The organism is Mesorhizobium sp. B2-4-3 (assembly GCF_006442815.1).
Classification (GTDB): domain Bacteria; phylum Pseudomonadota; class Alphaproteobacteria; order Rhizobiales; family Rhizobiaceae; genus Mesorhizobium.
Window position 1 is genome coordinate 1 of record NZ_VFVL01000022.1, and the last position, 53,557, is coordinate 53,557.

The 53,557-nt window shown below is 62.8% G+C and carries 65 protein-coding genes and 1 pseudogene (1 of these 66 cut by a window edge); 43 read left to right on the plus strand and 23 right to left on the minus strand.

The genetic code is table 11. The features are described 5' to 3' along the window. Window positions 1-471: hypothetical protein (locus FJ956_RS30550; protein ID WP_181181045.1), on the minus strand; the 471-nt coding region annotated here is incomplete at its 3' end. 135 nt (window positions 472-606) lie between these two features. Beyond that, a complete protein-coding gene (locus FJ956_RS19905; protein ID WP_140678643.1) occupies window positions 607-1,074 on the minus strand; it encodes an Lrp/AsnC family transcriptional regulator in 468 nt (155 codons plus the stop codon). A 131-nt stretch (window positions 1,075-1,205) separates the two neighbouring features. Between FJ956_RS19905 and FJ956_RS19910 the strand changes: the two genes are divergently transcribed. Then, complete coding sequence (locus tag FJ956_RS19910; protein WP_140678641.1) at window positions 1,206-1,964, plus strand: tryptophan 2,3-dioxygenase family protein; 759 nt, start codon at window positions 1,206-1,208, stop codon at window positions 1,962-1,964. Between the two features lie 156 nt (window positions 1,965-2,120). Further along, window positions 2,121-2,543, plus strand: a complete 423-nt coding sequence (locus FJ956_RS19915; RefSeq protein ID WP_140678639.1) for a DoxX family protein — start codon at window positions 2,121-2,123, stop codon at window positions 2,541-2,543. Between the two features lie 218 nt (window positions 2,544-2,761). Here FJ956_RS19915 and FJ956_RS19925 read toward each other — a convergent pair whose 3' ends face one another. The 5 genes from FJ956_RS19925 to FJ956_RS19945 all read right to left on the minus strand — a co-directional run bounded on the left by FJ956_RS19925 (window position 2,762) and on the right by FJ956_RS19945 (window position 5,038). Continuing rightward, entirely contained in the window at window positions 2,762-3,178 is a 417-nt protein-coding gene (locus FJ956_RS19925; protein ID WP_140678635.1) for a hypothetical protein, read from the minus strand. A 69-nt stretch (window positions 3,179-3,247) separates the two neighbouring features. Beyond that, window positions 3,248-3,553: a hypothetical protein gene (locus tag FJ956_RS19930; protein WP_023803842.1), complete on the minus strand. Its 306-nt coding sequence runs from the start codon at window positions 3,551-3,553 to the stop codon at window positions 3,248-3,250. Between the two features lie 76 nt (window positions 3,554-3,629). Beyond that, complete coding sequence (locus FJ956_RS19935; protein ID WP_140678633.1) at window positions 3,630-3,899, minus strand: hypothetical protein; 270 nt, start codon at window positions 3,897-3,899, stop codon at window positions 3,630-3,632. A 233-nt stretch (window positions 3,900-4,132) separates the two neighbouring features. Further along, the gene (locus FJ956_RS19940; RefSeq protein ID WP_246672098.1) at window positions 4,133-4,588 is read right to left on the minus strand and encodes a hypothetical protein; all 456 of its coding nucleotides are present in this window, start codon (window positions 4,586-4,588) and stop codon (window positions 4,133-4,135) included. Between the two features lie 126 nt (window positions 4,589-4,714). Beyond that, on the minus strand, window positions 4,715-5,038 hold the full coding sequence (locus FJ956_RS19945) for a hypothetical protein (RefSeq protein WP_140678631.1): 324 nt from the start codon (window positions 5,036-5,038) through the stop codon (window positions 4,715-4,717). Between the two features lie 509 nt (window positions 5,039-5,547). On the opposite strand from FJ956_RS19945, the gene FJ956_RS30555 reads away from it, so the two are divergent. The 13 genes from FJ956_RS30555 to FJ956_RS31040 all read left to right on the plus strand — a co-directional run bounded on the left by FJ956_RS30555 (window position 5,548) and on the right by FJ956_RS31040 (window position 15,946). Then, window positions 5,548-5,916 (plus strand): hypothetical protein, encoded by a 369-nt coding sequence (locus tag FJ956_RS30555; protein ID WP_181170232.1) that lies wholly within the window; start codon window positions 5,548-5,550, stop codon window positions 5,914-5,916. Next, window positions 5,909-6,328, plus strand: coding sequence for a hypothetical protein (locus FJ956_RS19955; RefSeq protein ID WP_140678629.1), 420 nt, complete (start codon window positions 5,909-5,911; stop codon window positions 6,326-6,328). The genes FJ956_RS30555 and FJ956_RS19955 overlap by 8 nt, the downstream gene beginning before the upstream one ends. Then, entirely contained in the window at window positions 6,276-6,962 is a 687-nt protein-coding gene (locus FJ956_RS19960; RefSeq protein WP_246672097.1) for a terminase family protein, read from the plus strand. Before FJ956_RS19955 ends, FJ956_RS19960 begins: the two co-directional genes overlap by 53 nt. A 325-nt stretch (window positions 6,963-7,287) precedes the next feature. Beyond that, window positions 7,288-7,641, plus strand: a complete 354-nt coding sequence (locus tag FJ956_RS19965; RefSeq protein WP_140678625.1) for a hypothetical protein — start codon at window positions 7,288-7,290, stop codon at window positions 7,639-7,641. A gap of 248 nt (window positions 7,642-7,889) precedes the next feature. Continuing rightward, window positions 7,890-8,891, plus strand: coding sequence for a bestrophin family ion channel (locus FJ956_RS19970; RefSeq protein WP_140678623.1), 1,002 nt, complete (start codon window positions 7,890-7,892; stop codon window positions 8,889-8,891). Further along, window positions 8,888-9,850, plus strand: coding sequence for a terminase family protein (locus FJ956_RS19975; protein ID WP_281405624.1), 963 nt, complete (start codon window positions 8,888-8,890; stop codon window positions 9,848-9,850). Before FJ956_RS19970 ends, FJ956_RS19975 begins: the two co-directional genes overlap by 4 nt. 227 nt (window positions 9,851-10,077) lie before the next feature. Then, entirely contained in the window at window positions 10,078-12,561 is a 2,484-nt protein-coding gene (locus tag FJ956_RS19980; protein WP_140678619.1) for a hypothetical protein, read from the plus strand. 26 nt (window positions 12,562-12,587) lie between these two features. Further along, window positions 12,588-12,989: a hypothetical protein gene (locus FJ956_RS19985; RefSeq protein WP_246672096.1), complete on the plus strand. Its 402-nt coding sequence runs from the start codon at window positions 12,588-12,590 to the stop codon at window positions 12,987-12,989. Between the two features lie 91 nt (window positions 12,990-13,080). Beyond that, window positions 13,081-13,410: a hypothetical protein gene (locus FJ956_RS19990; RefSeq protein ID WP_140678615.1), complete on the plus strand. Its 330-nt coding sequence runs from the start codon at window positions 13,081-13,083 to the stop codon at window positions 13,408-13,410. A 483-nt stretch (window positions 13,411-13,893) separates the two neighbouring features. Further along, window positions 13,894-14,376, plus strand: coding sequence for a hypothetical protein (locus FJ956_RS19995; RefSeq protein WP_140678613.1), 483 nt, complete (start codon window positions 13,894-13,896; stop codon window positions 14,374-14,376). Window positions 14,377-14,562: 186 nt separating this feature from the next. After that, complete coding sequence (locus FJ956_RS20000) at window positions 14,563-15,123, plus strand: hypothetical protein (RefSeq protein ID WP_246672095.1); 561 nt, start codon at window positions 14,563-14,565, stop codon at window positions 15,121-15,123. Between the two features lie 144 nt (window positions 15,124-15,267). Continuing rightward, entirely contained in the window at window positions 15,268-15,852 is a 585-nt protein-coding gene (locus FJ956_RS20005; RefSeq protein WP_140678611.1) for a hypothetical protein, read from the plus strand. Further along, window positions 15,821-15,946 carry a hypothetical protein gene (locus FJ956_RS31040; protein ID WP_281405625.1) on the plus strand — a complete coding sequence of 42 codons (126 nt, stop codon included), beginning with the start codon at window positions 15,821-15,823 and terminating at the stop codon, window positions 15,944-15,946. Before FJ956_RS20005 ends, FJ956_RS31040 begins: the two co-directional genes overlap by 32 nt. A 266-nt stretch (window positions 15,947-16,212) precedes the next feature. Here FJ956_RS31040 and FJ956_RS20010 read toward each other — a convergent pair whose 3' ends face one another. Further along, complete coding sequence (locus FJ956_RS20010) at window positions 16,213-16,827, minus strand: methyltransferase domain-containing protein (protein ID WP_140678609.1); 615 nt, start codon at window positions 16,825-16,827, stop codon at window positions 16,213-16,215. A 293-nt stretch (window positions 16,828-17,120) separates the two neighbouring features. Here FJ956_RS20010 and FJ956_RS20020 point away from each other — a divergent pair, with 293 nt between their 5' ends. The 7 genes from FJ956_RS20020 to FJ956_RS20060 all read left to right on the plus strand — a co-directional run bounded on the left by FJ956_RS20020 (window position 17,121) and on the right by FJ956_RS20060 (window position 23,958). Next, window positions 17,121-18,938, plus strand: coding sequence for a portal protein (locus FJ956_RS20020; RefSeq protein WP_246672094.1), 1,818 nt, complete (start codon window positions 17,121-17,123; stop codon window positions 18,936-18,938). Beyond that, complete coding sequence (locus tag FJ956_RS20025; protein WP_140539275.1) at window positions 18,935-19,258, plus strand: hypothetical protein; 324 nt, start codon at window positions 18,935-18,937, stop codon at window positions 19,256-19,258. The genes FJ956_RS20020 and FJ956_RS20025 overlap by 4 nt, the downstream gene beginning before the upstream one ends. Before the next feature lie 357 nt (window positions 19,259-19,615). Then, on the plus strand, window positions 19,616-22,276 hold the full coding sequence (locus FJ956_RS30560; protein ID WP_181170231.1) for a hypothetical protein: 2,661 nt from the start codon (window positions 19,616-19,618) through the stop codon (window positions 22,274-22,276). Then, a complete protein-coding gene (locus FJ956_RS20040; RefSeq protein WP_246672093.1) occupies window positions 22,276-22,668 on the plus strand; it encodes an SMI1/KNR4 family protein in 393 nt (130 codons plus the stop codon). Before FJ956_RS30560 ends, FJ956_RS20040 begins: the two co-directional genes overlap by 1 nt. Next, window positions 22,665-22,856 (plus strand): hypothetical protein, encoded by a 192-nt coding sequence (locus FJ956_RS20045; protein WP_140678605.1) that lies wholly within the window; start codon window positions 22,665-22,667, stop codon window positions 22,854-22,856. The genes FJ956_RS20040 and FJ956_RS20045 overlap by 4 nt, the downstream gene beginning before the upstream one ends. A 291-nt stretch (window positions 22,857-23,147) precedes the next feature. Beyond that, window positions 23,148-23,465 carry a hypothetical protein gene (locus FJ956_RS20055; RefSeq protein WP_140678603.1) on the plus strand — a complete coding sequence of 106 codons (318 nt, stop codon included), beginning with the start codon at window positions 23,148-23,150 and terminating at the stop codon, window positions 23,463-23,465. Window positions 23,466-23,481: 16 nt separating this feature from the next. Then, the gene (locus FJ956_RS20060) at window positions 23,482-23,958 is read left to right on the plus strand and encodes a hypothetical protein (protein ID WP_140678601.1); all 477 of its coding nucleotides are present in this window, start codon (window positions 23,482-23,484) and stop codon (window positions 23,956-23,958) included. A gap of 166 nt (window positions 23,959-24,124) precedes the next feature. On the opposite strand, the gene FJ956_RS20065 is transcribed toward FJ956_RS20060, so the two are convergent. The 4 genes from FJ956_RS20065 to FJ956_RS20080 form a co-directional block, all read right to left on the minus strand. After that, complete coding sequence (locus FJ956_RS20065; RefSeq protein ID WP_140678599.1) at window positions 24,125-24,541, minus strand: hypothetical protein; 417 nt, start codon at window positions 24,539-24,541, stop codon at window positions 24,125-24,127. A 14-nt stretch (window positions 24,542-24,555) separates the two neighbouring features. After that, window positions 24,556-24,975, minus strand: a complete 420-nt coding sequence (locus tag FJ956_RS20070) for a hypothetical protein (protein WP_140659356.1) — start codon at window positions 24,973-24,975, stop codon at window positions 24,556-24,558. 23 nt (window positions 24,976-24,998) lie between these two features. After that, the gene (locus FJ956_RS20075) at window positions 24,999-25,418 is read right to left on the minus strand and encodes a hypothetical protein (protein WP_140678597.1); all 420 of its coding nucleotides are present in this window, start codon (window positions 25,416-25,418) and stop codon (window positions 24,999-25,001) included. A gap of 464 nt (window positions 25,419-25,882) precedes the next feature. Next, complete coding sequence (locus FJ956_RS20080) at window positions 25,883-26,200, minus strand: YMGG-like glycine zipper-containing protein (RefSeq protein ID WP_140536753.1); 318 nt, start codon at window positions 26,198-26,200, stop codon at window positions 25,883-25,885. A gap of 362 nt (window positions 26,201-26,562) precedes the next feature. On the opposite strand from FJ956_RS20080, the gene FJ956_RS20085 reads away from it, so the two are divergent. The 11 genes from FJ956_RS20085 (at window position 26,563) to FJ956_RS20140 (ending at window position 39,632) form a co-directional block, all read left to right on the plus strand. Next, window positions 26,563-27,135, plus strand: coding sequence for a hypothetical protein (locus FJ956_RS20085; RefSeq protein WP_140678595.1), 573 nt, complete (start codon window positions 26,563-26,565; stop codon window positions 27,133-27,135). 399 nt (window positions 27,136-27,534) lie between these two features. Beyond that, complete coding sequence (locus FJ956_RS20090; RefSeq protein WP_140678594.1) at window positions 27,535-28,440, plus strand: hypothetical protein; 906 nt, start codon at window positions 27,535-27,537, stop codon at window positions 28,438-28,440. A gap of 45 nt (window positions 28,441-28,485) precedes the next feature. Beyond that, complete coding sequence (locus FJ956_RS20095; RefSeq protein ID WP_140678592.1) at window positions 28,486-29,475, plus strand: Coat protein; 990 nt, start codon at window positions 28,486-28,488, stop codon at window positions 29,473-29,475. Window positions 29,476-29,765: 290 nt separating this feature from the next. Then, window positions 29,766-30,365 (plus strand): hypothetical protein, encoded by a 600-nt coding sequence (locus tag FJ956_RS20105; RefSeq protein WP_140678590.1) that lies wholly within the window; start codon window positions 29,766-29,768, stop codon window positions 30,363-30,365. Continuing rightward, complete coding sequence (locus tag FJ956_RS20110; RefSeq protein WP_140678588.1) at window positions 30,365-32,818, plus strand: hypothetical protein; 2,454 nt, start codon at window positions 30,365-30,367, stop codon at window positions 32,816-32,818. Before FJ956_RS20105 ends, FJ956_RS20110 begins: the two co-directional genes overlap by 1 nt. An 86-nt stretch (window positions 32,819-32,904) precedes the next feature. Next, window positions 32,905-33,549, plus strand: coding sequence for a hypothetical protein (locus tag FJ956_RS20115; protein WP_140678586.1), 645 nt, complete (start codon window positions 32,905-32,907; stop codon window positions 33,547-33,549). Window positions 33,550-33,552: 3 nt separating this feature from the next. After that, the gene (locus FJ956_RS20120) at window positions 33,553-34,074 is read left to right on the plus strand and encodes a hypothetical protein (protein ID WP_140678584.1); all 522 of its coding nucleotides are present in this window, start codon (window positions 33,553-33,555) and stop codon (window positions 34,072-34,074) included. A 1-nt stretch (window position 34,075) separates the two neighbouring features. Further along, window positions 34,076-36,109: a hypothetical protein gene (locus tag FJ956_RS30565; RefSeq protein ID WP_181170230.1), complete on the plus strand. Its 2,034-nt coding sequence runs from the start codon at window positions 34,076-34,078 to the stop codon at window positions 36,107-36,109. Between the two features lie 389 nt (window positions 36,110-36,498). Continuing rightward, window positions 36,499-38,472 (plus strand): hypothetical protein, encoded by a 1,974-nt coding sequence (locus FJ956_RS20130; RefSeq protein WP_140678582.1) that lies wholly within the window; start codon window positions 36,499-36,501, stop codon window positions 38,470-38,472. A 12-nt stretch (window positions 38,473-38,484) separates the two neighbouring features. Further along, window positions 38,485-38,925, plus strand: coding sequence for a hypothetical protein (locus FJ956_RS20135; RefSeq protein WP_140678580.1), 441 nt, complete (start codon window positions 38,485-38,487; stop codon window positions 38,923-38,925). Then, window positions 38,925-39,632: a LamG-like jellyroll fold domain-containing protein gene (locus FJ956_RS20140; protein WP_140678578.1), complete on the plus strand. Its 708-nt coding sequence runs from the start codon at window positions 38,925-38,927 to the stop codon at window positions 39,630-39,632. Before FJ956_RS20135 ends, FJ956_RS20140 begins: the two co-directional genes overlap by 1 nt. Here FJ956_RS20140 and FJ956_RS20145 read toward each other — a convergent pair. Beyond that, window positions 39,629-40,282, minus strand: coding sequence for an FkbM family methyltransferase (locus tag FJ956_RS20145; RefSeq protein WP_181170229.1), 654 nt, complete (start codon window positions 40,280-40,282; stop codon window positions 39,629-39,631). The two genes, FJ956_RS20140 and FJ956_RS20145, sit on opposite strands and share 4 nt — an antisense overlap. A 121-nt stretch (window positions 40,283-40,403) precedes the next feature. Here FJ956_RS20145 and FJ956_RS20150 point away from each other — a divergent pair, with 121 nt between their 5' ends. The 6 genes from FJ956_RS20150 to msrA all read left to right on the plus strand — a co-directional run bounded on the left by FJ956_RS20150 (window position 40,404) and on the right by msrA (window position 42,870). Continuing rightward, window positions 40,404-41,144 carry a glycosyl hydrolase 108 family protein gene (locus FJ956_RS20150; protein ID WP_140678574.1) on the plus strand — a complete coding sequence of 247 codons (741 nt, stop codon included), beginning with the start codon at window positions 40,404-40,406 and terminating at the stop codon, window positions 41,142-41,144. Next, complete coding sequence (locus tag FJ956_RS20155) at window positions 41,141-41,344, plus strand: hypothetical protein (RefSeq protein WP_140678572.1); 204 nt, start codon at window positions 41,141-41,143, stop codon at window positions 41,342-41,344. The genes FJ956_RS20150 and FJ956_RS20155 overlap by 4 nt, the downstream gene beginning before the upstream one ends. Window positions 41,345-41,453: 109 nt before the next feature. Further along, window positions 41,454-41,693, plus strand: a complete 240-nt coding sequence (locus FJ956_RS20160; protein WP_140678570.1) for an ABC transporter permease — start codon at window positions 41,454-41,456, stop codon at window positions 41,691-41,693. Further along, the gene (locus FJ956_RS20165; RefSeq protein WP_140678568.1) at window positions 41,678-41,872 is read left to right on the plus strand and encodes a hypothetical protein; all 195 of its coding nucleotides are present in this window, start codon (window positions 41,678-41,680) and stop codon (window positions 41,870-41,872) included. Before FJ956_RS20160 ends, FJ956_RS20165 begins: the two co-directional genes overlap by 16 nt. Next, complete coding sequence (locus FJ956_RS20170) at window positions 41,872-42,195, plus strand: hypothetical protein (RefSeq protein WP_140678566.1); 324 nt, start codon at window positions 41,872-41,874, stop codon at window positions 42,193-42,195. The genes FJ956_RS20165 and FJ956_RS20170 overlap by 1 nt, the downstream gene beginning before the upstream one ends. Before the next feature lie 153 nt (window positions 42,196-42,348). Next, window positions 42,349-42,870, plus strand: a complete 522-nt coding sequence (gene msrA, locus FJ956_RS20175; protein WP_140678564.1) for a peptide-methionine (S)-S-oxide reductase MsrA — start codon at window positions 42,349-42,351, stop codon at window positions 42,868-42,870. Between the two features lie 106 nt (window positions 42,871-42,976). Here msrA and FJ956_RS20180 read toward each other — a convergent pair whose 3' ends face one another. After that, window positions 42,977-43,171, minus strand: a complete 195-nt coding sequence (locus FJ956_RS20180; protein ID WP_127235553.1) for a hypothetical protein — start codon at window positions 43,169-43,171, stop codon at window positions 42,977-42,979. Window positions 43,172-43,339: 168 nt separating this feature from the next. On the opposite strand from FJ956_RS20180, the gene FJ956_RS20185 reads away from it, so the two are divergent. Then, complete coding sequence (locus tag FJ956_RS20185; protein ID WP_140678562.1) at window positions 43,340-43,600, plus strand: hypothetical protein; 261 nt, start codon at window positions 43,340-43,342, stop codon at window positions 43,598-43,600. 26 nt (window positions 43,601-43,626) lie between these two features. On the opposite strand, the gene FJ956_RS20190 is transcribed toward FJ956_RS20185, so the two are convergent. The 4 genes and pseudogenes from FJ956_RS20190 to FJ956_RS31130 form a co-directional block, all read right to left on the minus strand. After that, the gene (locus FJ956_RS20190) at window positions 43,627-44,172 is read right to left on the minus strand and encodes a hypothetical protein (protein WP_140678560.1); all 546 of its coding nucleotides are present in this window, start codon (window positions 44,170-44,172) and stop codon (window positions 43,627-43,629) included. Window positions 44,173-44,711: 539 nt separating this feature from the next. Beyond that, on the minus strand, window positions 44,712-45,152 hold the full coding sequence (locus tag FJ956_RS20195; protein ID WP_140678558.1) for a GFA family protein: 441 nt from the start codon (window positions 45,150-45,152) through the stop codon (window positions 44,712-44,714). 123 nt (window positions 45,153-45,275) lie between these two features. Further along, complete coding sequence (locus FJ956_RS31125; protein ID WP_348641073.1) at window positions 45,276-45,434, minus strand: hypothetical protein; 159 nt, start codon at window positions 45,432-45,434, stop codon at window positions 45,276-45,278. Between the two features lie 194 nt (window positions 45,435-45,628). Further along, window positions 45,629-45,727 (minus strand): annotated as a pseudogene (locus FJ956_RS31130) (Thivi_2564 family membrane protein); the annotation flags it as partial. Window positions 45,728-45,882: 155 nt separating this feature from the next. On the opposite strand from FJ956_RS31130, the gene FJ956_RS20205 reads away from it, so the two are divergent. Then, complete coding sequence (locus tag FJ956_RS20205; protein ID WP_140678556.1) at window positions 45,883-46,047, plus strand: DUF3309 family protein; 165 nt, start codon at window positions 45,883-45,885, stop codon at window positions 46,045-46,047. Window positions 46,048-46,068: 21 nt separating this feature from the next. Here the strand turns inward: FJ956_RS20205 and FJ956_RS20210 are convergent, their stop codons facing one another. After that, the gene (locus FJ956_RS20210) at window positions 46,069-47,934 is read right to left on the minus strand and encodes a CHASE3 domain-containing protein (RefSeq protein ID WP_246672092.1); all 1,866 of its coding nucleotides are present in this window, start codon (window positions 47,932-47,934) and stop codon (window positions 46,069-46,071) included. Window positions 47,935-48,565: 631 nt separating this feature from the next. Between FJ956_RS20210 and FJ956_RS20215 the strand changes: the two genes are divergently transcribed. Beyond that, entirely contained in the window at window positions 48,566-49,789 is a 1,224-nt protein-coding gene (locus FJ956_RS20215; protein WP_140678554.1) for an anion transporter, read from the plus strand. Window positions 49,790-49,839: 50 nt separating this feature from the next. Here FJ956_RS20215 and FJ956_RS20220 read toward each other — a convergent pair whose 3' ends face one another. Beyond that, on the minus strand, window positions 49,840-50,424 hold the full coding sequence (locus FJ956_RS20220) for a TetR/AcrR family transcriptional regulator (protein ID WP_140678552.1): 585 nt from the start codon (window positions 50,422-50,424) through the stop codon (window positions 49,840-49,842). 82 nt (window positions 50,425-50,506) lie between these two features. On the opposite strand from FJ956_RS20220, the gene FJ956_RS20225 reads away from it, so the two are divergent. After that, a complete protein-coding gene (locus FJ956_RS20225) occupies window positions 50,507-51,343 on the plus strand; it encodes a crotonase/enoyl-CoA hydratase family protein (RefSeq protein WP_140678550.1) in 837 nt (278 codons plus the stop codon). Between the two features lie 46 nt (window positions 51,344-51,389). Here FJ956_RS20225 and FJ956_RS20230 read toward each other — a convergent pair whose 3' ends face one another. From FJ956_RS20230 to FJ956_RS20240, 3 genes are all read right to left on the minus strand, one after another. Further along, window positions 51,390-52,466, minus strand: a complete 1,077-nt coding sequence (locus FJ956_RS20230; RefSeq protein WP_140678548.1) for an HPP family protein — start codon at window positions 52,464-52,466, stop codon at window positions 51,390-51,392. Window positions 52,467-52,759: 293 nt separating this feature from the next. Continuing rightward, window positions 52,760-52,900, minus strand: coding sequence for a hypothetical protein (locus FJ956_RS20235; RefSeq protein WP_246672091.1), 141 nt, complete (start codon window positions 52,898-52,900; stop codon window positions 52,760-52,762). Window positions 52,901-52,922: 22 nt separating this feature from the next. Further along, window positions 52,923-53,557, minus strand: the 3' portion of a protein-coding gene (locus tag FJ956_RS20240) for an alpha/beta hydrolase (protein ID WP_140678546.1). 208 nt of this gene lie beyond the right edge of the window; 635 of the gene's 843 nt are visible here — the last part of the coding sequence; its start codon lies off the right edge, out of view; its stop codon occupies window positions 52,923-52,925.

The following is a 53,557-nucleotide window of genomic DNA, read 5'->3' on the forward strand; positions in this document are numbered from 1 at the left end:
ATTCCCGCCGGAACCGCCATTGCCGGCGCCACCACCGTTGCCACCGTTGCCGCCATTTCCCCCGTTGCCGCCATTGCCGCCGGAACCGCCATTGCCGGCTCCACCGTTGCCGCCGTTACCACCGTTACCACCATTCCCCCCACTGCCGCCATTCCCACCATTGCCGCCATTTCCGCCGTTGCCACCTACGGCCTGAGCCACAAGAGCGCGGTTGGCGTCCTGGATGAGCGCAGCCGGGTCCATCGACCGGTGGACTCCGTCCCACGGCTCCGGCAGGACCGACGCGGCGTGGGTTGCCATGGCCGTCGCCAGCAGCATGGTCGATGCAAGCAGCACCGCTGCCGAACTGCTTCTGAGTTGTGGGAAGATACGGCGCGCGACGTCGGCATTCGCCGCCGATGTGAAAAACCGCAGACGCTCAGCCGACAAGACAGGCTCCGCACCGATTCTGCTTGAGATGATATCAGCCACCCGCATACCCCCGATCCCGACTTATAGACCGGTTCGGCGCCCGTTCTTCGACCATGCCAGAAAAAGTCAGGGTCCGGCGCGGCGCCCGTGCGGCTGGGGAGGGGTCCGCCGAGGCCTCAAATCACCTTGCAGCTCCTAAAGCGACGCACGCGCCGCCGCCTCGGCAAAGGAGATGTCGCCCTTGATCTCGCGCATCGCCATCGAGGTGACGGTGCGGCGAACGCCTGGCAGCCGGCTGAGCTCCTCGCGCAGCATCCTGTCCAGCGCCCTCATGTCGACGGTGACGATCTGCAGGAGATAGTCGGCCTCGCCGGTCGTGGCGTAGCAGCGGCGGATCAGCGGATGTTTCCGCACCGCCGCCTCGAAGGCGTCCGACACCTCGAAGTCGATCGACACCTGGATGAAGGCCTCGATGCCGAAACCGATCGAAGCGGGATCGACACGGGTGGAATAGCCGCGGATGACGCCGGCCTCTTCCAGCGCCTTCACCCGTTTCCAGCACGGCGTCTTGCTCAGGCCGACCTCTTCGGCGAGCTCGCCGAAGGAGATGCGCGCGTCGCGCTCCAGGGCCGCCACGATCTTGCGGTCGAGCATATCCAGCATGAAGCGTTCTCCAAATACCTATAAAAGACGAAGTATCGTCCTCCAATTTAGGCATACTGGATAACAGAAAGGAACAATGTTCAAGCGCGAACGCGCTATCCTTGGCGCCTGCCCGCGCCAGGAGATGAGCCATGGACAAGACGGACTACCACGCCCGCATCGAGACGCCGGAGATGCGCGACTACGGCGTCTATCTGAAATGCGATCAATTGCTCGCCTGTCAGAAACCGCTCTCCGACATGGTCAACGCCGACGAGCTGCAGTTCCAGATCGTGCACCAGGTCGAGGAATTGTGGATGAAGCTGATCGCCTACACGCTGGTCGATGTCCTCGACTATCTGGAGAAACAGGACACGCACCGCATCGTCACGCTGATGGGCCGCGTGCACCGGCTAATGCGCATGATGACGGCGCAGCTCGATCTCCTGGAGACCATGTCACCCAAGGAGTACCAGCAGATTCGCCTGCAGCTCGGCAATGGCAGCGGCCAGGAATCGCCGGGCTTCAAGCTCTTGCTGCGCCTGCCGCCGGACCTCTGGCGGGCCTTCAGGCATGCCTATCTCGACGGCCGCGGGCTGACCGTGCAGGACATCTATGACGAGCACTACGACCACGGCGATCCCTATGTCGTGGCCGAGGCGCTGATCGAGTTCGACGAGCTGTTCCAGAAATTCCGCGCCAACCACCTCTATCTGATCCACCGCTCGATCGGGCTCGGCGCGAAGTCGCTGAAGGGCCGGCCGGTGGAGATCCTCGAAGGCGGCGCCCGCCACCGCTTCTTCCCCGAACTCTGGGACATACGCTGCGACATGACCGACCGCTGGGGCGCTGAATACGGCACCGTGCGCGAATCGATCAGCCATCCGCCGCAGGCGGGCGCTCAGCGCTAGAGGTCGCAAGGCCCCGAGTTCCTTCGCGCCCCCCTCTGTCCCGCCGACCTCTCCCTTTTCCATCCAGTTGGAGAAATTTTTCCACCCCCTGTCGGAACCATCTCCCTCCGCCCGTCCTTGGAGCATCAACCGCTTCAACAATCCGGAGGGACACTCGTGGAAAACACTCAATCGACCTGGCAGACCGCCGCCATTCTCATCGCTCGCCTGATCTTCGCCGCCATGTTCGCCATGGGCGTCGCCTTCAAGCTGATGGATATGGGCGCCACCGCCGGCTACATCGCCGCCGCCGGCTTTCCGTTCCCGCTGTTCCTGGCCTGGTGCGCGGCGATCCTCGAAACGCTGCTGGTCGTCGCCTTCCTCACCGGCGCCTTCATGACGCCGCTGGCGCTGATCGGCGCGGTTTATGTCGTCTTCCTTGGCTTCGCCTTTCACGGCCCGTCGCACTGGGCCGGAAACCAGGCCGAGTTCGGCGCCTTCATGTCGCATTTCCCGTTCGCCGCCGGCCTGCTCTACGCCGCCGTCCACGGCCCGGGCAGCGTGCTGGCGCTGCGCCAGGGCTGGCCGGGCAGGGCGTGAATCACTGCGAAAGAAGCTGGGCGATGTACTCCGAACGGCTGCCATCCCAGCCGCAGGCAAGGCATCGCCCATTTTCCAACCGGTGATCGCAATTGGCATAGCCGTAGAGGCGGTGGGCGCATTCAGGGCAGAGATTAGCCATTGTACCGGTCTCAGCGAAGTAAGTACTCCCGCACTCGTCGCAAGTTTTGCTCGAAAGATCGGTCATGGGCTCCACGCTATCGGAACACCTCTGCCACGTCGGGGAGGCGATATCGCCGCAATATCAGGAAGCCGGTCACACCTGTTATGAAAGGGACGAGCAGCCCGGCATATGCCCAAGGCTTGAAAGCTTCGACATCGCCTCCCCAATAGGTGCGGATCATCAGAAGCATTACATGGGTGGCCGCAAACGAAAGAACGAATTCACCCAAGAATATACTGCTTAGGACTATAAATCGGGGCTTGAACCGTGTTGCCGGGGAAGAGAAGGCCACAATCAAGGAAACGATAAAGGCCAGGACGAACGGCGCGGCCGGGTTGCGGGCTACGGTGATTTTCAAGACATAAACCTGCGAGAGCGCAATCAAGCCAATCACGCTAGCAGCGGCAAGGGCGGCGATATTGATCAACAGCCACTTCAACCAGTAATTCATGCGCCCCCGAGTCTCCCACAGCCAACATAGGCTGGATTCTCTAGGCGGCGCTAGATCCTGATCATCAGCTCACATCTGGTCGTTATACGGCTCCTTCATCTGCCCGACCATGCGGGCCAGCTTGGAGAAGGACGGCATGTCCGCTTCCGGCTGGCACTGGTTGGCGAGCTCGAGCAGGCGGATCGGGAAGTTGACAGCGTCGCGGCTCGAGGCCGACATGCCTTCCGAGCGCTCCTCGCTGGTTTCGCTGGCCTCCGCCTTGCGCAGCGCGATGTCGATCTCCTCGACCGTCAGCACGCCCTTGCGCACCAGCACCTGGTTGATCGAAGCGACGGCCATCAGGAGGCCCTCGAGCTGAAGATTGGCGACATTCATGGCGTTCCTCCCATTGGCCTCGCCTCAAGAACGCATGAGGGGCGTTTCCGATCCGGGCGGGAAAAGCCGGCGCGGATCAGGCGTCCATCCACCGCTCGCCATATTCGCTCCAGAGCTGCCTGATCTCGCGGTTGCCGAGCAGCGGCGTCTGGCGGTCGCCATAGAAGACGGCGACGGCGCTGAGGTCGTATTGGCCCTCGGCTTGGGCGATGAAGCGGATCGCCTCGCCGAGCGGCCTCGAATGGAAGATCGGATCGGCCTGGCCCCGGCCCAGGCTGCGAACGCCCGAAATGCTTGCTGGCACATGCCGCATCCGAAAGACGGATGCCATGGCAGGTTTGTCCATGCCTGCTCTCCGCGATTCCCTTAGGGAATGATCCCATAAGCACCGGCTAATGACCAGCCCGAGACAACCGGCCACGGCAACAGGGCGGCCCCCAGCACAACCTTGAAAAGAAAAAGACTGGAAAGAAAGGGCCGGGCGCAATGGCCGGCCTTCCTTTCTGCGCGGCCGTCGCAAGCAGCCTGCGCTCATTACTTTGGGCGGTCGCGGCTGGGTGGCAGCCGGACCGGAAATGTCTACCTGTGCCAGCGATGCAGCCAGTCCGGCTCGGGGTCGGAATTCCTGCTGATTGCCATGCCGGCCAGCAACCCGACCAGGCCGCCGATCAACATCGCGGTCGAGAAGGTGCCGGGATTCTGCTGCACCGTTTCCGAAACGCTATGCGCCTGGCTGCGCAACTGGCTTGCGGCGCGCGACGCGCGGTCGGAGGCGCCGCTGTAAAGGGTCGAGGCTCGGTCGGCCGCGCCTCGGTACCAGCCATGCGCAGCCTCGGCGGTCTCCTCGGCCTGTTCGGAAAGCGCGCGGTTCAGACGGCTCACCTCGCGCTTCAACTCGGCGATCTGCTTCTTCATCGCGTCTTCCGATGCACGCGTGGCTCGCGCGCTGCTGCGCGACGCGGAACGGTTGCGCGCGGCGGTGGCTCGCGCGTTGCCGTTGGCTGAATTGGTGGTGCTGGTGTCATTGTCTGCCATCGGTCTCTCCTTTTTTGCATCCTGGAACGGCCATGACGCCTCATTGTTCCCGCGAGCGCGCCGCCCGGCCAAAACACCGGGGCCGCGGAGCGTGCTCCACGGCCCTGTGCTGCGAGCCCGATGCCCTTACTTGCCGCAGTTCTTGTCGTTCACGTTCGGCTGCATCGTGCCGGCGGTGCTGTTGTTGGCATCGCCCACCGCGCCTTGCGGACTGTTCGGGCAGTTCTTGTCGGCGTTTGAATTCATGTCGCCGCCTGTGACGCTGCCGGTTGTGCCGGTATCGGGCGGCCCGGCCTGATCGGGCGGCGGGCTGGCTGGCGTCTTCGGGTCGACGGTGATCGTCTGACCGCTGCCGCCGCCCTCATTTCCGGCGGTGCCGGCGGTCTGGCCCATCGCCGCCGTGGCGAGGCCGATGGTCAAGGCCGAAGCTGCAAGAATCTTCGTAAGCATGATCTCTTCTCTTCTCCTCTGTTGCGAGACGGTCGTCCGTCACGTTGCGACTAAGGACGGAACCCGTCGGACCAAGGTTGGTTCCGACAAAAATTTGCTGTGCTCTGGCCCGGCGTTTCAATCTATGAGTGTGGCGCGCCGGACGCTGCGGTTTTGAGGAATGTAGGAAAATGTACCTAGAATCTATTGCCCGGTGAAGGCAGCTATGCTATTATTTTGTCCATGGTGCTGATTTGCGCCAACGACCCGCCGCCCGGCGGGTTTTGTTTCTGGCGCATCCATTTCTTTTAGGCGCTGTCGGGACACCCCCTCTGTCCTGCCGGACATCTCCCCCACAGGGGGGAAGATCAGATGTCGCCTTCGGCTTTCGCTAATCGCCAATGTTGCAAGGATGAGAGCCGTCGGCGGAACTGCCAATCTTCCCCCTTGTGGGGGAGATGCCGGGCCGGGCAGAGGGGGGGCGCGAAGGAACGCTGCCTATCCATTCTATCTGCAACACCGAGGCCCAGATGCCACGCTATGCCACCATCATCACCGCCGATGACGGCGCCGAAATCGTCAGCGCCATTGGCGAATTCGAGGGCTCGAGCCTGCCGCGCAGCTCGGGCCGCGCCGAGCAGGTCGCGCCGGGCGTGCGCATCGGGATGGTGCGTGGCGGGCCGATCGACGCCGTCGCCGGTTTCGGCTTTTCGGGCCACGGCCTCGGCCCGTCCTCCGTCCGCGCGGTGACGGCGAAGCTGAAGGCAATGGCCGCGCCCAGCGCCGATGCCTGGGCCACCAAGCAGGCCGGCGCTAGGCCACGCAGGAAACCGGCGCGCAAGGTCCGCAAGGTCAAGGCGGCGAAAGCCGCGCCATCGCAAGCGGCCACCCATGGCTGACGAAAGCAGGCGCCGCGGCGGCGCGAAGCGGGCAGGGCGAAGGCCGAGACCTTCTCAGGCCGAGGCTGCTACGCCCACCCGCCCGAAACGCCCGCGAAAGACGCTCGTCGACGATTTCGCGGCAGCCCTTCGTGCCGACTTCCGCGCCCATGGCGCCGGCGTCATCGCCGCGGTGCGGGCCGAAAAACCGGAGCAGTATCTGAAGGTCGTGCTGACGATGCTGCCCAAGGATTTTTCGGCCAAGGAATTCTCGGACGGTGTCGATGCCAAGCAAACCAGTCTCGGGCAGTTGAGCGATGAGGAGATCCGCAGCCGCATCCGCGGCCTCGAAGCGAGCCTTCGCCCGCTCCTGGACAGCGATGCAAACCTATCTGGCTCTGCTCGAGGAGATGGACCGACGCCGTCGTCGTAACCTTCTTGCAGCCTACGCGCCCTACAAGCGGCAGGCCGAATTTCACGCGGCAGGGGCAACGAACCGCGAGCGCCTGTTCATGGCCGGCAACCAGCTCGGCAAGACCAGGGCAGGGGGCGCGGAATGGGCCATGCATCTCACCGGCCGCTATCCCGACTGGTGGGTAGGCAAGATGTTCAACCAGCCCGTCAGGCTCTGGGCCGCCGGCGTCACCGGCGAAGGCACGCGCGACAACCCGCAGCGCGTGCTGGTCGGTCCGCCGCAGCAACAGGCCGAATGGGGCACCGGCATGATCCCGGCCAATGCCATCGCCGACACGGTGATGGGGCGCGGCGCGCCGGGAGCGCTGGACAGCGTCGTCGTGCGCTGGGGCGGTGGCAGCGACGTGCAGGCCGGTGAAAGCGTGCTCTCGTTCAAGAGCTACGAAAAAGGCCGCGAGAAATGGCAGGGCGAGACGCTGCACGGGGTCTGGTTCGACGAGGAACCGCCGCTCGATATCTATTCAGAGGGCCTGACGCGCACCAATGCGACGGACGGCATCACGATCGTGACCTTCACGCCGCTGCTCGGCATGAGCGATGTGGTGCTGCGGTTTTTGAGCGCGGGCGAGGTGGAGAGGATTGGCAAGGCGTAGGTCACGGCCAATCTCCCCCCTCGTGGGGGAGATGCCCGGCAGGGCAGAGGGGGGCGCCGTGGAGTGCTTACCTCAACTCTAACCGCGGCTGCGTGCTCCCTTGAACCATTATGGATCGATCTCGACCACTCATACACCGGCTTGACGGCTGATACGCAGGCGGGACAGCGCCCCCTCTGTCCTGCCGGACATCTCCCCCACAAGGGGGAGATCAGCAGCTTCGGCGACGGCGCCAATCAGGAAACCGCGCCGAAACCATGATTTGCGATGCCGCTTTGGCCGCAACCGAAGGTCGAGTAGCGTCCGGCCGCGATCCGGAGCCGACATGCGACCTCTCCCGAACCTGTTCCTTGCCTGCGCGCTGCTCTCGGCCTGCTCCGGCTCCGCCGGCGACTGGCGCGCCGATGCGATCGCTTCGGCCGAAGCCAAAATGCGCGGCCTGATCAACGATCCGGCGGCGAGTTTCTCGCATGTCGACCTCACCGGCGACAGCGCGACCGGCCAGACCTGCGGCGTCGTCATAAGCAAGGTCGGTATCTTCACCAAGGAAGCGCGCTTCATCGTCTATATCGACGGCGCCGGGCCTTACGTCGAGCCGGGTCTTGGCTCGTCCATGTCGCAGGCCGATTTCGACTGGGCCTGGAAGAACGACTGCGTCAACGAGGGTTATAAGGGCTGAGCGTTGGGCTCCCCTTCTCCCCTTGTGGGAGAAGGTGTCGCCGAAGGCGACGGATGAGGGGTGCTCCAGGGAAAGCCGGCGTCTCACTCCGCTGGAACACCCCTCATCCGTCTCGGCGCTTGCGCGCCGATCCACCTTCTCCCACAAGGGGAGAAGGGAAGGCCGCAGGCCCTGTCAAAACGATTTCCACCGCTTATGGTGCGCGAATGCGCGGTCGCGCGATTTGCATGCCGTGAGGGATTTCAGGAATGTATGTAGGCCGTTCTTACAGGTTGCTGGACTTCGCGCTCTGGTCACGGCGCAGCGTCATCTACATGGTCGTGGTGAGCGGGTTGGCGATAGCCGCCTACCGCCTTCCGGCGACCGCGGGCTTCTCGGTGCCATGGTCGGTCGTGTTGGTGCTCGGCACCACGGTGTCGCTGGTCACCGGCTTCAAGAATTCGCAGGTCTTCACCCGCGCCAACGAGGCCCTGCAGGCCTTTTCGCAGATCACCGCCAGCAGCCGGATGCTGTCCGGCTTCTGCCGCGATTTCATGGATGCGGCCACCGCCCGGCAGCTGATCTTCCGCCATCTCGCCTGGCTGACGACGCTGCGCTTTTCGCTGCGGCGGCCGATGCCGTGGGAATCGCTGGCGAAAGCGGCCAACATCGAGTTCCGGCGGCGCCGCTATCACATCCAGGAGGACAAGACGTCGCTTGCCGAGGAACTGCGCAGGCTGCTCGGCGAGGAAGCCGAAAGCGTGCTGAAATCGCCGCAGCCGGCGATAGAGCTTCTCGACAGGCAATTGGCCGAGGTCAACGGCTTGCTGAAGAGTTCAGCCATTCCCACGCAGATCTACTCCGAGCTGGTCAAGCTGATACGCGACTTCCAGGACCAGCAGGCGCGTTGCGATCGCATCAAGAACAATCCCTATCCCCGGCAATACGCGATCGTCAGCTCGATGTTCATGATCATCTTCTGCACCTTGCTGCCCTTCGGCGTCGTTCCGGTCTTCGCCGACATGGCCAAGCTGGGCGGCATGCTCGGCTGGGTCTCGATCTGGCTGACTATCCCGTTCAGCGCGCTGCTGGGCTGGGTCTACATGTCGCTGGACCTTGTCGGCGAAAGCAGCGCCAATCCGTTCGAAGGCAACGCCAACGACGTGCCGATCTCGCAAATCTGCCGCGACATCGAGATCGAGCTGCGCCGGGGGCTTGGCGAGACAGCGCTTCCCGCGCCGCTGGCGCCGGTGAACGACATCGCGACGTGAAGCTCTCAGTTCCTCGCCCCGCGAGAGCGGGGAGAGGTGGCCGCGCAGCAGCCGGAGAGGGGGGCTCCAGGAAACGCCAGCGTCTCACTTCGCTGGAGCACCCCTCATCCGTCTCGGCGCTGCGCGCCGATCCACCGCCCGGGGCGAGCCACGGGTCTCGCCCGTCCTTCGGACCCCACAAGGGGAGAAGGGAAAGGTTTGCCATGTCCCGACACGTCACCTTCATGACCATCGACGATGCCGGACATTATTCGCCCGGGCAGCGCGCTGAGATCGTCGCCGCCTATCCCGAGCACGAGCGTGAAGCCCGCGCGCGGGGCATTCCGGTGCTGGGCTCCGGCCGCATCTTCCCGGTGGCGGAGGAGGCGATCGCCTGCGAACCGTTCAAATTGCCGCGCTGGTGGCCGCGCATCGGCGCGCTCGATTTCGGCTGGGATCATCCTTCGGCCGCGGTCGAGCTTGCCTGGGATACCGAGGCGGACGTCGTTTATGTCGCGAAAGCTCACCGGGCTTCCCAGCAGACGCCGGCGATGCAGGCGCTGGCGCTGAAGGCCTGGGGCGAATGGCTGCCCTTCGCCTGGCCACGCGACGGCCGCCGCGAAACGCTGGAAGGCGCCGGCGTGGCGCTGGCCAAGCAATATGCCGCGCACGGGCTGAATATGCTGACCGGCCACGCCCGCTTCGCCGACGGTTCGGTCTCGGTCGAGGCCGGGCTGATGGAGATGCTCGACCGCATGCAATCCGGCCGCTTCAAGGTGTTTTCCACCCTTCACGCCTGGTTCGAGGAATTCAGGTTGTTCCACCGCAAGAACGGTCAGGTGGTCAAGCTGCGCGACGACCTGATGGCCGCGACCCGCTACGGCGTGATGATGCTGCGCGAGGCGATCGTCGATCCGGCGGAGTTCAAGGCGGCGAGGCGGCCGGCGGGGCAGAGCGATCCTCTGGGGGCTTTCAGGTGAGGCGCCGTCGCCTCTCCCATCGTCATACTCGGGCTTGACCCGAGTATCCATGCCGTGACCCCTGCCACGGAGTGCAGCGGCGCAGAATTCTGCAGGCGTTGCAATGCCTTAGCGTCACGGCATGGATCCTAGGGTCTGCGCTCGTCGCTCAGTTCCTCGCTTCGCCCTAGGATGACGAAGCGCGGTTCCGTCACCTGCAACTCCCAGTAATTCCGGCCGCTCCGGCCGTGGTTCTGGCCGCCCGCAATGCCGGCAATCCCGGCCTCTCCAAAATCCTCGATCCAGAAAACCTGCGACCGTCGCCGCCGCATCGGTCGCGCCGCGTCGCCGTCCCCAATCGTCAAAAGCTAGCTGTGCCGGAGCAGTCGATGGTCCACATCATTCCTCTCTTCACCGATCAGCGCCGCCCCGATCCCGGCCGTGTGGCGCCCGCCCCCTCGGCAGGCGGGTCGCTCGATCCCTACTGGCAGGAGGTTGCCGCTCACTACGAGCGGCGCATGGCGCGGCAGCAGGCCTTCGACACCGAGATCGCGGCGCGCAGGCTCGATGGCGAGATCGCCAGCGCCGAGGCCGACACCGTGGCCAACGCGCCGGCCGACGGCGAGGGCCTGCACCACGCCATGTATGGCGAGGTCGATCCGCATACCGGGCGCGTCGTGCTCAAAGGCCGGTTCGACACGCTGTTCGACAATTTCCTGAAACAGGCGCCGCCCGAATTGCGCGCCGGCCTCGCCAGCCGCAAGCCGGCCCTGCGAGAGGCAGGCTCGGTGCGCATGGCGACGCGGCAAAATCAGTGCCGCGCCCAGTATGAGCAGGACCAGTTGGCGGCAGCTCAAACCGAAGAGCTCGACACAATCGCGAAGAGCGACCCGGACGACCACGCTGCCTTCGATGCCGCCCGCCATGCTGGCCTCGACCTCATCGCCAAGATGAATCTTGACCCTCAGAGCAGGCTGCATGCCGAAGCCGATTGGCGCGACCGCGCGGCAACGGCGCGGATCGAAGCGCTGATCGTGCGGGATCCGGGGCGGGCAACCGAGATGCTCAGCGCCGCACCGGTGGCGGGCGACCGCCAAGCCGGCGATCCCATCATCGATCCTCGTGCCGACCTATCGTCCGATGGTATTCGGCAACTGCTCCGCCATGCGCGCGCCGCGACAATGAACAGGCTGATCGAGGCGCACGCCAACATCGATCTCGCCTCGCAGAACGCCCCGGACGCGATTGCCAGTACGGGCAGCTACTCCGGCGCCATGCCAAGCCCTGCGGACTTCACCGCAGTTTATGGTGTCGAGGAGGGTGGCAAGCGGTATCAGGAGTTCGGTCGAAAGATTGATGCTGGTCGCCAAGCCTTCGGCATGCGGACCATGCCGAACCAGGCGATCCACGCAGCGCTGCGTGATGTCGAGCCGGCTCCAGGAAGTTCCAAGGAAGATCAGGCGCGATATCAAGTCACGGCCGCTGCAGCCCTCAAAATTTTAGGCGAGAGGCGGGCAGATCCTGCAGGCTATGTTCGCGATGTCTTCCCTGATGTCCAGGCCGCGTGGAGCGACGTTACCGGCCAAGCCGGCAAGCCCGGGAACAGCGATCGGGAAGCATACAATCGGGCGATCGCCCTGTCTGTTGCGGCGCAACGGCAATTAGGCGTCGAAAATCCCCAACCTCTACCCAAGGCCGTGATCCAAAGTATCGCCGATGGTTTCGGCGAGAAAGGCGTGTCGCAGGCTGACAGGAACACTATCCTGAGTGGTCTTCTGGCAGCAGCCGCCGACCCCGCGACCCGGAAAGCTTTATCTCAACAGCTAGACCAAGCTGGGTCTTATCAGCCAGCCGACATCGATCCGATCACCACCGCAGCGACAGGGGAGCAATCGCCTTCTTCGGCGGGTCCCGGCGAACCCAAGTCTGCAGTTCGACAAGCCGCAGAGGATTTCGGCAATTACCTCAGCGAGGGCTTCGAGGCCCTTGGCCGTGCCCCGCACGGCATGGGGCTGATCCTCCAAGATCTACGCGACTCCCCTTGGGACTTCCTTGAACGATTGCCGGTCACCCCCGGCTCGGGGGTTGTTGCCGATGGGCGCTTGGCGTCAGAGGCAGCCGGCGAAGCTGTTGCAAAAGGCTTGGCCATCGTCCGCGGCGCGACGGGCAAGTTTACCAAGCCGCTCGAGAAGTTTGCGACGAGTGGTTCGCGCGCCAAGTCGGAGCTCGCCGCTGATGCCGCGGTGGCTCGCCAAGCGGTTGAGACGAAATCTCTGGTCAAAGCCGCGGAGGATGCTGCCTTTCGTGTGGCCACCGGCGCCAAACTCAAGAAGGGCGAGGTTCTTGAGATCATAAAGTCGATCGCAAGAGATCCTTCCAAGGTAAAGTATCAAGGGGCCTCGTTGGGGAGGACTATCTCCAAAAACTACCGCAAAACCTTTCTTGATGCGAACCCGAATCTGCAAGGAGAAGTTGTCGTACACCATGCTGCGGAGCGACAGATATGGGAAAAATTTCCTGGCATCGTCGCTGCAGACGAGGAACACTCTCTCCAGAATCTTCGTGGTATTCCAAAAGGCTTGGACAACCTTTTGCACAAAGTCATTTTGCGGTACGAGTGGGGCGAATTTTACGAGGCGCATCCTCAACCAACACGGCAGCAAGTCCTAGACTACGTGAGTTACATCGACAGGAAATACGGGCATCTGTTCAATCCTCCAATAGGTGAGTGATGCGATTTTTTAAAATGCGGCCGCACGTGGCTGGTGAAATCGGCAAAGGCACGGTTCTCGACTCGAGCGTTCATCCACCGATCGTAACCAAGCTCCACTACAAGGTAAACGCATGGTTCGGGGATGTGATTGTTGCGACGTTTCCTTGTTTCCTCGTCACTGAAGAGGCCCAGCGCGCGCTGCAGAAGATGGGCTTTTCAGGCGCGACGTTCGCCGACGCTGAGGTGACGACCTCGGAAGAGTTTCAAGAGGATCAACCCGGCGTGGTACTGCCACATTTCGTTTGGTTGAAAGTGAATGGAAAGGCGGGTCAAGACGACTTCGGGATCGCGGTGCCCTTCCGCCTCGTCATTTCGGAACGCGCTTTTGATCTACTTGATTCGTTGGGTATTTTCGTTGCGATAGTCGAGCCTTACGACGGCGAGTAGCATGGATATTGCGGCGACAACGCATTCATTTTTTGAACATGATTCCAGTTGTTGAAGTCCGCCATGTTTTCGTTCCACCGAACGGAAAATCGTGCACTGTCACCGTAATTCCACCACCTATATTCGCCAAGTTTTTCCGACCGTGGATGCGGCATGGAAAAATGTGTCGAACACCAAAGGCTATCAGAACGCTATGCTCTGGTCGGTTTCCGCTCAACGTCAGCTCGGCATAGAAGACGTTCAGCCGTTGCCGAACTCTATCGCTGAAGATGCCATTATGTCGTTGATTGGCAACAAATCGCAACGCGAAGCCACGCGAGCACTGAGCCGCAGCCTATTGGGCGATACGGTCGATCCAAATCTGAGAATGTCGCTTATAAAGCAATTAATTTATGTTAGCGTGATGATGAGTTTACAGTAGAGCATTAATCTCTGCCCGACGTATCTATGAAAATATCACCGTATACTATAAGTTTCACATAAGAAAGATCTTGTCTCACCGAATGGTACAATCTCACAGCGTGTTTTCTGTTTTTTCGATATAAGGAGATGGTGTCTTTTCCGTTTTCAAATGAACAGCATCGTTGCAGGGAGGGATCGTCACTTATATTGTATATAGAGAAGCTATAGCTATCTTTGTAGTCAATAAGACTCATTCGGAATCCTTTGTCGAACTGCACATGGCAGTCGGAGTTCTTTTTACACACAGCAGTTCCGCCGAAATATCGCCCGTCGCTCGTCTTTAGAGCAAATTTTATGGAATAGCTGTTGGAGACACCTTGGGCAAGACTCGGAAGCGTCGTGGCAAAAATGAGCGTCGCGGCAGAAATAAAGAACTTCGATCCGAGCTGCATTTGAGATCCATCGTAGATAGCGTTTTTATATAGATTAAGGAGCCATGTTAATGGGATCAATTGAAAGGCGGGGGCTACCTCCCATTGGGACCCGTGGTGCCTCGATCAGTCAGGAGGACGCCCGGCGCTTCGCGATGGACCTTCTTGATAATTACTTTTCGGGTCCCGATGCTTATTTCGCGGATGGCCCCCAAAAAAATCCATACAACCCAGACCTCAATGCGCTGAATGGGATCTTTGATCCCGAGGCTCCTCTAAAAAAGAATACACTGGTACACAAGCTTAACGATCTCCAATCCAGAGTCGTCGATCAGTCTCCAAGGGCCTATGTACAGTCCTTGATAGATGGGATGATCGAGTTCAGAAAGACATTCGGCAAACGGCTGGTGTATGAGCACGAAGTGAAGCCATTTCAGAATTCACCGGCGATCATGCCCGATGATCAGAGGAATTTTGACTTCAAGATGGAAATCCCCGATTACCAGAGCCACTTTCCAAAATTTGAACCGCGCGCGGTTCGGCCCATACCTTAACATGGCCGCTTCGGCGCGTGGCTGGTCAGGCACGTCGATCAATCAAGGGTTGCATACTTAGAAAGCCAAAGTCAACGGTTGCGAGCGGCAGATGACAGCTACCGTAGCATGCTCTGGGAGAGAGCGAGCAAGTTCAAGAGGATCAACCTGGGCTGGAACTCCCACATTTCGTTCGGTTGAAAGTGAATGGAAAGGCTGGTCAAGACGACTTCCGGATCGCGCGCAAGACAACCAAGACAACAAGGTGACACTCACGCCTCAGCAATTTGCGGAAATGTTCGTGGACAACAACTTTGCGGGTTGATCGGTCTTCCTCTGATGCGATTTTTTAAAATACGGCCGCACCCGGCTGGTGGGATGGGCAAAGGCACGGTTCTCGACTCGAGCGTTCATCCACCGATCGTAACCAAGCTCCACTATGAGGTAAACGCATGGTTCGGGGATGTCATTGTTGCGACGTTTCCCTGTTTCCTTGTCACTGAAGAAGCCCAGCGCGCATTGCAGAAGATGGGCTTTTCAGGCGCAACGTTCGCCGACGCCGAGGTGACGACCTCGGAAGAATTTCAGGAAGATCAACCCGGTGTGGTACTGCCGCGTTTCGTTTGGTTGAAAGTGCATGGAAAGGCGGGTCAGGACGACTTCGGGATCGCGGTGCCCTTCCGCCTCGTCATTTCGGAACGCGCTTTTGATCTACTTGATTCGTTGGGTATTTTCGTTGCGATAGTCGAGCCTTACGATGAGGAATAGCATCCTCGCCAAACTCACCGAGGCGTATCTCGATCATATCGAGCCGTAGAACAATTCCGAGACATACGCCAAGCCCAGGGCGTCAGAGTTTCTAGACCAACACGTCGCTGGCAGGCCTCGCTGCTGACCGGCGGGAGTCTGTCCATGCCCATCCGCATCGTGCCCGCAACCCTGCGGGATCTCTCCTACGTCGCTGCCAATCTGCGCCCGGAGGACCGGGCCGAGATCGACTGCCAGCTCGACCACTGGTCACCGGCGCTGCTGGCGCTGACGGCGCTCCAGGGCTTTGCCTATGCTGCCGAACTCGACGGCAATCCGGAGGCGGGCTTCGGCGCGGCCGAGCAGCGGAGTGGGCTTTGGATCGCCTGGAGTTGGGGCACGCGCCGCATGAGGCGCTGCGTGCCCGAGATTACGCGCTTCTTCCATACCGTGCTCGGGCCCCAGGTCGCGGCCAGGGGCGCCTGGCGGGTGGAGGCGAGGGCGCTTGCCGACAACGATCTTGCCTTGCGCTGGCTGGACAGGCTTGGCGCCACGCAACGCTGCCGCCTGTCGGGCTACGGCAGGAACGGCGAAGATTTCTTCCTCTATGACTGGATAAGAACCTCTAACCTCGGGGAAAGCAGGAACCATGTGTCTCTTTCAAAAACCACCGGAACTGAAGCCGCTGCCGCCGGCGCCGACCGCGCAGGACAAGGACGTGCAGGCGCGGGAAGCAGCGCTTCGCTCTGAGCTCGAGCAGCGCCAGGGCACGCTCTCCACCGTCAAGACCGACCTTGCGCCGAGCGACGTCACCGGCCAGCGTCGCGTGCTGCTTGGAGTATGACGCCATGACCGCGATGAAACGCAGCTTTCGAAGGCGCGTGCTGGATTGGTGGTATTGGAGACGGCATGCAAGGTTGGTGAAGCGCAGGTGATTGGCCGATCTCCCCCTTTGTGGGGAGATGGCCGGCAGGCCAGAGGGGGGGCGCTGTCCTGCCGACTTATCCGTGCTTCCGTTTGCCTCCGAAGGCTGAAAACCTTGAGAGGTTGGCGTTCCTTCGCGCCCCCCTCTGCCCTGCCGGGCATCTCCCCCACGAAGGGGGAGATTAGCTAAGCCGCCTTCTTCGCGAACGCCCAGACCATCAGCGGGTATTCCTCGTCGTTGCTCAAGTCCCGCCACACCCCATAGGCCCGCACCGGGCCGCCGATATGCGCCTTGGCGCAGGCTTTGTTGCCCCAGCCGAAGGCCTGCACGTCGTCTTCGCCAAAGCCGCCTTCGACCATCAGCTGCTTCAGCCCCGCGGGCGTCCAGCGGTTGTAGTCGTGCGGGCGGGCATGCACGCGAAACAGGAAGGGCGTCGCCACCATAGCCCAGCCGCCGGGCTTCACCATGGCATGGATGTTGGCCACCGCCGCCTGCGGGCGCTGCACATGCTCCAGCACCTGGTCGGCGATGACGATGGAATATTGCTCCTCGGTGCGATCCCGGCAGATGTCGAAGTCCGGGAAATCGACCGAGCGGTAGTCCGGACACAGCACCCGCCAATAGCGGTTCCAGCCCGGCGAGATCTCGATCACGTCGCGCGACTTGCGGTGGGCCGCTTCGAGGAAAACCGTGAAGGCTTCGATCTGGCGGATGCGCAGCCAGTTGCGATTGTCATAGCGAAGCAGTCGCTTCACGACGTGTTTGCCGCGATTTTTCAAGGCGCCGGCAAGGCTTGTCATTCTCGACCTCCTCCTGCCCGCCGCGATCGGTGTGTAGCACCGAGAAGTGCGCAAAAGATGACAAGAAAAGGTGATGTCCCCCAAGTGAGGGAGATGCCCGGCAGGGCAGAAGGGGGCGCTGTCCCGCCGGCGCCTCCCGTATTCCTTTCTGATTTTCTTTGGCCAGGTTCGCTGGCCCAACTTCATCGCGAGGTCGGCGCTCCACGGCGCCCCCCTCTGTCCTGCCGGACATCTCCCCCACGAGGGGGGAGTTGGCAGCTTCGACGCCCCGCCAAACCAAGCGAGACCCTCCCATGACCGATTCCCGTGCCCGCGATATCCTGTCGCGACAGGCCGAACTCGAGACCGAACGCGCCGCCTACGAGCCCGTCTGGGAGGCGGTGGCGGAGTTCTGCGATCCGGATGCGCCCGACATCTGGTCGGGCCGCCGCACCAGCCGCGGCGACAGCCAGGCCGAGCGGCAGGAGCGTCGCGGCTCACGCGTCTACGCCAACACCATCAACTCGGCCGCGAACCGGCTGGCCGCGGGCCTCGAAAGCCTGATCATCCCGCAGTCGGAGAAATGGCACGGGCTGACCACCGCCGAGATGAACGACGAGGAGACCGACGAGGAGAAGGAATGGGCCGAGGCGCTCCGCGATTTCCTGTTCGCGCTGCGTTATTCCGCCAACTCCAACTTCGTGCCGGCGACGCAGGCGTGCCTCAGAAACGTCGTGCGCTACGGCCCGGCCTATCTCTACGCCGAGGAAGGTTTTGGCGGCACGCCGGTCCGCTATGCCTCGATCCCCGTGGCCGAGGGCTATCTGTCGCGCAACCGCTGGGGCCAGGTCGACATCTTCCATCGCCGCTACGAGCGCACCGCGCGCCAGGCGGCGCAACTGCTCGGCTACGAAAAGCTGCCCACGCGCATCAAGGCGCTCGTCGACGACCCCGCCAAATGCGAGGAGAAGATCTCGCTGATCCAGTGCGTCCAGCCGCGCGACGAGCGCCGCATGTACCGCAAGGGCGGCTTCTACCAGTATCTCGACCAGGCCTTCGCCTCCTACCACGTCATCGAGGACGAGGAGGAGATCGTGAAGGAGAGTGGTTTCCGCACCTTCCCGGTCTCGACCTTCAACTGGCGCCGCTACGAGGGCGACGCGTACGGCATCTCGCCGGCCATCGAGGCGCTGACCACGGTGCGCGAGGAGAACGCCGTGCGCCGCTCGGGCCTGCGCGCCCTGCAGCAGATCACCGATCCGCCGACGGCCTCGAAAGCCAGGCTCGACTATGTGCCGGTGCTCAATCCGGGCGAGAATTATCCGGGCCTGATCGACGACAATGGCCGGCCGCTGATCCAGCCGATCGCCACCGGGCAGAACCCGAGCTACGCCTTCGACTATGCGGCGAGCCGGGCGGAGGAGATCCGCGACATGATGTTCGTCAACCTGTTCCAGACGCTGGTGCAAAACCCGCAGATGACCGCCACCGAGGCGCTGATCCGCCAGGAGGAGAAGGGCGCGCTGCTCGGGCCTTCCGGCTCGATCATCCAGGCCGGCTTTGCCGCCAATCTCGACCGCGAGCTGTCGATCCTCGAGGACAAGGGCCTCTACGACCAGGACAGCCGCTTCCGCCCGCCGCAGAGCCTGTCGGGCAAGGCGGTGCGGCCGACCTTCACCGGCCCGCTCGACGTGCTGCGCCGCTCGGCCGAAGCGCGCGACACCATCCAGGTGGTGACCACGGCCATGCAGATGGCGCAGTTCGATCCCGGCATCATGGACAATATCGATGGCGACGAGGCGATCCGCGTCGTGCAGAGCGCCGGGCGCAGCCCGCAGCGCATTTTCCGGCGCAAGGACGAGGTGGAAGGTCTGCGCGGAGCGAGAGCCCAAGCGCAACAGGCGCAGGCCGGGATGGCGGCGATCGCCACCGCCGGCAAGGTGGCGAAGGACGCGGTGCCGGCGGCCGTCCAGGCGCGCGACAGCGGCCTGCTCGACAGCCTGCAGACGATGATGCAGGGCGCCCAGGCTGGCGGTGGCGCAGCTGGCGCTCCGGCCGGCGGCGCGCAAGGCGCGATGCCGGGTGGGCAGGGCGCCGGCTCCGCGGGCGGCGGCGCCAATGGTGGCGCATGAGCCGCAAACGCTTCGCCCGCCCCTCCGACGCCGGCGGCCCGCTCGCCGCCCGCGAGGCGCTGACCAAGGCCTATCGCCGCGTCTTTTCCGGCGAGGATGGCGAGCTGGTGCTGGCCGACCTGACCGCCACGACGGGCTACTACCGCCGCCCCTCCTACGGCGACTGGCTGGCCCGCACCAAGACGCCGGAGGGCTTCGAGCTGCACAGCGCGCTCTCCAACGCGCGCGCCGAAGTGGTGCAGCACATCATGGGGTTTCTCACGCTGGAAGACGCCGACCTAGCGGCGCTGGAGAAAGCGGCGCGGGCGGAGGAGAGGTGAGGCGCTGAAGCCGCCAATCTCCCCCCTCGTGGGGGAGATGCCCGGCAGGGCAGAGGCGGGCGCTGTCCCGCCGGCCTTGCCGTGTTTTCTCAACACCATTGGCCGGAATTCTTGGTTGAATCCCATCCTGACCCGATCACCGTCGGCACTCTACGGCGCCCCCCTCTGTCCTGCCGGACATCTCCCCCACGAGGGGGGAGATCAGCTGTCGCGCGCGTCGCGCCCTGACGAGCATCCTCGCTCCTTTCACCATCCGCGCCTCGACCAGAACCCGCCACTCGCACCACCGAACCGGCCGCCACCTTGGCAGCCCGTCGCTGCGCGCTCCCCAAAACCGCCCGGCCAGGAAACAGCCAAATGGTCCACATCATCCCCCTGTTCGTCGGCGAGCGCCGGCTCGACACCGGCAACGTGGTGCAATATCCGGACTCCTCGCCGGTCGGCGAGCCGGTCCAGCAATTCGGCGACCGGTGGCAGGCAGCCGCCGAGCGCTACGAGCAGCGCAAGGCGCAGCAGCAGGCCTTCGACACCGAGATTGCCGCGCGCCGGCTGAACGGCGAGCTCGCCCAGGCCGAGGGCGAGGCCGTGGCCAATTCCCCTGCCGACGGCGGCGGCCTGCACGAAGCCATGTACGGCCAGGTCGATCCGTACACCGGCCAGGTGGTGAAGACCGGCCAGTTCGACACGCTGTTCGGCAATTTCCTGAAGCAGGTGCCGCCCGAGCTGCGCGCCGGTCTCGCCGGCCGCAAGGAAGCGCTGCGCGAGGCGGGCGCGATACGCATGGCGCTGCAGCAAAATCAGCGCCGCAAGCAATATGAGCAGGACCAGGTGGCGGAGGTCCACACCGCCGAGCTCAGCAACATCGCACGAAGCGACCCGAACGACACCGCGGCCTTCGATGCCTCCCGGCAGGCCGGCCTCGACCTCCTCGCCAAGATGGACCTCGACCCGCAGATCAGGCTGCAGGCCGAAGCCGACTGGCGCGCCAGCACGGCGAAGGCGCGAATGCAGGCGCTGATCGCCCAGGACCCGCGCCGCGCCGCCGAGATGCTGAGCGCCGGACCGGTCGCCAGCGACGGCATGGGCGAGACTGTGCGGATGCAACTCGGTGCCGGGGCTCGGGATGAAAAAGCCGCAGCAAACGGCCAAAAAACACCGGATGAAATGGTGGCGCAGGCGTTTGGCGAACGGCCGTCGGGGGGTGGCCCGTCAACTATACCTTTCGATACCATCACGTACCTGAAACCCGGCGATATCGCGGCGCTGAAGGCTCAAGCCAACAACGCAACCGCGACCCAGATGGTCGGTGCCAATGCGCGGGTCATGCTTGCCGAGCAGAGTGCGCCGGCGGTCATCGCCGCTACCGGCAAATATCCTGAGGAGGAAGAACCGACCGCGCAGGACTTCGTCAAGGTCTACGGCGCCGACGAGGGTTCGAACCGCTTCGAGCATTTCCGGATCACCACCGGCGTCGCCAAAGCCGTCTCCGACATGCATGCGGCATCGAACCAGGCGATCCATGCCGAGCTCCTGCACTCCAGGCCCAGGCCCGGCAGTTCACTGGAAGCGCACGAGCGCCACGAGATCAAGACCGGCGCCGCCCAGCTGATCATGGCCGCCCGCGACGCCGATCCCGTCGCCTACGTCAGCCAACTGTTTCGGGGCGACGCTCCGGACTGGAGCAAGGTCAAAACGCCCGAGGAATTACAGGCGGCCGTCAACTGGGCGGGAGCAGCCCAACAGCAACTGGGTTTCGATAAAAGATTGCCGTTGCCTTGGGATTTTGCTGACCGGCAGGCTGCGGAATACATCGACCCGAGCAAGCCCTTCAACCAGCGTCTTGCCGAGTTGAGCTCGCTTGTCCTGGCGGTTCGGGATCCAGGCGCGCGCAGGGCAATTACCAAGCAAATCGCGCTGCTGGCGGAAGCCCGGTGGCGAGCGAGGGCCGCCCAGGATCCGAACATCACGCCCGAGTTGTTGGAAGCGCAGGTTACCGCGCTCAAGAGGGGGCTGGATTGGATCGGAGAGCATCCTGCCCGAGCCCAGTACAGCACCATGTCGTGGCTGCAGCAAGCCGGCGTGGCATTCGGTGATATCGGCCGAACCGTTGCCAAGGGTGCGGCCGCTGGAGGCGCGGACGGTCTGGTCGCGAAGCTGACCCCTTCGCAGGCGGGCGAAAGCTACGAGCAGCGTCGGGCGCGCGAGCAAGCTGAGACGGAGGATGCGGAGGATCGGGCCGGCTCCGCCGGTTGGGCGGCCGAGGCCCTTGGCGCCGGCTTGTCCGGCTACGGCGCCGCACAGGGCCTATTTGGTTTACTGGGCCGAGCAGGAATCGGCGCGGCGGAAGGCGGTGGCCTGGCCGGCCTCGGCACACGCACAGCCGTTGGAGCCGCCACCGGCGGCGCATACGGCGGGGGATACGCCTATAACACCGATGAAAGCATTCCCGAGGGGGTACTCACCGGCGCGGTTGGGGGTGCCGGCCTTAATGTTCTTGCCGAGGGGATCGGCGCGATTGGCCGGCAAGTGGTGGCCCGAGTCGCAAGACGAACGGCCCCTTCCGCCAGTTTAAGCTCGGCGGATGAGCCCTCTGCTTGGGGCGGCAAAAGTGGTAAGCTGGCAATCTCGGTAGATGACGTTCTTTCTGATGGTGGAGACTTTCAGAAAGGTACAGAGGATTTACGCAAGCTTCGCTGGGATTACCCGTCAGGCAGTTTCTCGATATCAGATTGGACAGGCTATTCGGCGTTAGTTCCGAAGCCAAAAGGACCGTTCAGATTGCCAGAGGACATGGAATACGATGGTGCGAGAGGAGCTGCCGATAAAGCCAACCGCATTTTACGCCGCAAACAAGGGCTTGTTGGGGAGCCCGTGGATGTGCATGAAATCCATCCAGTGAAGTTTGGGGGCAGTCCAACCGATCCAGCGAACAAGATCGTCCTGCCTCGTGATATTCATCAGAATCAGGTTACACCGTGGTGGAACCAGTTGTTAAAAGATTTACGAGGAAAGAAGTGATGTATTTCCTAACAGAGGGGCAACTTAACGAGCCGGCCCAGTCTCTAGTCGTCGATGAATTGTCTGCGATATTAGGAGTCCAATTGCCCGAAGATTATATTGATTTCCTTAAGAAGCATAATGGGGGGGAAGGTTTTATCAATGATAACTACATAATATTTTTCAAAGCAGAAGAATTGGTTGATTTTAACAGAGAATATGAGGTAGAAAAATATGCACCTGGTATTCTCTTGTTCGCGTCTAACGGAGGAGGTGAAGGATATGGCTTTGACACTCAAGATCCAGATATGCCAATCGTGCGCGTTCCTTTCGTCGGTATGAACAGGAAGTTAGCTTTGAAAACGGCGCGTAACATAGCCGATTTATTTTCTCGATTGGCGAAATCAAAATGAGCGACAAAAATGGACATTCGCGCCGCAAGGGCATGGAACTATTTGAGATTACCCCGGTCATCATTGGCGGTGATCCAGTCAGTCTGGAGAACAAAATCTGGGTGACCAGGCAAGAGCATTTTGAATTGGTGCGCTTTTGGAATCGAACTATCGGGGATTTGCGTAAGGCGGCGCGAGCAAAAGAGTAGGCGGGTGAGTTTCCTTTCTCCTCGTCAGGCTGATTTATCATCCGCAGGCGTTGAAAAGGTTCGCAGTGGGAACCTTTCCCTTCTCCTGGTGAAAACGATACGGTGGTTAGCCGTGCTGGGGGCGCCGAGCCCGGCTACCAGCAATGCGTAGGCTACAAGCAGCCGCTGTTCCTCGGCGGTGCGGACACGGCTGGGCGTGTGAACTAGAAGGTCGGAGCCTTTCAGTGGTGTCAAAAGACCGGCCGCTCAGAAATTTTCGAAGGCATCCGAAGATAAACGAAGGGGGATTACATGGGTGCAGGTTCCGCCGCGATGCTGCTCGGGGCTCTGGTTCCGATGTTTTTGCTGAGCCGCTTATTCCTATGGACTACAAAGCGTTGGAATGGTGGCGTGCTGCGCCTGTTGCTGGTGCATATTATTTGCGGCGCGCTCGCCGTCGTCGCGTCCGCTTACGGTTACTCACACAACGGGGCACCAGATTGGTCTCACAGCCCTGTATACGTTATTGCTCAGTTGATCTGGCTGATTGTGGATTTCCTTCGCGGCCGCCGCCGGCAAAGCCAGCCTGCAAGCTGTCGGCGCTCGGACCACGGGTATCTCAACGTTTGAATTGATCCTTTAGCCAATGGACAACCTCCCAGAGCCAGATTTCAACAGCGTCACGCGCTTGCCTCCTGCTGGTGTCAGCACCGGAGACGACGACCTCGATTCCGCCCTGGCCGAAGCCCGTCAATATCTTGAGTTTTACAACTGGGTCCTATCCATTAAAGGCGAGTATCTTGGGTATGCAGCCGAGGGAATAATCTACATCTTCCTTTTCGAAATAGAGCCTGGGCGGCCCGAGGTGAACCGATGGATTTGGGTAATCGTTGGCGATGTGCCGCCGACATATATCCCGGCTGATGACGCCGCTACGCCTTTCGAAGCTCTTGATGGCTACATTGGTGCCCTTGAGGAATGGGTCGAGGCGGCGCGGCAAGGGAAGTCGGTGGCGAAATTGATACCTGTCAACGTCGATGCAACTCCCGCCAACGCGGAAATGCTGGCTGGCCGTCTCAAATTCCTCGACGAGAGGATTTTACCGGAACTCAAAGGTAATTGAGCGATGTCGGCCTTCTTGAGCCCTTGGGGCCGACCGGCCGAATGAAAGTGCTCTCGCGCAATGCCGATGATCCGGTCGAATTGCGTTGACAGTGCACTATTTAGCTTCCCCGGAACGCCCGCGTTCTGGGGTGGTGCGGCGCCGAAATCAAGAGTGGTATCCTAGTCTACGGGGCACATCCAACGTCGACGAGTGTAAATCGTGTTTGGTCGCCATCATCGGTCCGAACGGTATAGAACGCATTGGGGTCTGTTTCGGCGGGGCGCCAAGTGAAGTCCTTGACGAAATCCTCATCGGTTAGAAACATATACGACCTGCTGGGACCGTAGATGAAAGCGTGCTCGCCTTCATTTTCGCCCTTCAACTCAGCCGCCGCAGCTGGTTGCAACTGATCCTTCTCCATCGTGAAGAAGGCTTTGCCGAAGCCTTGCCGGATGACGGTTGTCAGCGCGCCCGACTCGAGTGATTTGAAGAGCACGCCCCTCGGACAGCTTAGAGCTTCCAGCGGATTCGAGTCGTCCGCCTGCGCCGCGCTACACGGCAACGCAAGTAGAACCGCCGCAGTGATAATGAGCGAACGCAATTATGCCTCCTACGCTAAGGGGCGCACCCGATATCGACGAAATTGAGTAGCGCTTCGTTCCCATCATCGTCCCGAAGGGTATAGAATGCATGGTATTCGGTCTCAGCTGGCCGCCATTCGAAATCCTTGACGACATCCCGGTCCACCGCGAACATATAAGAACGCATCGGGCCGTAGATGAAGCCATGCTCGCCTTCCTTCGTCAGAATCTCTGCGGCAGTGGCTCCCTGTAGGCGATGCTTGTCCTCCGTGAAGACGGCTTTGCCTTGACCTTGTCGGACAACGGTTACAACAATTCCTGACCTGATCTCCTTGAAGAGCACGCCCCTTGGGCAGCTTTTCGACAGAGCTTCTGGCTGATCCAGGTCATCCGAACGGGCTGCGCCGGATAGCAAGGCGAGCATCGCAGCTGCGGCGAGAATAAGCGAGCGCAATTGTTACCTCCTATGGGGACGCGCTAGCGGACACACCCAATATCCTGAAGGGTAAAGTCCACGTCGCTGCCGTCATCCGTGCGGACGGTGTAGAATGTCGTGGATGCGGTTTCGGCAGGCCGCCATTTGAAGTCTTTGACGATCTTCGGCTCTACCGCGAACATATAAGAGAGCATCGGGCCGGCGATGAATCCATGCTCGCCGTCTTTCGTCACCAGCTCTGCCGCCGTTGCCGCCTGCCGGTGGCTGCAATCATCCGAGAAGCATGCCTCACCGAAGCCTTGTCTGATTACGGTCACGACAACTCCTGACTCGAACGCTTTAAAGAGGACGCCCTTGGGGCAGCTTTTGAACAAAGCTTCCGGTTGATCCAGATCGTCCGCTCGAGCCGCTCCGCACGGCAACGCAAGCATCGCCATCGCGACGAGAATTAGCGAGCGCAAGAATGCCTCTTATGGTTGCAAATTGGAGAGAACTTTTCAAATGGTTGTATCTTGTTTTGTCGAGATGTCCAGCCGAATGCGTGCGGCTGCTTCATCATCCGGTACCCACCGGGCAGATGCGGCTGTCAGGCAAATGTGCGCGAGGGAATGGGCATGGAAAGCTTTGGAATTACGGCGACAGCGCAGTAATTCTCGATGCGGCCATCTATCGAAGGCCGCCGCCTCTCTTCGCAGTTCAGCGCCCGACAGCGCCAGCATCTCAGACCTTGGCGCCGCCCCTCATCCGCCCCTTTGGAATTACGGTGACAGTGCGCTAATTCTCGACGCGATCATCCATCGAAGGCTGCTGCCGGTCCTGGCGGTTTCAGCGCTCGACGGCGGTGGTGTTTCGGAGCTTGGCGCCGCCTCGCCTAGCCAGGGGCACCTTCTCCCCGTAGAACGGGGAGAAGGGAACGCCGGCACGATCAATAATCGCCGTTGTAGTACCGGTCGTCGCAGGGCGCGGTGTAGATGCGGCCGTAGCGGTCCTGGTAGCGGCAGAGTTGGTCGCCGCGCCGCTGTGGCGTGGTAGCACTGCCGACGACGGCGCCGAGCAGGGCGCCGCTCGCCGCGCCAATCACCGTGCTCTTGGTGTTGCCGCCGATCGCCTGGCCGACCAGCGCGCCGCCGGCGCCGCCCAGCAATGCGCCGGTGGTGGCCCGCTGCTGGCCTTCGGTCTGCGTCTCGCAGCCGGCAAGTGCCGCAGTCATCAGCACCGCCAGAATAGCCTTCTTGATGATCATCACTAGAACTCCTCTGAAGCCCCAGGGACCGACGACGGGGGCGAACGGAGCTGAACTGCGGTCGCATTGCGGCGGAACGGCGGCGGAGCCCGCTCACGAAGTGAGTCACAGTTTCCCGGCGGTTGAACGCCATGGTTTCCAAACCGGAAAGACCACGCAAACAGTGGCTTAGCGCCGCTGACGGAATCAGCCTGCGAAGATGCCCTTGGTAGCGTCCATAAGCTGGCTGCACCATGCCACGCCAGGCCCGGCGCTGCCGCTCCGGGCGTTCGATGTTCGGAAAGCCAGGCAATTGGCTATTCGCCCGCTGGGCGAACCACGCCTCATCCCCAGAAAATTCCCCCCAAGAATGGAGAACTGAAATGACCCGAGGACTTCCCCGGACCCTTGCCCGCGCCGCCGCCCGCGAGGCGGGGCTTGCTCCGCCCAAGCTCGGCCTCAAGGCCGTGACCAGCGGGCAGGGCGGTTCCTACCGCACCGTCTGCACTTTCACCGGCATGCAGGTGCCGGTGACCGATGCGCTCACCTATGCGAGCCAGAAGATCTTCGATTTCACCGATGGCAAGGTGCGTATCAAGGGCGGCACGGCCAGGCTGCAGTTCGCGGTGCTGACCACGCGTGCATCGACCATCAACGACAACGCCGCGCTCACCTGGTCGGTGGGTTCGGCTCCGGCGTCCAGCGCCACGCTCGCCGGCACCATGGTCAATGTGCTTGCCTCCACCGCCCGCACGCTGGATGGCGCGGGCGCCGCGCTGTCGTCGGCCTCCACCGCCGACGTCGCCGCCGCCTCGACGCTCGATGGGACAGTGACGCCGGTCGACCTCTATCTCAACCTCGCCTTTGCAACCGGCACGGATATCGACGCCGATGGCACGCTTGCCGTGACCGGCACGATCACGCTGCTGTGGGAGAACTGGGGCGATAACGCGTAGGCGCTCGAACTGCCGATCTCCCCCCTTGTGGGGGAGATGCCCGGCAGGGCAGAGGGGGGCGCTGTCCCGCCGGCGTATTCATGCTCGTATTGCCGCATACCTGCACTTCGTCATCCTCGGGCTTGACCCGAGGATCCATGCCGTGACAATCGCCGAGGAGCGCAACGGAGCAGAATTCTTAACCGCTTCAACGCCTTAGCGACACGGCATGGATCCTAGGGTCTGCGCTCGTCGCTACGCTCCTCACTCCGCCCTAGGATGACGAACGCGATGGGTCGCGTTTCTTCGCGCCCCCTCTGGCCTGCCGGCCATCTCCCCCACGAGTGGGGAGATTGGCAGCTGCGCCGCCGGCGCTCCTCCGTCTACGTCTTCGAATCTCTCAACAAAGGAATCTCAATCATGACAGATCTGGCAGAGGCCGGGTCCGCGGCTTCACGGCCGGCGGGCAACCTGGCGACGCCTCCGGCTTCCGGGGACAACGGGTCCGCCCCGGCGGCCGGCAGAAGTTGGTTTGACGGTCTTTCCGAAGGCAACCGCAAGCTCGCTGAAGCCAAGGGCTGGACCAAGGCCGAAAGCCTCGATCGGGCTTTCACATCCTATGCGGAACTGGAGCGCCAGCAGGGCGAAAGCCTGCGCGTTCCTGGCAAAGACGCGCCGAAGGAGGAGTGGGACAGGTTCCATTCCAGATTGCCCGAGGCGATGCGTCCGCTGACCTCGGCCGAGAAGGTCGAATACCGGCGGCCAGAAAACCTGCCGGAAAACTTCGCCTATTCGGACGAACTCGCCAATGCCTCGAAAGCCTGGGCGGTCGAAGCCGGCGCCAGCCCCAAGATTGCCCAGGCCTATCACGACCGCTTCGTTGGCTACATGGCCGAGCAGGCTGCGCAGCAGCAGGCGGCGCTGTCGCGCTCGGTCGAGGCCACGCATGACGAACTGGTGCGCGACTGGGGGCCGACCAACAGCGACGGCTTTCGCCAGAAGCTCGAGGTCGCCAACCGGGCGATGAAGAAGCTCGGCCTGGTCGACGCCTACAAGCAGAAGGGCATCCTTCTGCCCGACGGCGCATTGACCGATCCGCAGATCGCCCGCGCCTTCCATGCGATCGGCGAGGCGATGTTCCGCGAAGACACGATCGACGCCGATGGAGCGCCCAGGGGCCACAACCCCTTCCGGCGCAACGCCGTCGGCGAGCGCAACATCTCGGCGATCTCCGCCCTTGTCAAAAGCGACCCTCAACGCGCGCGGCGGCTCGCCAGGGATGCCGGCGAAAACCCGGATCTCTGGATGCCCAACAACCCGCTCTAATTCCGGCAGAGCCGCCACAAATCAAAACCCAAAGGAAGAGAAAAAATGGCAGACACCTATACCCGCATCGCGGACGCGATCGTCCCGTCCGTCTATGCCCAGTACTCGTTCGAGGAGCACGTCCAGTCCCTAGAGATCTACCAGGCCGGCATCCTGTTCTCGGATCCGGCGATTTCGTCAAAACTGTCGATGGGCGGCCGCTCCGTCGACATGCCCGGCTGGAAGGACCTCGGCAACGATCCGTCCGAGCCCGTCAACGACGATCCGGCCGACTCCATCGAGATGAAGAAGATCGGCTCGCGCCGCGAGGTCGCCGCCCGCAACGTGCGGGCCCAGGCCTGGGGCGTTCCGGACCTGACCGCGATCCTTGCCGGCGACGATCCGCAGAAGCTGATCGTGCGGCGCCAGACCGAATACTGGCAGCGCGCCAACAAGCTGACCCTGCTCGGCATCTTGAAGGGCGTGCTCGCCGACAACGTCGCCAATGACGGCGGCGACCTGGTGCGCACCACCGGCGCCTCGATCGTCGACACCGACATCATCGAGGCGGCGTATCTCATGGGTGACCGCGCGGACAAGTTCCGCACCATCTGGATGCATTCCAAGCAGATGAAGGCCCTGAAACTCGCCGATCTGATCGACTACGTGCCGTCCTCGGAGCAGGGCGGGCCGCTGATCCCTTACTACATGGGGCTGCGCTGCGTGGTCGACGACGATATTCCGGTGGCGACCGGCGTCTACACGGCCTTCATGTTCAAGGACAAGGCGATCTTGTGGAACGAGCTGCCGGTCAGCTCCGAAGGCGGCCCGCTGGAGTTCGACCGCAAGCCGCGCCAGGGCCATGGCGGCGGCGTCACCGAAATGGTCGGCCGCCGGCATTTCGTGGCGCATGTTCCCGGCACGCGCTTCCTCGATGCTTCCACCGTCGGCGAGTTCGCCACCGACGCCGAGTTGGCGCTGGCGGTGAACTGGGACCGCACTGCGTCTAGCGTGAAGAACATGAGCTTCATCGCGCTGAAGACGACGGAAGCGTAAGGGCCGACTTGTGAGAGGCGGGGCAGGAGTGCCCCGCCTCGTTCTAGGGCAGCGTTCCTTCGCGCCCCCCTCTGTCCTGCCGGACATCTCCCCACGAGGGGGGAGATCGGATGTCGCGCCGGTTTCGCCAATCGTCAAAGTCGTCGCAGGAAGTGCGCCAGCGGCCGCATTGCCAATCTCCCCCCAAGTGGGGGAGATGTCCGGCAGGACAGAGGGGGGCGCCGTAGAGCACCAGCCTTGGCGATTTGCGCATCCAAGCTTCACCCACCCCACTCACGGATCACCAACCCATGGCCATCACCCCGCTCGATATCGCCAACATGGCTTTGGCCGTGCTCGATGAATCCCCGATCGACAGCTTCGACCAGGACGTCAAGGCGGCCCGCCTGCTCAACCTTCATTTCGATCTCACCCGCGAGGGTGAACTCGCCAAGCACGCCTGGGTCTTCGCCATCCTATCGGCGCAGGTCCCGAGCGCCGACACCGGCAGCGGCGACTGCACAATGAATTATGCGTATGAATTGCCGGCCGACTGCATCCGCCCGCTGCCGCTGACCGCCAATGGCGAGCCGGACGGCCAGCCGATCTCCTGGCGCCAGGAGGCGGGGCTGATCTATTCCGACCAGCCTGGGCCGCTGACCATCCGCTACCTTGCCAACCTGACAGACCCGAACGACTGGGACGCGCTGTTCACCGAAGTGCTGGTCGCGGCGCTCGCCATCAAGATCGCGCATCCGCTGACCCACAAGGCCGGCATGATCGACATCGCACGCGCGGCCTATGACCGCGCGCTGGAGGCCGCCTTTTCCGCCAACGCGATCCAGCGTGGCGGCCGGCTCTACACCGGCGCCTGGGCCACTCAGCGCGGTGATTTGAGGAGCTTTCGCTAATGACGGCGCTTTATCCGGTCCAGGATGTCTTCACCCGTGGCGAGATCTCGCCCAGGCTCCATTCGCGCGCCTCGCTCGACCTCTACCGGGCAGCGCTCGCCAAATGCGAGAACTTCGTCACGCTTCCGCATGGCGGCATCCGCGCCCGCGGCGGCACCTACTTCGTCAACGAGGTGAAGAACTCGGCGAAGAAGACCCGCGGCATCCCCTTCATCTTCTCTTCCGAGCAGGCCTACTGCCTGGAGTTCGGCGACCAGTACATCCGCGTCTATGCCTATGGCGCGCGCGTCGGCACGGTCGAGATCGCCTCGCCCTATCTCGAAGCCGATCTTTTCGACCTCGCCTATGTGCAGTCGGCCGATCAGATGTGGATCACCCATCGCGACTATCCACCCAAGGTGCTGACGCGCGAGGCGCACACCAGCTGGACGCTGGGCGATTTCCAGTTTCTGGACGGGCCTTACGACGACATCAACGATACCGGAACGACGATGACGCCGACCCAGACCGGCGCCGTCCATCCGATCATGACCGGCCTGACCACGCCGAGCGGCACGGTGTCCGGCGCCTATGCACATGGCGATGAATGGCAAGCATTCACCGACGCCGTGGGCCGGTTCTACGATCCGGACCACGGCAATGGCTGGATCGCCTACGACTTTCCCGGCGCGGCCACCAGGATCTGCGATGCCTACTGGATCGTGGCGTCTGCCGGGAATCCGGAATACACGCCGGTCTCGTGGACGTTCGAGGGCTATGACGGCACCAACTGGATCGTCCTCGACACGCGCGCGGCTGAAACCGGGTGGAGCCGAAGCGAGCGGCGCTTTTACGAGTGCGCCAACAAGATCGCGTTCCAGTCCTACCGCCTGAACTGGTCGGCCTCGGACGACAGCAACCAGAACGACAGCGCCATCAACGACATGGGCTGGCACGAGGCCGGCGACACGATGACGCCGTTCAATCTCACCGCATCGTCGATCGTCGGCATCAATGACGGCGCAGGCTTCCAATCGACCGATGTCGGACGCGCGATCCGGCTGCTGGGCTCCGACGGCATCTGGCGCTGGGCCAAGATCGCGAGCGTCGTCAGCACCACCGTCGTCACCATCAGGCTCTACGGGCATTCGCTGCCGAACCTCACGCCGATCACCCGCTGGCGCCTCGGCACGTTCGTACCGGGAAAATACGTGGAATCGGGATCGCTCTACGAAGAGCGCCTGGCCTTCAGCCGGCGCTTCTCGGTCTATGCCTCGGTCACCGGCGACTTCGATAATTTCGCGCTTGGCGAAAAGGATGACGACGCGCTGGAATTCGTCCAGGCCGGCGGCGGCCAGGCCAACGACATCGTCTGGATCGCCGATTCCGACGGCGCGCTGCTGATCGGCACTTCGGGTGGCATCCGCGCGCTGTCCGGCTCCGGCATAGACGAGGCGCTGACGCCGTCCTCCTTCAAGAACCGCCGCTCGCGCACCTTTGGCTGCGCCCGCATCCGCCCGGTCGATGCCGGCCAGTCCTTCCTCTATGTCACGCGCTCGCGCCGCTCGATCGCCGAACTGGCGCAGGCGCAGACCGGCCGCTTCACCTCCGACGACATCGGGCAGATTTCCGAGCACATCGCCAAGCAGGGCGTGGTCGAGCTCGCCTTCCAGACCGACCCGGACCCTATGTTGTGGTTCCCGCTCGATAATGGCGAGCTCGGCGGCTACACCCACCAACCAAGCCAGGAGGTGCGCGGCATGCACCGCCACCGCTTCGGCGGCGAATTTTCCGGGTCCGGTTGGGCGGTCGTCGAAAGCGCGGTGGTCACGCCCGGACAGAACGGCGTCGACGACATCTGGCTGATCGTCAAGCGCACCATCGCAGGCGCGACCAAGCGCTACATCGAGGTGATGCAGCCGCCCTTCGAATACGGCGCGCTGGAAGACGCCTTCCAGGTCGATTGCGGGCTGACCTATTCCGGCGCGCCGGTGAACGTCGTCTCCGGCCTCGGCCATCTCAACGGCGAGAAAGTCGACGTGCTGGCCGACTCCAAGGTCTTTCACGGCCTCACCGTCGCCTCCGGCCAGGTGGCGCTGCCCGCCGGCGCGACCGCCGCCAAATGGCAGGTCGGACTTCCGTTTCAGGCGCAGGCCGACACGCTGGAGCTCGATGTCGGTGGCCAGGATGGTTCGCTGATCGGCCGCCGCAAGAAGGTGGCGAAGCTGATCCTGTCATTGCTCGAGACCGACACCACGGGGCTTGAGGTGCAGTCCTTCCTGCGCGGCCGCTGGGAACCCGTGCGCATGCCCTCGATCGTCGCGCCGGACGGCAAGGCGAAGCTCTATACCGGCAATGTCGAGGTGCCGATCGACGACAGCTGGGAAGGGCAGGGCAGGGTGCGCATCCGCCACGTCAACCCGACGCCCTGCACGATCCGCGCGTTCACACCTGTGTTCGACGCCGAGCCTTAAGCGCCGGCGCTGAAGCAGCCAATCTCCCCCACAAGGGGGGAGATTAGCTCTCCTTCGCTTCGCTCCACCCACCCAAGGAACCCCCAATGACACCCGATGCCGAAGCTCTCGGCAGGGCGCGGACGGCTGCGGATTTCGCCGCCGTCATCGCCTTGCTCGACACCGATCTTTCTCAAGCCATCGCCAGCCGCCAGGGTCTGATGCAAGCAGAGGACCGCGCCATTTTCGGCGGCGACCTCGCCGCCGCACGGGCGGCACTCGATGGCTGCAACGACACGATCGCGACGCTGGAACGAGCAATTGCCGTCGCCGGCAGCCGCCGAGCCACCGCCGCCGAGGCCGAGGCCCGCGCCGACATCGAGGCGCTGTTCGAGGAGATCGAAGGCAAGGCGGCACTTCTCGGCACCCGCTGGCGTGCTGTTCGCCGGCTGGTCGAGGAATTGCGCGAGGAACTGTTCGAGGCCGATGCGCTGTCGCGCGCCATCGCCACCGCCAACGGCCTGTTCGACGCCGCCGGCTTGCCGCGCCTGAAGGTGAGCCTTGCCGCCATCCGCCGCGCCGCCATGGCCGGTCCGCGCGCGGCGCCGCCGGCGCGCCTCAGCCGGGCCGGTCTCGCGGCCGACCGGCAGCTTCTTTCTCTCATCGGCACCGGCGGCGCGCTCGACCCGCGCCCGGCGCTGCGCGCGCCCGCCGCGGGCGCGACCAGGAAACCCAAGACCCGGCGAGGTTGAACTATGTGCACATTGGCCCTTCTTGGACTGGCAGGCACGGCCGTGTCGGTCGGCGGCGCCTTGATGCAAGGCGCTCAGCAGCAGCAATTGGCCAACTACCAGGCCAAGGCCTACGAGCAGCAGGCGCAGGCCGACGCGCAAAGCGCCGCCTTCGAACAGAGACAGGAGCGCCGCAAGCAGGACCTGCTCGAAGCCCAGGCGCGCGCCCAGGCCGGCGCTTCCGGTGTCGGCATTGCTGGCTCGCCGACTGAAGTGCTGGCGGCGAACGCTCGGCAGGGTCAGGTCGACCTCGACGCGACCCTGTACAACTCACGCCTGCACCAGAACAACCTCAACACCCAGGCCGCCATCTCGCGCTTTCAGGGCAATCAGGCAATGACGGCCTCGATCTTCAAGGCCGGCGGCAGCCTGATCGACGGTCTGTCGGGCCTCTACGACCCGGCCAAATCCGTGACCTTCGGCGGGTCGTCGCTGTCGCCCCGGGCGAGCAGGGCCATCATCGGCGGCTACACGGGGCTATATTGAAATGGTCCACATCATCCCCCTGTTCGTCGGCGAGCGCCGGCTCGATACCGGCAATGCGGTGCAATATCCGGACGCCTCGCCGGTCGGCGAGGCGGTGCAGCAGCTCGGCGACAGGTGGCAGGCCGCCGCCGAGCGTTACGAGCAACGCAGGGCGCAGCAACAGGCCTTCGACACCGAGATCGCCGCGCGCCGGCTGAACGGCGAGCTCGCCCAGGCCGAAGTCGAGACAGTGGCCAATGCGCCCGCCGATGGCGCCGGCCTGCACCAAGCCATGTACGGCCAGGTAAATCCACACACCGGCCAGGTGGTGAAGACTGGCCTGTTCGACACGCTGTTCGGCAATTTCCTGAAGCAGGCGCCACCCGAACTGCGCCCAGGTCTTGCCAGCCGCAAGGAAGCGCTGCGGGAGGCGGGCGCAATACGCCTGGCGCTCCAGCAAAATCAGCGCCGCAAGCAATATGAACAGGATCAGCTGGCGGAGGTCCACAGCGCCGAGTTCAGCAACATCGCGCAAAGCGACCCGAACGACACCGCTGCCTTCGACGCCTCTCGGCAGGCCGGCCTCGACCTTCTTGCCAAGATGGACCTCGACCCGCAGATCAGGCTGCAGGCCGAAGCCGACTGGCGCGCCAGCACGGCGAAGGCGCGGATGCAGGCGCTGATCGCCCAGGACCCGCGCCGCGCCGCCGAGATGCTGAGCGCCGGACCGGTCGCCAGCGACGGCATGGGCGAGACTGTGCGCGCGCAGCTTGGTGCCGGCGCGCAGGATGAGCAGGCCGCCGCGAAGGGCGACTGGCGTCGCAACAAGACGCCGGACGAAGCGATCGCCCAGGCGTTCGCCGACGTTCCCGAAGAGGAACAGCAAGCGATCCGCCGACAGGCGAAGGCCGCCAGCCTCGCTCAAGAGGTCAAGATCCGCGCCGCCATCGATCGCGCGGAAGCGGAAGCTCCCGACGAGATCGCACGGACCGGCACCTACTCCGGCAACATACCGGGCGAGGATGCCTACAAGATCGTCTACGGCCCGGAAGAAGGCATTAAGCGCCGGCAGGATCTCGAATGGCAGGTCGATGTCGGGAAGAAGATTTTCGACATGGGGGCCATGTCGAACCAGGCCATCAATGCAGCCGTTGTCAATGCCGAGGCCGGCCCGAATTCGTCGCCAGACAAAGAGCGCGACGAGGCAACCGCCGTCGCGGCAAAGCTGGTCCTGGAGAGGAGGCGGGTCGATTCAGGTGGCTATGTCAGCGATACGTCTCAAGATATCTCCGCGGGCTGGAAAGCCGTATTTGGCACTGGCCCTTCCGATCCAGAGGCTTATGACCAGGACACATACGACAGAACAATAGAATTGTCTGTCGCCAGGCAAAAAGCATTGGGCATTGATGATGAAAATCTCCAGCCCGTGCCGTTCTCGATTCTTCTCAAACTTGCCGAGGATCGTGACAGCGGAAGTATGTACTTCATGGACAACTATGCCAAGGCAAGCGAGTTGTTCTTGCGTACGAAAGGTCCCGTCGCGCGAGCATCTCTGGTCCGGGAACTGGATGCTGCCGGTCTGGGTGGAATTCTCCCCGGCGGCAAGCCACGCCTTTCCGTGGGCGAAGTATTTCGAGCGGATGCGAAAGCCATCGGCAAAGAAACCGCGAATGCCGGGATATTCGCGGGCAAATTGATCAAAGGGGCTGGCTACGTTGTTTCCCTTGGATCAAGCGAGCCTCCCGATTTCAGCCATGGGTACTACGAGCCAGCGAACAGCACCGAGAAGGTGATGATGCGTCAGCAAGGCGACGCATTGAGTTGGGGATACCGGTGCCCGGGGTTGGTCGAGTTCTTGAGGCTGCGATGCCGCAGGCGGTTGAGCGGATCGGTTCTGGAGCGGCAGCGCAAGCAGAACGTTCCATTGCGACCAATTCCAGTGAAGGCGCTTCACTTGCGCAACCTAAGGACGAGATTGCGAGCAGAAGCGCAAACATCTATGATCCTCCAGTCAAAACAGTTCGCTCGATTTTCGACGATTACCCAGGTGCGGTGAAGGCTGATGACAACGAAAAGCTCCTCATCGACGCCAAAACCGGAAGGCAACTCTCCGATCCCGAGACCGGAAGACTCCTCTACGACAGCGAAGGAAGAGGCCTCGGCGGAAAACCGTGGTCGGCCGAAGAGTGGTGGGCGGAGAAGACATCGCCGTCCTACCGAAAGAATATGACGCCCTTGCGGAGGCAGCGACTGGCAAGGGCCATACGGCAGTCGAGGCGGGAGCGCTTCCAAAACGAGTAGTCGGGAATACGTTGCTCCAGGCCCGAACGGCCCCGAAAGGTCGTTTTGAAGATGGCCAGGACTAACCGCCCGACCTCAGCCCACGCACTGACCCCAATCTTTCCAGCCTCGCTTTCGCGGGGCTTTTTTCATGGAGCAAGCCTTATGGCCCGACCTGCAACTGCCGCCGTTCGCCTGTTGACCGGCGAGCGCGAACCCGTGCGCCTGGCGACGATCGCGAATATCACCCTTTACGGCCTGCAGACCATCGACGGTGTGCTGACGCAAGTCGGCGACCGTGTGCTGGTCAAGGACCAGGCCGACCAGACCCAGAATGGCATCTACACGGCGAGCGAGGGCCAGTGGTTCCGCGCCGCCGACGCCCGCGCCGCGCGTACCATGCAGAAGGGCACGACGGTGCATGTGCAGGAGGGCGCCGTCTCGGCTGATCGCGTCTACGCCTTCGAGACGCTGGATCCGGTGATCGGAGCCGACCCGATTGTGCTCGGCTTCTATCTCTCGCAGGACACGCTTGGCGACGCCGTGAATGCCGCCAATGCCGCAGCCATAAGCGCGGCCGCGGCGCTGATCTCCAAGAATGCCGCCGCCACCAGCGCCACCAACGCGGCGGGCTCGGCGACCGGGGCGGCCGGCTCCGCCACAGCCGCGTCCACTTCCGCCACCAATGCCGCGACCAGCGCCACCAGTGCCGGCAGTTCGGCGACGGCGGCGGCTGGCTCCGCCTCCGCCGCCGCCGGTTCGGCCACGAGCGCCGGCACATCGGCAAGCGCCGCTGCCGGCTCGGCTTCCGCCGCATCGAGCTCGGCCACCGCCGCTTCCGGATCCGCCACCAGCGCCGCGACGTCGGCCACCAACGCGGCGGCGAGTGCGGTCGCTGCCGCCAATGCGGTGGCAGCACTTGGCTATAGCTTTTCCACCAGCACCGCCGATGCCGATCCCGGCAACGGCACGCTGCGGCTGAACAATGCCAGCGCCGCCTCGGCCACCGCGGCCTATATCGACAACCTCGATTCCAGCGGCGCCACGGTGAGCGGCGTGCTCGATGGCTTCGACGACAGCACCAACGCCATCAAGGGCCAGCTGACGCTGCGCTCAAAAGCGTCGGCGGCAATCGCCTATGTCTACAACGTCACCGGCTCGGTGGTGGATGGAACGGGCTATCGCAAACTGACCCTGGCCTATGTCAGCGGCGCCGGCACCTTGCCCAACACCACCGACGGCATCTGGCTGATCTTCGCCCGCGCCGGCGACAAGGGCGCGGATGGCACCGGCGTGGGCGACTTCACCGGCCCGGCCAGTTCGGTGACCGACAACATCGTGACCTTCGCCGGCACGACAGGGAAGGCCGGCAAGGACAGTGGTGTGGCGGTGGCGAGCCTGGTCGCCGGGCCGGCCTCGGCCGCGGCCGACAACCTCGCCACGTTCAACGGCACGACGGGCAAGCTGGTGAAGGACAGCGGCGTGGCGGTGGGGAGCCTGGCGCCGAAGGCCAATGCCTCTTTCACTGGCACCTTCAGCCCGCCAACCAATACCATTGCGCTGAATGCGCTGGCTGACAGCGTGGCTGTGTCGGTCCTTGGTCGTTCGGCCAATTCGAGCGGCGCCCGAGCGGACATCTCCGCGGGTTCCGATGACACGATCCTGCGGCGCGTGTCCTCGGCGCTCGGCTTTGGGCAGCTCACCGTCGGCATGGTGCCGGCCGGGCTAGTCACCTATGCCATGCTCGCATCCGGTGCCATCGCATCCAACAGCGAGTTTCAGCTTGGAACGGCAAGCAAGCTTCTGACGGCGGCCGCATTAAAGTCGACCGTAGCCTACCAGACGCTTACGTCCGGCGCGTCCGTCTCGTGGGATATGTCGCTCGGCAACAACGCTTCCTTGGCTGCAGGCACGAACGTGACGATCGGCAATCCGACCAATGCGGTGCCCCAGTTTGGCTTCGTGCTCAAGATCACCGCCGTGACGTCCGCACGCACCGTGAGCCTAAGCTCGAATCTCGTGCCCGCTGCGGGCGTCGAGAGCTTTCCCATCACGATCCAGACGACGGAAACCGTCTTCCTGGCCGGCTTTGTCGACACGACGAGCCGCCTTGTCATCACCAGCGTTTTGAGAACGTAAAAGGAGAACCCGATGTCTATTCTCGTCCGCAAGATCAATGACGTTTGGCAGGAGTGGCACGGCTCCTCCATCGTGACCCAGATGGTCGGCACCTACACCGCCGTCTATGGTGACGGCCGGCAGGTCGAGACGACGTGCGATCCGTACCCCGTCGAAATCCAGATGAACGGCGACAGCCTGCGCGGCTTCTATGACCAGGGCCTTTGGACGATCGAGGAGGTCGAGGCCGTGGGTGGCAGGATTGCGATGCCGTTCGAAGTGCCGGAGGGCAAGCAGCCGGTCGGTTCGCCGTATTATGTGGAAACCGATGGCGTGGTCCAGCAGACCAATGAAGTCGAGGACATCCCGCCGGTTCCTGAGCCGCCGACTGTAGAGGCTAAGGTCGCCGCGATGTTGGCCGGCTACGACCTCTCGGTCAGCGAATTGAAGTCCGCGCTGGGGCTGGGTGTCTGATGTATCCCGGCATCATTCCCCGGATTACCCAGCAGCCTGTTAAAAAGGCTACCTTGCTTCTTCATTTCGAAGGAGCTAACTCCTCTCAGGTCTTTATTGATGACAGTCTGAACAACCTCACCATCGCTGCTGCTGGCAACGCGCAGATAGATACGAGCACCTTCGTTTTTGGGGCATCTTGCGGGACTTTCGACGGCACTGGCGATTACTTATACACGGATGACCCTAGAGCCTTCGTCGGCACCGGCGACTTCACTATCGAAGGTCGAGTTTGCTGCACGAACGAGGCGAGCGCCGGTCGGCCACTATTCGACACTCGAGCCGTGACTGGCGGGCTGGGTATGTACCTCAGTTTGAACTCTAGCGAATCACTCGTGCTGTCTACCAGCACGACAGCGGCGGGAAATGACAAAGTTCGTCAGGCATCAAGCAGCCTGACAGTGGGAACGTGGTACAGTTGGGCTGTTTGTAGGGTATCTGGCACGTGGCGATGTTTCCTCAATGGGGCGACGTTCGGATCGTCGTTCTCTGACACTCAGGTCTTTCCCACACAAGCCGTCACCATTGGAGCTTTCATCGACACACGAGACTCCAGTGGCCCTAACAACAAGTTCAAGGGCAATTTGGACGAGTTTCGCATTTCTAACATTGCCCGCTACACCGCTAACTATACGCCGGCCGGATCCGCATTCAGCCGATATGACTAGGGGTTTGGTGTAGCAATGTAATCCCAAACGCTTTGGATATTGCAACTCTCGATAAACGCGGTTCGATCAAGAGTTTTGTGAAGGATGGTTGAGATCGAGTAGCTGAGGCCGACGAAGAAATCGAAGTAGTCTGCAGCCGTATAGTCATAATTTACTATGCCTTTGTCGCCGCATTCGAACGTGACGTAGGGACGACTGTTCCGAAGGTGCTGAACAGCGCCCCTTAGGATGGTAAGGTCACCGCCCTCGGCATCGACCTTGATATAGCGGATTGGATAGTTCTGCACGACATCGTCAAGACGGCGGACGGGCACCACGATCTCGCGCCGCTCCAATGTATCGTCATGATAGATGCGCTCGCGGAAGCCGCTGTATTCGGGGAACTCAGGCACATAAACGAATGGTGCCATGTTTGCTGAAGTGCCCAGCGCCCAGTTTCGAAGCGTCACGTTTGATTGCTTGGACAACCTCTTCTGAAGCGTTTTGAACTGTTCCGGCAAAGGTTCGAAGGCATATACATGGCCGGTTCCGCCAACCAGTTCCGCCAGCGGCTGAGTGTGCCTCCCGGTGTGCGCGCCGCAGTCGATGGCAATATCGCCTGGCTTGAGCACTGACCTATAGAAGTCTTCGACAGCTTGTTCGTAATTCACGCGCTTCGCTTCTATCAGAGTTTACTCACTTTTACCGAATAGCGCTCCGGTCGATGGAGCGCAACCACCCAAACAATCACCAATGACAGCTTCGCCAGGGGCAGGCGGAAAGGAACCCACCATGGACCGCAATTTCGCGCGTGCCCTTTCGCTCGTCCTCTCGTCTGAGGGCGGCTGGTCGGACAATCCCGCCGATCCCGGCGGCGCGACCATGAAGGGCGTCACGCTCGCCAATTTCCGCCGCTACGTCAAAGCCGACGCCACCAAGGCCGATCTTCGCAAGATCAGTGATGATCAGGTGGCCACGGTTTACCGGCGTTTCTACTGGGATACCGTCAGCGGCGCCGACCTTCCCGCCGGCGTCGACTATGCCGTCTTCGACTTTGCCGTGAACAGCGGGCCGGGCAGGGCGGCGAAATATCTTCAAGCTGTGCTCGGCGTTGCCCAGGACGGCCGCATCGGCCCGGCCACGCTTGCCGCGGCAAGGGGAAAACCCGCCGGCGTCGTCATCGATGCGCTCTGCGACGCCCGGCTCGCCTTCCTCGAAAGGCTGCCGACGTGGCCGAGCTTCGGCCGAGGCTGGAGCGCGCGTGTCGCCTCGGTGCGCCGGCAGGCGCTGCTGATGTCGGCCACGCCGCTGACGACGACGATATCGGTGCCGACGGCGCCTGCATCCGCCGATGGTGCGGGACCAACCCCGCCGCCCGCGGAGTCGCATGCCGGCGGCGAGGCGCCCGCCGCGCCGCACAAATCCACATCGCCCATCAAAGCAACGGGCATCCTTGCGCTGATCGCGCTCGGCTCCCTGGCTGCCTGGGCCATGCATCTTCCCTGCAATCTCTTCGGAGTGTTCTGCCAATGATTGCCGTCATCATCCGCATCGCCCTGCGCTATGGCGCGGGCGTGCTTGTCGCGCGCGGCCTTCTGGGCGCCGACGACGCCTCGGCGTTTTCCGCCGATCCCGACATTCAGATGGCGCTGGAGACTGGACTCGGTCTCGCCATCGCTGCAATGGCCGAGTGGTGGCACCTGCTCGCGCGCCGGTTCGGCTGGGAGCACTGACCATGGAAAATCTCAAGTCTGTCCTCGCCCAGCTGCTCGAGCAGGCGAGGTCGTATGTGATCGTCGGCGCCGTCTGCTTCGTAGCCGGTCTTCTCATCGGAGCGCTGCTATGAGCGCGCTGCTGGCATGGCTTCTCGGCAATCCGACCATCCTGGCCATCGGCGCCGGCCTTGTCGGCGCGCTCGGCTGGGGCTTCCACCAGCGCCTCGCCGGCGCGCGGGCCGAGCGCGGCAGGCAGGCTGAAGCCGAAATCGCGGCCCGTAATGTCGCCGATCAGGTCGACAACGATATCGGCGCTTTGCCGGTCGACGCGGTCAGGAAGGAGCTGAAGTCATGGGCAAGGGACTGATCGTCGCCGCCATCGCCGCCGCGCTTGCCGGCTGCACGACGGCCAGGGGCGGCTTCTGCGCCGTCGCCTCGCCGATGCGCCTCTCCGCGAGCACGCTCGACAGTCTGTCTGACCAGGAGGCGAGGGCGCTGCTCGCCCACAACCGCAAAGGTGAAGAACTCTGCGGCTGGAGGCCGTGATGCACGACATTTTCGATCTTCTGGGCATCAAGGGCCAGGTCGTGGCGGCCGGGCTCGCCGGCGGCGTGCTGCGGGCGCTGTCGCGGCACCGCTACAAGCTGCGCGAAATGGTTGCCTCGCCGATCTGCGGCGCCCTGGCAGCCGCCTATCTGACACTGCCTGCCGTCGCCTGGGTCCGCGCAAGCAGCCTGCCGATGCCCGATACTGCCGACGATACCACCACGCTTGCCGCCGCTTTCCTGATCGGCGTCTCTGCAATGTGGATCTCGGACATCGTTTTCGAGGTGGTGGTGCGAAGATTCAAACAAACGCCGGATTCCTGATCGCGGCGGGCCGAAACCGCGCAGGCATCGAGACGTTGACTGCAGATCGTCCACACCGGACCAAGATGCCGGTGTCAGAGGTTGGCCCGATCGAGCCGCTGGAAGAATCCAGGCGCAACGCCTATCTATGGAGCAATCCAACGGAGGTGTGACATGGCTTCTTCCACTGAACGCGCGGTCCTTGCGGGCGGTTGCTTCTGGGGCATGCAGGATTTGATCCGGCGCCTGCCCGGCGTGATCTCAACGCGAGTGGGCTACAGCGGTGGCGATGTCCCCAACGCCACCTACCGCAACCATGGCACCCACGCCGAGGCGATCGAGATCAACTTCGATCCGGCCAGGACCAGCTTCCGTACGCTGCTCGAATTCTTCTTCCAGATCCACGATCCGACGACCAAGAACCGCCAGGGCAACGATACTGGCGCGAGCTATCGCTCGGCGATTTTCTACATCAGCGATGAACAGAAGCGGATCGCCGAGGACACGATAGCCGACGTCGACGCGTCAGGCCTATGGCCTGGCAAGGTCGTCACCGAGCTCGCCCCGGTCGGTCCCTTCTGGGAAGCGGAGCCCGAGCATCAGGACTATCTCGAGCGCTATCCCAACGGCTACACCTGCCATTTCGCGCGGCCGGGCTGGAAGCTTCCGGTCCGCCAACAGGCGGCGGCGTCATAGTCACAGATCTGGCTGTTTGACACGGCCTTACGCTTTGATCCGCCCGCCGTGCCGGAAGGCATGGCGGGCTTTTTTGCGTTCCGGCCGCCGTCCCGGACGGGCGGCCTCAGCCCTTGGCGCGGCGGCCTTCGTGTTCGTGGCTGCCGATCCAGTGGGCGCGGATGCGGTCGCTGGCTTCGAGATAGGCCATGTCGATCAGATAGGTCAGAAGCTTCTCGCCATCGGCCTCCGCCTTCTGGCGAAGCTCTCGCAAGATCCCCTGCGCGAACTGCAGGTTTTCCATTTTGCTAGGCTGGTCCATGGGTGCCCCCAAATGTCTGTGCGGTAAGTTTGGCTCACTATGCTTGAACGAACATTGTCACCACGCTCGCGGCGGAGCTGTACTCGGTTGCACTGACGCCCGATCAACGAACCTGTTGGACATTGCGCGGAAATGTCGATATTTTACGCGCCCAATCGGATAGCGACCATGCAAGAAGACGAGGGCAGCACTCCTGACAAGTTGCAAGCCATGCTTGACGTGATTGCCAGGAGCGAGCCCTCGAGCGAGAGCGGGCAAGCCGATTTCGGCCGGTTGAGGGCCGACGCCGCCAAGGCCGCTGGCGTGCTGATCGAATTTTACGGCGATGCGGCCCTGGAACGGGCCAAGCTCATCGAGCGCCGATCGCCCCAGTCGCATTTCGCGCGTATGGTCGCGGCTGAAGTCGGCAGGCGCGGCAAGCGAAGCTGACCCGCAAACAATCGGCGAAAGCCGCTTCAAGACGATCTTCGCCTCCCCAGCCTTGCGCCAAGCCGCTGCTCGACCTCTTCTTCGACATTGTCCAGGAGATAGGACACCAGGTCGTGTCCGATCGACCGCGCTAGATCCTTGGCTTGCCCGACATGGTTGCGGATCTCGCGCAGCGCCTGCTCTTCGCACGCGGCCTCGTTCGTCAAATCGACGAACCAGCCGGGATAGAGCGCTGCCTCGCCCACCCCGTCAACGTAACATTGGCCGACGGCCAGGATCTTGCGCAACCCCATCTTCTCGGAATGGACCCTATAGACCTCCCTGAAACCGGCCCTACGCTCCACGGCCTTGCGGATAGCCAGCCGAACCCTTGAGCGGTCGTCCTGATCGATGCTTTGCATGCATCGTTCAAGCGAGGCGCCGTGGGAGAACTCATCGAGTGTCAGACCGAAATAATCTGAAAGATTGGCATCGCCATAGACACGGTCACGCTTGATGTCCCAGGTCCAGAACCCGTCGATCGGTGGATACCGCATATGCATGTTGCGGCCGTGTTCAGGCGCCGACGTCATGAAAACCGCCCCGTTCGGTTTCAAGATTCGGCAACACTATGTAGCAAAAAATGAAAGAAACAAAGATGGCCTTTTGTACAAGGACGAAAGTCATAAGGCTTGCTACCAGTGGCATTTCGGGATGTCATATTTGATATAGCCAGAAAGAGGGCGAAGAAAAAATTTCTTGAGCCGAAAGAATTTTCACTTTGGTATTGCAACTGCAGCTTGGTATTTCACATGATAAGCGCAGTGGACAAGCAGGCAAAACAATCCCGGAGGTTGTATTTCCGCAAGGAGCGCAGCTGAAAATTCTTATATTTTGTAAAACGAATAAAAATCTTTGCGCGCTAGGCCAGCTTGCGGCCTCATGTTTGCCGCATCGCAAAATGCTAGCGTCAGCTGATTGGCCGGCAAACCGACCGGTGGTTGAAAAACGCGAAACTTCGAGAAAAGTCCGCGTATATCAGTCTGCGGCCGGGCGTTTTCCCGGACGTGCCGAAGGCGCTGCTGGACTGAAGGGCGCTGTCGTTCAGACTAAAGTCCGCCAAGAGCCCAACCTAGGCCGACCTTTGCTGTGGCTCGAGGTCGGCTTCAGCGCTTGCGGCCGAATCATCGGCGATCCGGTCATGCTCGAACTGGCGCGCCGCGGGGAGGGCCTGCAACCAGGGCTCGCGGCGTCCGATCCACAGCTCGTAGCTCGGCACCAGCCCTTCGGTTGGCGCAACGTCCAAGCTACCGATCGTGACCTCGGCCTCGTCATCGCCGACGAACGGAACGCGGCTTCCGCAGGTGGGGCAAAAACTCCGAGCGCCATAGTTGCTGGTGATGCCGGTGGTTTCGAACGCTCTTAGCGGCCATACGGCGTAGGCATGGAAGGCCGATCCGCTTGTCTTGCGGCAGTCCTTGCAGTGACAGAGACCGACCCGGAGCGGCTCGCCTGTGACGCGGAACTGCACACCGCCACACAGGCAACTGCCGCTGCGCGCGATTTCAGGCATTGCCGTCCCTCCTGCGGTTGTGCACGGAGCCGCGTTTCTCTCGCGCCCGGCAAGTCCCGCTGCTGGCTGCTAAAACCCGCAGGAGGTTGCAATGGTTCCGCGCCGGCGCGCAAGAAGCATCGGTCAGTCGGGAACGTTGATCGGCTCCTCGCACCGATAGACGCGGCACTCGCCGTCTTTGGTCGGAACCGTCGTCGAGACAGGCACTTCCGGCCAGTCGCACTCATTGCCGAATTGCCGAACGAACCGGTCATAGGTGTCCGGGCCCGTGGTCAAGACCACGGCATGATCGCTTTTGATCAGCGCCTGCGTCTGCGCGCAAGTCATGCCGCGCGTGTCTGGCCGGGCATGGGCAACGCTCGCGGCACACAACATTGTGCCGGCCAACAATATCTTGCCTGCGGTAAGTGCGATCGACGGGATTCTCATGGGACACCAGACTTATGGAGTTTCCGGGTGTCGAATATGGATCGCGGCTAGAACACCGCAAGATATTTGAGCAGCGAAATGATTCCGATGATGATGACGATGATCTGGGCGATCTGCCGCGCTAGGGCATCGAGCGGCAGGCGTTGCCGGCTGCGAAATGGTTCCAAGCGGGCTGAGCCCTCGTTGATTGTGCCGTCCGAAACAGAAGCCGGCTTCGAAGTAGGCGGAACATGCGCGCGGCTTGCGAGTTCACTTCCTCAATAACAATGCGCGGGATCGCACTGTCAGAGAGGAAGAGATCATGGGCCTCGGCACGATTATCATCATCATTCTCATTCTTGCCTTGCTTGGCGGCTTCAGCGGCCTTGGCGGCGGACCTTTCTACGGAACCGGTTATTATGGCGGCGGCGGCCTCGGGCTTGTCCTGGTTGTCGTGATCATCCTGGTGCTGCTCGGCCGGATCTGACGCCCACGGTGTGAGCAGGCTTTAGAGTGCCGCCAGCGCATCCCTCAGCTTCGCCGCCAGTTGTTCCAGCGTGAACGGCTTGGCGATGAAGTGCACATCGTGGTCGAGCACGCCATTGTGCACGACCGCGTTGCGGGTGAAGCCGGTCATGAACACCACTCTCAGCGATTGGGAATGCTTGCGTGCTTGTTCGGCCAACTGGCGGCCGTTCATGCCCGGCATAACGATATCCGTCAGCATCAGTGCGATGGCCGCATTCTCGGCGAGCTTGCGCAGCGCCTCCTCACCGCTGGCGGCCTCGACGACCGTGTAGCCGAGCTCCAGCAGCGTAGCGGCCGTCGAAGCGCGCACGCGGGCGTCATCCTCGACGAGCAGGACGGTTTCGGTTGCCGGAGTGTCGCTCCGGCTGCCTACCTTTGCCGGCATCGTCGCTTCTTCTGAGCCGGTGAAACGTGGAAGGTAGATCTTGATCGTCGTGCCTTCGCCGGGCTCCGAATAGATTTTGACGTGACCGCCGGATTGCTTGACGAAGCCGAACACCTGGCTGAGCCCCAGCCCTGTGCCTTTGGCCGCGGGCTTGGTGGTGAAGAACGGCTCGAAAGCCTTGGTCATGATATCGGGTGACATGCCAGCGCCGGTGTCGGTCACCGCGATCATGACATACTGGCCTGCCTTCACCTCCGGATGCGCCACCGCATAGGCTTCATCGAGATAGCAATTGGCCGTCTCGATGGTGAGCTTGCCCTTTTCGTCCATCGCGTCGCGCGCGTTGACCGCCAGGTTGATGATCGCGTTCTCGACCTGGCTCGGGTCGGCATGCGTTTTCCAGAGTCCGCCCGCCAGCACCGTTTCGATCTCGACCGCATGGCCGAGCGCGCGGCGCAAAAGGTCCGACATGCCGGCGACGAGGCGATTGGCGTCGACGATCTGCGGCGCCAGTGGCTGCTGCCGGGAAAAGGCAAGCAGCCTGGCCGTGAGATTGGCGGCGCGCGCCGCGGCGTCGGCCGCCGCCTCGACGAAACTCTGCACGTCATGCTCGCCGCGGGCGAGCTTGCGCTGCGCGAGGTTCATGGCGCTGGTGATGACGGCCAGCATATTGTTGAAATCATGCGCGATGCCGCCCGTGAGCTGGCCAACCGCTTCCATCTTCTGCACCTGGCGAAGTTGCGACTCCGCCTTTTCACGCGTCTCGATCTCCTTGAGCAGCGCAGCGTTCTTCGCGCTCAAGGCGTCTTGCGCCGTAGCCACCTCGTGGAAGCGGCGGCTGGATTGGCGGATCGTGTAGATGCCGAGCAGGAAGATGCCCAGCAGCGCGGCGAACGAGCCGCCGCGCAACCAGCCTTCGATTTGCTCCATGCGCTCCGCGCGGGAAGCGTGGCTCGCGCCGTTGATGCGCCGGATCGCGTCGATATTGGCGCGGATCTGGTCCATATCCAGCTTGCCCCGGCCGCCGCGCACGATGTCCAGGGCCTTGGCCGTGTTGCCCGTGTCGTAGAGCCTGATCGTCTCCGCGACCTCGGCCTGCTTGCGGGTAATCGCATCCTTGATGCCGACGACCTGCTGCGCCCTGTCGCTGCCGGTCGGAAACATCTCGTCGATGCGCCTGAGCAACGCCGGCAGCGCATCGACCGCATGCTGATATGGCAGCAGGTAACTCTTCTCGCCCGTCAGCAGATAGCCGCGCTGGCCGGTCTCGGCGTCCTGGGCGAGCGATAGCAGGCTCGAGAGCAATTGCTGGGCTTCGATCGCTTCGCGGCTGGCGTCGCGGTCTGCAATCTGCGTTTCGGCGAGGATGGCGCGCAAGACGAGGATCAGCGCGACGACCGCAAAGCCGGCAAGGAGCGGAAGCGCTTGCCATCGCAGGGCGCGTCGCAGTCGGACGATCATTGCTTTGTCAGGCCTGAGGAAATCATGAAATTCGCCAAGTCGTAGGCGGCGGCAAAGCGCAAGGCAATAGTCAGGTCCATAAGGCAATGATTGCAGCAGGCAAGGCAGGCCTGGCTATGTCAAACTTTAATGACGTCGGCCCTGGCCGATGCCATAAAACGGGATTCCGCGGCGTTGCGGTCGACCGGCGGCAGATCCTCGAATCCCGCTAGCTCTCGCGCCCATTGCATTCAAGGCAGACGATGCTGTGTCCCGGACAGTTCAGCCGGTGCGTGCCCCCTGGGCAGCAATGGCCGTTCGAGCTCAGCCAGCGCGCGCAAACGAAAACCTTCTTGGCCCCGTGACAGCGGGAGCATTCCTGCGGACGCATCAATTCCTCCCGTGACGGGACGCGATGTTCCGCTTCAACGACCGTGTTCATCCGTTTAGTCCCCAACGCCTGGATTATCGGTCACATATGTTAATTCACTATTCTTTACATTAGTGTTTATGAATGTGAAAGGCATGAAAGCGACAAGGCTTTCACGCGCTTGCGCGCTTTCCCTTTGCGCTGGCCTTGTTAAATGTGGTGCCGCCCGATGCGTCGACGGATTCTGGCGGGGGCAGGGCAGGCAACGGGAACCTTCTTGCAATGACTTGGACTGGTGCCGGCGCGCTTTTCATCCTCGTGCTCACCTATGCCGGCGTTGCCGTCGGCCGTATCCCGGGCCTGCGCCTCGACCGCGCCGGCATCGCGCTGCTGGGCGGCGCCGCCATGATTGCCATCGGCGCGATCGGCATCGAGGATGCCTACAGAGCCATCAATTTCGACACCATTACGTTGCTGCTCGGCATGATGATCGTCGTGGCGCATCTGAAGGTCTCGGGCGCATTTCGGGCGCTCGGCGGCTTTGCCATCGAGCATGCCCATGCGCCCTTCATGCTTTTGGTGATGGTGACGCTGTTGACCGGCTTGCTCTCGGCCTTTCTGGTCAACGACGCGATCTGCCTGGTGATGGCGCCGATCGTCGTCCACGTCACACGGGTCATCAACCGCAACCCGGTGCCTTACCTCATCGCCACCTGCACGGCCTCGAACTGCGGCAGCGTCGCCACCATCACCGGCAACCCGCAGAACATGGTGATCGGCGCGCTGTCCGGCATTTCCTATCCGGCTTTCACGCTGGCGCTCGCGCCGGTGGCCCTGTTCGGCCTGCTCTGCGTCATCGTCATCGTGCGCATCGTCTACCGCGCCGAATTCTCCCGCCCTGCCGAACTCAGCCCGGAAGTCTATCGCGGCCGCATGCTGCCCGGGCAGGTGTTGAAGGCCACCATCGTCTGCGTGTTGCTGGCGCTCGCCTTCTTTGCCGGCGTTCCCGTCGCCAAGGCAGCACTGATTGCCGGCGCCTTCCTGCTGGTCACCCGGGCAATCAAGCCGCGGCGCATCTACCGCGAGATCGACGGGCCGCTGCTCTTCATGTTCGCCGGCCTGTTCGTGGTGGTGGCGGGTGCCGAGCGCACCTTGCTCACGCCTGACATGATCGCCTGGGCCAAGAACATTGGCCTCGACGATGTCTGGCGGCTCTCCGGCTTCACCGCGGTGCTTTCCAACCTCATGAGCAATGTGCCGGCGGTGCTGGCGCTCCGGCCCTTCATCCCTGGGTTGGAAAACCCGGAGCGAGCTTGGCTGGTCGTGGCGATGAGCTCGACGCTTGCCGGTAATTTCACGCTGCTCGGCTCGGTCGCCAATCTGATTGTCGCCGAGCAGGCAAAGGCGGCCGGCAAGGAGCTTTCCTTCTCCGCCTTCTTCAAGGTCGGCCTGCCGCTGACGCTGGTGACGCTTGCTGTGGGCACGGCCTGGCTGGCCTGGGCCTGAGGTCCCTACGGAACGCCTTATCAGGAGCGCAGGGAGCGCTACGGTCCGGCTTAGCCTTTGCCCATCATCCTTGCCCGTATCAGGGTCGCGGCGGCATGACCGGCGGCAGCGACGTAGTCGGGATTGTGATGGATCAGCATGCTGGAAAAGGCGCCGTCCATCAAAAGCACGATCTCGCGCGCCAGCATTTTCGCCTCGGCGACATCGTGGCCTGAAAGCGCGCTTGCCAGCCACTTTTCGAAATTGGTCTTGTGGCGTGCTCCAGCTTTCACAGCCGGATGTCCGGGCGTCGCCGCCAGCTCGGCGGCAGTGCGCAGGAAGCCGCAGCCCTTCCATTTGGGATGGCGGGTCACCCGCGCCAGGTTGGTGAAGATCGCCTCGACCTTTTTATCCGCGCCGCCCTCCGCCGCTTCGAACCAGCCGGCCATCTGCTCGAGATTGGGCTGGTCGCGGCCCTCGAGATAGGCCGCGATCAGATCGTCCTTGCTCTTGAAATGGTAGTAGAGCGTGCGCTTGGTAAGCCCTGCTTTTTCGGCTACCGCGTCGACGCTGACGCGGCCGATGCCTTCGGCATAGAACAGCTTGGTAGCCGCGTCGACGAGGCGTTTTCGGGTAGGATTGGCTTCTTCGCTCATCGTGTAAGTATACCAACTAGTGAATATACAAGCAATCGAAAGCCTGCTCCCTGTCCCGCCGAACCGCCGGAAAGGAAAAGTCATGACCGAATTTGTGCTGAGCGAGACGCGCGACCGTGTCGCCATCCTCACCCTCAACCGTCCCGACAAGCTGAACGCGCTGAATTACGCGTTGATCGACCGGATGCTTTCGCTTCTCGACCAGATCGAGACGGACGATGGCGTGGGTGCCGTCATCCTTACCGGGGCAGGGGAGCGCGCCTTCTCCGCCGGCGCCGATATCCACGAATTCTCATTGAGCGTGGCCGAAGGCACCGATGTCGCGCTGCGCGATTTCGTGGTGCGCGGCCAGCGCCTGACGGCGCGGCTGGAGGCATTTCGCAAGCCGGTTATCGCCGCCGTCAACGGCCTCGCCTTTGGCGGCGGCTGCGAAATCACCGAAGCGGTGCCGCTGGCGATCGCCAGTGATCGCGCCCTGTTTGCAAAGCCCGAGATAAAACTCGCCATGCCGCCGACATTCGGCGGCACGCAGCGCCTGCCGAGACTGGCCGGCCGCAAGCGCGCGCTGGAGCTGCTGCTCACCGGTGATGCGTTCTCACCCGCCCGGGCACTAGAGCTCGGCCTCGTCAACCAGGTTGTGCCGCACGGTCAGTTGATGCCGGCCGCGCTCGACCTCGCACGGCGTATCGTCGGCTACTCGCAGGCGGCAGTGGCGAGCATCCTCACCGCTGTCGCGCGCGGCCTCGATCAGAGCATTGCCGAAGCCCTGCTCGTCGAAGCCGAGCAATTCGCCCGCATGGCTCCCACGGCCGATCTGCGCGAAGGCCTGAGTGCCTGGAGGGAGCGACGCAAGCCGATCTATGATGGCACATGGATGCATATCGCCCGGCCGGCCGGGACAAGACGAGCGGCGCGGTAGCGCGATCGAACGGCGAGCGGGGGCATGCCAGGTGATTGGTTCAGCTCTATGCCACCGCTTTGAGCTGCGCCGGCGCCTGTACGCGCGCGGCCGCCGCCAGCATGTCGGTCTGGGTGATCAGGCCGAGTATATGCCGCTCGCTGTCGACGATCACCACGGCATGGCTGCGCCCGTCGGTCAGCACAGGCAGCAAGCTCATCGCCGGCGTGTCGGACGAGGCTGTGCCGGCCCTCGACATCACCCCTTTCACGGTGTCGGTCGCTCGCGTCAACTCGCGCAGGCCTACCGCGCCGGTGAGACGCCCGTTCGTGTCGACAACCGGCAGGGTGCGGATGTTGTGGTCGATCAGCTGTTTGCGTGCTTCGTCGGCCAAGGCGGTTTCCGGCACCGAGATCACATCGCGGGACATGATATCTTTGCACAGCAGCGTGCGCTGCGAGCGCACCATCGCCTGCAACTCGACCTGGCGCAGCAGGCGCTCCAGGTCGTCGCGGTCGATGTCGAAAGTCTCGTCTAGCGCGGACAGCGCCGCATCGACATCCTCAGGCCGGAAACCGACACGCTCGGCCGGCGGCCGGTCGGCGGTGCCGTGGCCGCCCGCGGGTTGATGCACGTGCGGATAGCTGCGTCGCGACAGCTTGTGGAACAGAAAACCGAGCGTCACCAATATGATTGAGTTCAGCGCCACCGGTACAAAAGGAAACAGGAAGCCGGCGGCGGCAACGGCCGGCCCCCCGAGCACGCCGGTAAGCGCTGCTGCGCCGCCCGGCGGATGCAATGAGCGCGTGAACGACATGGTGGCGATCGCCAGGGCCACCGCAAGGCCGGAGGCGATCACCGTGTCGTGCACGAAATGCGCCACCGTCACGCCGACCAGCGCCGAGATCGTGTTGCCGCCGATGATCGACCAGGGCTGCGCCAACGGGCTCGATGGAACGGCAAAGAGCAACACCGCCGAAGCACCCATCGGCGCCACCAGCATCGCTACATCCGCGCCCTTGCCCATCGCAAGCCCGCTGGTCACGCCGGTCAGCGCGATGCCGATCACGGCACCGATGCAGGCGGTCAGCCGTTCGCGCAGCGTGGCGCCGGCTAGGATCGGAACAAAGAGGCGGAACGCCATGGCAGGTCCTGGCTCGATTGGGGTGGAATTGCGTTGCTCGCAATGCCGTCGAAACTGCGGATTTGGAAGCCAAACCAATCCGTATATTCGCAGCCTGAGAGAATATTATTGCGCCGCCACCTGCGTAGGACATGCCGCCAGCGGCCTCGGCTTTCTCAATCGCGCCAAGGCGTTACGGCCGTTTGCGGAATCGGCCCGGCAATCGCCCCTGCGCTACATCTTCTTTGGCAGGGCCGTGAACCCGAGCCCGCCCAGCGCCTTCCCCGCCTCGCTCTTGCCGCCCTCGGCGGCTCTCACCGCTTTGACTGTCTCTTCCAGCTTCGACCGGTTGCGGGCCACCAGCGCCAGCGCGGAGAAATCTCGCGCCAGCCGATGGCGGTGGCCCAGCCGATGCCCTGGCTGGCGCCGGTGATGACGGCAACGGATTTCGACATGGCGTATTCTCCTTTTTCCTGATCAGCCGAGGAAGTCGCAGATGGCGGCTGCAATTTCGCCGACATGGGTTTCGAGCGCGAAATGCCCGGTGTCGAGAAAACGCACCACCGCATCCGGCATGTCGCGCTTGAACGCCTCGGCGCCCGGCGGCAGGAAGAACGGGTCGTTCTTGCCCCATATCGCCAGGAAGGGCGGCTGGTGTGCGCGGAAATACGCCTGGAAGGCCGGGTAGAGCGCAACATTGTTCTTGTAGTCGCCGAAGAGGTCGAGCTGGATCTCTTCCGCTCCCGGACGGCTGAGATAGAAACTGTCCAGCGAATGGCCGTCGGGCGAGACGAGTTCCGCCGGCGTGCCATGCGTGTACTGCCAGGCGACCGCCTCCGGCTTGAAGGCGGGGCGCAGCGCCTCGCGATTGGCAGGCGAGGGGTCCCGCCAATAGGCGCGGATCGGGTTCCAGTCCTCACCCAGGCCTTCCTCATACGCGTTGCCGTTCTGGGAGATGATGGCGGCGATCCGCTCGGGGTGCTTCACGGCCAGCCGGAAGCCGGTCGGCGCGCCATAATCGAAGACATAGATTGCGTAGCGGTCGAAGCCGACGACCTCGGTGAAGCGGTCGATGATCTCGGCGATTCGGTCGAATGTGTAGGTGAATTCGT

What these genes read in the sequence shown, in the direction of transcription:
- FJ956_RS19905 (WP_140678643.1), bottom strand. Translation starts at nt 1,074, where the DNA reads ATGCTGGATATGCTCGACCGCAAGATCGTGGCGGCCCTGGAGCGCGAC.
- FJ956_RS19910 (WP_140678641.1), top strand. Translation starts at nt 1,206, where the DNA reads ATGGACAAGACGGACTACCACGCCCGCATCGAGACGCCGGAGATGCGC.
- FJ956_RS19925 (WP_140678635.1), bottom strand. Translation starts at nt 3,178, where the DNA reads ATGAATTACTGGTTGAAGTGGCTGTTGATCAATATCGCCGCCCTTGCC.
- FJ956_RS19930 (WP_023803842.1), bottom strand. Translation starts at nt 3,553, where the DNA reads ATGAATGTCGCCAATCTTCAGCTCGAGGGCCTCCTGATGGCCGTCGCT.
- FJ956_RS19935 (WP_140678633.1), bottom strand. Translation starts at nt 3,899, where the DNA reads ATGGACAAACCTGCCATGGCATCCGTCTTTCGGATGCGGCATGTGCCA.
- FJ956_RS19940 (WP_246672098.1), bottom strand. Translation starts at nt 4,588, where the DNA reads ATGGCAGACAATGACACCAGCACCACCAATTCAGCCAACGGCAACGCG.
- FJ956_RS19945 (WP_140678631.1), bottom strand. Translation starts at nt 5,038, where the DNA reads ATGCTTACGAAGATTCTTGCAGCTTCGGCCTTGACCATCGGCCTCGCC.
- FJ956_RS30555 (WP_181170232.1), top strand. Translation starts at nt 5,548, where the DNA reads ATGCCACGCTATGCCACCATCATCACCGCCGATGACGGCGCCGAAATC.
- FJ956_RS19955 (WP_140678629.1), top strand. Translation starts at nt 5,909, where the DNA reads ATGGCTGACGAAAGCAGGCGCCGCGGCGGCGCGAAGCGGGCAGGGCGA.
- FJ956_RS19960 (WP_246672097.1), top strand. Translation starts at nt 6,276, where the DNA reads ATGCAAACCTATCTGGCTCTGCTCGAGGAGATGGACCGACGCCGTCGT.
- FJ956_RS19965 (WP_140678625.1), top strand. Translation starts at nt 7,288, where the DNA reads ATGCGACCTCTCCCGAACCTGTTCCTTGCCTGCGCGCTGCTCTCGGCC.
- FJ956_RS19970 (WP_140678623.1), top strand. Translation starts at nt 7,890, where the DNA reads ATGTATGTAGGCCGTTCTTACAGGTTGCTGGACTTCGCGCTCTGGTCA.
- FJ956_RS19995 (WP_140678613.1), top strand. Translation starts at nt 13,894, where the DNA reads ATGGGATCAATTGAAAGGCGGGGGCTACCTCCCATTGGGACCCGTGGT.
- FJ956_RS20000 (WP_246672095.1), top strand. Translation starts at nt 14,563, where the DNA reads ATGGAAAGGCTGGTCAAGACGACTTCCGGATCGCGCGCAAGACAACCA.
- FJ956_RS20005 (WP_140678611.1), top strand. Translation starts at nt 15,268, where the DNA reads ATGCCCATCCGCATCGTGCCCGCAACCCTGCGGGATCTCTCCTACGTC.
- FJ956_RS20010 (WP_140678609.1), bottom strand. Translation starts at nt 16,827, where the DNA reads ATGACAAGCCTTGCCGGCGCCTTGAAAAATCGCGGCAAACACGTCGTG.
- FJ956_RS20020 (WP_246672094.1), top strand. Translation starts at nt 17,121, where the DNA reads ATGACCGATTCCCGTGCCCGCGATATCCTGTCGCGACAGGCCGAACTC.
- FJ956_RS20025 (WP_140539275.1), top strand. Translation starts at nt 18,935, where the DNA reads ATGAGCCGCAAACGCTTCGCCCGCCCCTCCGACGCCGGCGGCCCGCTC.
- FJ956_RS30560 (WP_181170231.1), top strand. Translation starts at nt 19,616, where the DNA reads ATGGTCCACATCATCCCCCTGTTCGTCGGCGAGCGCCGGCTCGACACC.
- FJ956_RS20040 (WP_246672093.1), top strand. Translation starts at nt 22,276, where the DNA reads ATGTATTTCCTAACAGAGGGGCAACTTAACGAGCCGGCCCAGTCTCTA.
- FJ956_RS20045 (WP_140678605.1), top strand. Translation starts at nt 22,665, where the DNA reads ATGAGCGACAAAAATGGACATTCGCGCCGCAAGGGCATGGAACTATTT.
- FJ956_RS20055 (WP_140678603.1), top strand. Translation starts at nt 23,148, where the DNA reads ATGGGTGCAGGTTCCGCCGCGATGCTGCTCGGGGCTCTGGTTCCGATG.
- FJ956_RS20060 (WP_140678601.1), top strand. Translation starts at nt 23,482, where the DNA reads ATGGACAACCTCCCAGAGCCAGATTTCAACAGCGTCACGCGCTTGCCT.
- FJ956_RS20080 (WP_140536753.1), bottom strand. Translation starts at nt 26,200, where the DNA reads ATGATCATCAAGAAGGCTATTCTGGCGGTGCTGATGACTGCGGCACTT.
- FJ956_RS20085 (WP_140678595.1), top strand. Translation starts at nt 26,563, where the DNA reads ATGACCCGAGGACTTCCCCGGACCCTTGCCCGCGCCGCCGCCCGCGAG.
- FJ956_RS20090 (WP_140678594.1), top strand. Translation starts at nt 27,535, where the DNA reads ATGACAGATCTGGCAGAGGCCGGGTCCGCGGCTTCACGGCCGGCGGGC.
- FJ956_RS20095 (WP_140678592.1), top strand. Translation starts at nt 28,486, where the DNA reads ATGGCAGACACCTATACCCGCATCGCGGACGCGATCGTCCCGTCCGTC.
- FJ956_RS20105 (WP_140678590.1), top strand. Translation starts at nt 29,766, where the DNA reads ATGGCCATCACCCCGCTCGATATCGCCAACATGGCTTTGGCCGTGCTC.
- FJ956_RS20110 (WP_140678588.1), top strand. Translation starts at nt 30,365, where the DNA reads ATGACGGCGCTTTATCCGGTCCAGGATGTCTTCACCCGTGGCGAGATC.
- FJ956_RS20115 (WP_140678586.1), top strand. Translation starts at nt 32,905, where the DNA reads ATGACACCCGATGCCGAAGCTCTCGGCAGGGCGCGGACGGCTGCGGAT.
- FJ956_RS20120 (WP_140678584.1), top strand. Translation starts at nt 33,553, where the DNA reads ATGTGCACATTGGCCCTTCTTGGACTGGCAGGCACGGCCGTGTCGGTC.
- FJ956_RS30565 (WP_181170230.1), top strand. Translation starts at nt 34,076, where the DNA reads ATGGTCCACATCATCCCCCTGTTCGTCGGCGAGCGCCGGCTCGATACC.
- FJ956_RS20130 (WP_140678582.1), top strand. Translation starts at nt 36,499, where the DNA reads ATGGCCCGACCTGCAACTGCCGCCGTTCGCCTGTTGACCGGCGAGCGC.
- FJ956_RS20135 (WP_140678580.1), top strand. Translation starts at nt 38,485, where the DNA reads ATGTCTATTCTCGTCCGCAAGATCAATGACGTTTGGCAGGAGTGGCAC.
- FJ956_RS20140 (WP_140678578.1), top strand. Translation starts at nt 38,925, where the DNA reads ATGTATCCCGGCATCATTCCCCGGATTACCCAGCAGCCTGTTAAAAAG.
- FJ956_RS20150 (WP_140678574.1), top strand. Translation starts at nt 40,404, where the DNA reads ATGGACCGCAATTTCGCGCGTGCCCTTTCGCTCGTCCTCTCGTCTGAG.
- FJ956_RS20155 (WP_140678572.1), top strand. Translation starts at nt 41,141, where the DNA reads ATGATTGCCGTCATCATCCGCATCGCCCTGCGCTATGGCGCGGGCGTG.
- FJ956_RS20160 (WP_140678570.1), top strand. Translation starts at nt 41,454, where the DNA reads ATGAGCGCGCTGCTGGCATGGCTTCTCGGCAATCCGACCATCCTGGCC.
- FJ956_RS20165 (WP_140678568.1), top strand. Translation starts at nt 41,678, where the DNA reads ATGGGCAAGGGACTGATCGTCGCCGCCATCGCCGCCGCGCTTGCCGGC.
- FJ956_RS20170 (WP_140678566.1), top strand. Translation starts at nt 41,872, where the DNA reads ATGCACGACATTTTCGATCTTCTGGGCATCAAGGGCCAGGTCGTGGCG.
- msrA (WP_140678564.1), top strand. Translation starts at nt 42,349, where the DNA reads ATGGCTTCTTCCACTGAACGCGCGGTCCTTGCGGGCGGTTGCTTCTGG.
- FJ956_RS20180 (WP_127235553.1), bottom strand. Translation starts at nt 43,171, where the DNA reads ATGGACCAGCCTAGCAAAATGGAAAACCTGCAGTTCGCGCAGGGGATC.
- FJ956_RS20185 (WP_140678562.1), top strand. Translation starts at nt 43,340, where the DNA reads ATGCAAGAAGACGAGGGCAGCACTCCTGACAAGTTGCAAGCCATGCTT.
- FJ956_RS20190 (WP_140678560.1), bottom strand. Translation starts at nt 44,172, where the DNA reads ATGACGTCGGCGCCTGAACACGGCCGCAACATGCATATGCGGTATCCA.
- FJ956_RS20195 (WP_140678558.1), bottom strand. Translation starts at nt 45,152, where the DNA reads ATGCCTGAAATCGCGCGCAGCGGCAGTTGCCTGTGTGGCGGTGTGCAG.
- FJ956_RS20205 (WP_140678556.1), top strand. Translation starts at nt 45,883, where the DNA reads ATGGGCCTCGGCACGATTATCATCATCATTCTCATTCTTGCCTTGCTT.
- FJ956_RS20210 (WP_246672092.1), bottom strand. Translation starts at nt 47,934, where the DNA reads ATGATCGTCCGACTGCGACGCGCCCTGCGATGGCAAGCGCTTCCGCTC.
- FJ956_RS20215 (WP_140678554.1), top strand. Translation starts at nt 48,566, where the DNA reads ATGACTTGGACTGGTGCCGGCGCGCTTTTCATCCTCGTGCTCACCTAT.
- FJ956_RS20220 (WP_140678552.1), bottom strand. Translation starts at nt 50,424, where the DNA reads ATGAGCGAAGAAGCCAATCCTACCCGAAAACGCCTCGTCGACGCGGCT.
- FJ956_RS20225 (WP_140678550.1), top strand. Translation starts at nt 50,507, where the DNA reads ATGACCGAATTTGTGCTGAGCGAGACGCGCGACCGTGTCGCCATCCTC.
- FJ956_RS20230 (WP_140678548.1), bottom strand. Translation starts at nt 52,466, where the DNA reads ATGGCGTTCCGCCTCTTTGTTCCGATCCTAGCCGGCGCCACGCTGCGC.
- FJ956_RS20235 (WP_246672091.1), bottom strand. Translation starts at nt 52,900, where the DNA reads ATGTCGAAATCCGTTGCCGTCATCACCGGCGCCAGCCAGGGCATCGGC.